This window comes from uncultured Faecalibaculum sp., assembly GCF_910588395.1.
Taxonomy (GTDB): Bacteria; Bacillota_I; Bacilli_A; order Erysipelotrichales; family Erysipelotrichaceae; genus Faecalibaculum.
In genome coordinates this window covers 1-56,878 of the sequence record NZ_CAJUPA010000012.1, presented here as the reverse complement: position 1 = coordinate 56,878, position 56,878 = coordinate 1, and the positions used below count along the sequence as shown (strand labels likewise).

The window sequence follows — 56,878 nt, the reverse complement described above, 5'->3', positions numbered from 1 at the left end:
GGGAAAGCTGGATTTTGATTTGAAGGATGGAGAAGAGTACCCGGAACTGATGCAGTTCAAAAACAAGATAGAACCGGATGTTGCAGCTGCAGACCTGATTTTTGATCCGGCTATCACAGAATCGAAGTCAAAAGAAATGAAGACACAGATGTATTGCTGGCGGTGGCAGGTGTCGGATGGAGACAAACTGGCCTGTTTCCCGGCTGAGTGAAGCAAGTAAAGACTGTCATTCATCTGTTTTTCAAAAAACCAGGCTGCCAGGACTATTCAGCGTTAGACTGAATGATCTGGCAGCTTTTTGCTGGTCTGAAGTCCAATATCAATAGAATGACGCTGTCTGTTTGAGTCGATTCATCCCTATTGAGTCAATCAATTGAATCAATTCGGGAAAATTGATTCATTCTTCCCTCTCTGCAGTTTCCCGTTCTCCCACGTCAAAGAGACCGCCTGCATGCATCTGTGCCGGCGGTCTCTTTCGCTCTCAAAAACAAAGGATGATTCTTCTGAATCATCCCCGGATCCATTTGTTCCAGGGAGATCAGGTGCTTTCTCTGATTGTTTCGGGCTTTTTCCTGACTGGTTCGGACAGCTTCTCCGCTTTCTTCATGCCTTCCGGTATCTTTCAACCACTCAGCCGTTTAGATCGCATCCTTTGGCCTGTCCTGTGTCTCTCCTTTTTTCAATCCTTTTCGAATGGTTTTGTCTGCTTTCTTCCGGATGTCTGAATCGGAGAGATTGATTCAGGGGTGGAAACTTCGACTCTGTTTCTGAATCTCAGCTTCCCTTTGAGTACTTGTCACTCTGTCGATTTTACCGTCTTGTCTGACGCGCCCGGCACCTTTTCGGTCCCTGTCGGAAGCAGCGGATCTGTCTGCCTCCCTGCACGATCAGTATAACAGGCAGATTTTCCAAAAACAGACAGGTGGCCAGCACGGGCGCCTATCTGGAAAAGCCGGAACAGGCCAGTGTCAGCCTGCAAGCCTGTACCTGACAGCAGGACCTTTTCCGGAGCGGACAACGATCTGTTTCTTCAGAAAGACATTCAGGACCCGGGTCTGCGTGGACCGGGACATGCCCGAACTGGCCAGGAGTTCCTTGCTGGATACAGGCTGCAGATCCCGGATCAGGTTATACAGATTCCTCTCCTCCGAAGGCAGATCCTGCAGTGTACCCACACAGGGCAGCATTGTGGTGACAGAAGAATCTGAGACCTGGAAGTCCGGCTTTACAGGATCATCCGCATAAACCTCCTGAATCATTGGAATGCCGCTTCCCAGTGTCTCCACTTTCCCCAGTTTCAGAAAAACCAGAGACAGACTCCGGTTGCGGAGAACAGACAGATGCCGGCTGGACCGGTACTCTTCTTCAGACAATCCTTCCGGCAGTCCGCCAGGAGACAGGACATACAGCCGGTCCGGGTACATTTCCACCTTGATCCGGCTGTTCACCTGCCATTCTCTGTGAATCAGCGCAGTCGCAATCAGCTCCCGGAAACAGATTGCAGGGATCCGTTCCTTGAGAACCCTGGTGAATCCTTCCACGGCTTCATAGGAATAGGTGTCTTTGAAGATCTTTTCTGCCTGCTTGAGCATCTCCAGAACGGACAGATTTTCCAGCGTATACCGTTTCAGAATCATGGACCGGGTTTGCCCAAATTCCACGATATCCATACCCGGAAATGGATTCTGATCGCTGAGAAGAGCAGCCGCATTGGTGTAACCGGCTTCCCGGTCATAGATTTCCAGCGTGATGTATGTATCCGGGAATACAGGCGTGATTCCAAACCGCTGATGGAACTGTTCTTCAAAACAGGAAAATGTCAGTTCCTGTGTCTGTGCAGGGATTTCCGTGAAGGTCAGATTGGCCCCCTGTATCAGCAGATTTCTGTATTCATAGTCAGATACCGGAATTGTGGAAGAATCGTTCCGCTTATAGGCAGTTCCCCGGTAACTGTACGGTGTGTTTTTTCCTTTCCGTACTGTCAGAATGATCAGATTTCGCGCATCAATGGAAATGGAAAAGTCCGGCTGCGGAATGATGTTGTCATTGATCTGGTTTTCAATGTTCAGCGCAGTCTGTTCCGGATTCTCAACGCCGACAATCTGGTGGTAATCGGTTCATTCAAGTGAAGCAATTCGGTTCGATTGAGTCAGTCGATTGAATCGATTCATGTCTCTCTGCCTCTCCCCCGCAGTCATTTCGCATCAAAAGACCGCCGGACATCCATATGCCGGCGGTCTCTTTCGTTCTCAAAAACAAAGGATGATTCTTCTGAATCATCCCCGGATCCATTTGTTCCAGGGAGATCAGGTGCTTTCTCTGATTGTTTCGGGCTTTTTCCTGACTGGTTCGGACAGCTTCTCCGCTTTCTTCATGCCTTCCGGTATCTTTCAACCACTCAGCCGTTTAGATCGCATCCTTTGGCCTGTCCTGTGTCTCTCCTTTTTTCAATCCTTTTCGAATGGTTTTGTCTGCTTTCTTCCGGATGTCTGAATCGGAGAGATTGATTCAGGGGTGGAAACTTCGACTCTGTTCTGACTTTCCGTTTCCCTTTGAGTTTCTTTACACTCTGTCGATTTTACCGTCTTGTCTGACGCGCCCGGCACCGTTTCGGTCCCTGTCGGAAGCAGCGGATCTGTCTGCCTCCCTGCATCCTCAGTATAACAGGCAAATTCTGCAAAAACAGACCAGTGGCCAGCCAGGTCCTTCATCTGGAAAAGCCGGCAGCTGCCCTGATCTGCTGAGCCTTATTGCACCTCTTTCTTCGTATCCGCCCCGCCATCCATCGGCAGCACAGCCTGTTGCCAGCTGTCAGTCAGCCGTTCCAGACTCCAGGCAGCGTTGGCGGGACTCGTGCTGGGCAGGCCCAGTGCTTTGATCCCGGTCTGCTTTTCCTGATATTTCCGGTAGTATTTCAGCGAGGTCTGCCCGTTGCAGAGAATCCGGGAGATCTTCGAATGGTGCATCACCACGTCCAGGTCTGCCGGCACCACATCACGGATCGAGGCGTCGGAGGAGCCTTCAATGACACACTGGGAAATCACGTCCCAGAGGGCGATGTGGTGCCGGAGCAGAAACCGCCGTTTCTCTTCCACCGTGGCGGGGACAGGTTCCTGAAAGATGGCGGCGAGCACTTTCCAGAACCGGTTCTGCGGATGACCGTAATAAAACTGTGTCTGGCGGCTTTTCACCGAGGGCAGGCTTCCCAGGATCAGAATTTCGGAATCCGCATCATAGACCGGATCAAAGGGATGAACGATGGTTTCAGGCATGGCAGTTCCTTTCATTTGTTTCATCGGGTTCCATTCTACCGTATAATGGAACACAAGACTGACGGGGTGAACAGAATGAAATCGTATTTGAGACCGGGCAACCGGATTGTGGTGAAAGTGGGGTCTTCGTCCCTGCGGCACCGGGAGACCGGGCGGCTGGATTTGTACAAGCTGGAGGTGCTGGTCAGGCAGCTGGCGAATCTGCGCAGTGCGGGACTGGATGTGGTGCTGGTGTCCAGCGGGGCAATGATGGCCGGGCGCACGGCGCTGGGGATTGATGATCTGGAGCGGCTGTCGCAGAAACAGGCAGCGGCGAGCGTGGGACAGGCCCGGCTCATGATGATCTACTCGAAGCTGTTCTCCGAGTACAACACCGTGGCCAGTCAGGTGCTCATGACCAAAAACACCGTGGCGGATCCGGAACACCGGCAGAATGCCCGGAACACCTTTGAAGAGCTGCTGGCACTGGGTGTGGTGCCGGTGGTGAACGAAAACGATACAGTGAGCACCTATGAAATCCAGTTTGGCGACAATGACACTCTGTCGGCGGTGGTCAGCGAGCTGATTCAGGCGGATCTGCTGCTTCTGCTGTCGGATATCGACGGTCTGTTCACCTGCGATCCCAACACGAATCCGGAAGCCGAACTGATCCGGGAGGTCCAGGCGGTGGACGAAGAGCTGCTGGGCATGGCCGGGGATTCCGCTTCGGATGTAGGCACCGGGGGCATGCGCACGAAGCTGCACGCAGCGAGGCTGGCCATGGCGGCGGGGACAGACATGATGATTGCCAACGGCGGGGACTTCCGGGTAATTCACGATCTGGTGGCCGGAAAGGGTACCGGGACCTGGTTTCAGGCGCCGGAGGAAAACCGCCGGAAAAAAGACGCAGAGAGAGGAAAGGCACAGGATGACACAGACAGCATGCTATGACAAAACAGAACAGATGAATGCAGACGGACAGGAAACCCGGGCAGAACAGAAAGATACAGCCATTCAGTCCATGCTGGAGGACATGGGACGCCGGGCGAAACAAGCCGGTTCCTGGTGTGCCACATTGTCTGCCGGTGAAAAAAACGATCTGCTGCTGGCAGCAGCTACACAGCTGGAAGCCGATGCACCCCGCATTCTGGCGGCCAACGCCATGGATGTGCAGCGGGCAAAGGACAATGGCATGGCGCCGGGACTGGTGGACAGACTGACGCTGACTCCCGAACGGATCGCGGGGATCGCCGCAGGGATCCGGGAAGTGGCGGCGCTGCCGGATCCCATTGGCCGGGTGGAATCCATGGAAAAACGACCCAACGGGCTGATGATCGGCCGCAAGCGGGTACCGCTGGGTGTGGTGGGCGTGATTTATGAAGCCCGGCCGAATGTCACCGCGGATGTGTTTGCCCTGACGTTCAAAACCGGCAATGCGGTGATCCTGAAAGGCGGCCGGGATGCGGCGCAGTCCAATGAAGCCATTGTGCAAAGCCTGCAGTCAGTGCTGCCGGTGCCAGATGCCCTGCAGCTGATCCGGGACAACGCCCGGGAAGTCACCAGTGCGTTCATGAAACTGCGGAACTACGTGGATGTGCTGATTCCCCGGGGTGGCAAGGGTCTGATCCAGGCAACGGTGAACAACGCAACGATCCCGGTGATCGAAACCGGCACCGGCAACTGTCATGCCTATATCGATGAAACAGCAGACAAAGACATGGCAATTGCCATTGTGAACAACGCCAAGACCCAGCGCATCGGCGTGTGCAACGCCCTGGAGAGTCTGGTGGTGCACCGCAGTCAGCTGCCGATGCTGAAGGAACTGGAACAGGTTCTGGATGAACATCAGGTGCAGATCCGGGCAGACCAGGACTCCCTGCCGTATTTCGATCATGCTGTTCCTGCTTCTGAAGAGGATTTCGGGACGGAGTATCTGGATTATATCCTCAGTGTGAAAACCGTGGACAGCGTGGAAGAAGCCATCGGGCACATCAACGCGTATTCCACCGGTCATTCCGAGACCATCATCACGCAGGATTATGCCAGCGCTCAGAAATTTCTGGATCAGGTGGACAGCGCGGCGGTGTATGTGAACGCCAGCACCCGGTTCACCGACGGAAATGAATTCGGTTTCGGTGCCGAAATCGGCATCTCCACCCAGAAGCTGCACGCCAGAGGCCCCATGGGGCTGGAAGCACTGACTTCTTCCAAGTTCATCATTTACGGAAACGGCCAGGTGCGCTGAGGCAGCCTCTCCTGTTTCCGAACCCGGGGCTCTGATTGCTCCGGGCTTTTTTCCATGTCGATGCGTGCCGGGGCCTGAATTCAGATGGGGATATGGCGGCTTTCAGCTGCCGGAAACTGGAGTCGAGTATAAATACATGCAGATTTTGCAGTGAATGGGAGTGGAGTATAAATAACTGCTGATTTTACAGGAAAAGGGAACGCAATATAAAGAGATGTTGATGTTTTCGGGTTACAGGCCTTTGAAGAACCTGATGGGTGCGCGCTTTGTCCACCATCGGCATTCTGGTTCACCTGTCCGGATGATGCCAGGGAATCAGTCCCTGGCTGGTGAGTTCCAGAACCTCGTCGCAGATCTGCAGCAGTTTCCGGTCGTGGCTGACCAGGATGATCCGGCCGCCGAAATTCTGCAGGGCCTGGCGGATGACCGGCGCGGAGAGCGGGGAGAAATTGCGGGTGGGCTCATCCAGCAGCAGTACATCACACTGGGCGAGCACCATGGCAAGAAACAGGATCTTGGCCTGCTGCCCCCCGGATAATTCCCCCATGGGCGATTCCATTTCCCGGGTAGTGAAGCGCATGGAACCCAGCCGGGTCCGGGCTTCGGGCCAGTGCTCAAGCCACTGGGATGGGCTCATGTCCGGATTCAGAACCTCCCGGTAGTCCTGGGGCATGTACCCCACCCGCAGATCCGTCCGGTTCTGCAGCACAGAATACAGCTGTTTCAGCAGCGTGGATTTGCCGGCTCCGTTGCGGCCGGTCAGTCCCAGGATCCCGGGGCCTTTTACCGACAGGGAAAGGTCCGGGCAAAGCAGCTGTCCGCCGGCGGTCAGGGACCCTTCCCAGGCCAGAACCGTTTTTCCTGCAGGCAGACCAATGGCGGGGTCAAAGGCCGTGAGGATGGCCTGTTCGGAATCGGAGAACTCCCGGAACGCAGCCCGCTCTTTCTCATACCGGCGGCCGGCGGCATTGACGGATTTCAGTTTCCGCTTCAGAGCCGCGGCTTTTTTCGGATCCTGCCGGCTGGCTGTGTTCTGCCGGTGCTCCACGGCGTCATGGACCCGCCGCCAGCGTTCCATTTTGGCCTGATGGTCTCTTCGCTGGCCGGCAGCGACCTGATCCTGGTGCTCTGCGGACTGCCGGCGAAATGCCAGGTAATCCTGCCAGGCCAGGCTGGACCGGGTGAGCCGGGGAACCGATTTCCGGTGCAGCTGTTCCAGGTGAAGGATCGTGGGATGGACATGTTCAATGAGGGTTTCATCATGACTGACAAACAGCACGGTCTGCGGACACAGAATCAGAAACTGTTCCAGCCACTCCAGGGTATCGATGTCCAGGTCATTGCCTGGTTCATCCAGCAGCAGAATATCCGGCTGTTGCATGAGCAGCGACAGCAGATAATACCGCACTTTTTCTCCGCCGGAGAGCGTGGAAAAGGACTGAGTCGAAAACAGACTGTCATAGTCAATGCCCAGACGGGTCAGGACATCTGTATAGTCCCAGACCGGCAGACTGCCGAAGAGATCTGCCAGCGATCCTTCAAAGGCAGGAAACTGGGGCAGACAGCCCACGGGTCCATCCAGTCGGATGTCACCGGTGACCCGGCACCAGTCAGCCTGGCCAAGCAGGGCTTTCAGCAATGTGGATTTTCCGTTTCCTTCCTCTCCCGCCAGCACGGCTTTTTCTCCGGCAGCCAGAGACAGAGTCAGGTTTTTGACCAGATACCGCCCGTCCCGGTCCAGCTGTATGGTCAGATTTCTGATTTCAAGCAAAAGATCACCTCCTGTGTGCAGCGTTTCGGCTGCACGAAAAAAAGCGCCCTGTGTCAGTCCATGAGGGCGCTTTGCATTGATGTATGGAAGGTCTGAGCACCCGGTGGCGGAGTCAGACAGCAAATGATGGCAGAGCAGGGAACACAGGCCGCAGAAGGACCCGGATGCCCCGGATTTCATGGACGATTCAGTTTTGACAGATTCGTCCTTTGAACATCCGCTCACCGCCTTTCCCGGATATGATACAGCAGGTGCCGGTCAGGCGCAAGAAAGAGAAAGGCAGGATCCGGCATTCTGGCGGGGGGACTCACTGGATGTAAGCCGGGTCAATGGCCGGGTAATCGAAGAGCTCAAATCCACCGTCCTGCTTTTCCAGATACAGCCGGTACCAGGGAATGAGCCAGGTGCCGGAAGCATCCGGTTTCCAGATCAGCCAGATGTTTTCCTCCTGCGCAGGATTGTATCCCGCCGGAACTGTCATGGTCTGCATGACATCCTCCCGGGTGATGACTGGATAGCGGTCTGTCTGCTGCAGGGAAGAGACCGGATACAGGATCCCCTGGACCGCCTGATCACCGGTACGGATTTCAATGGCCCGGGTTTCGGACGCAATGAGATTTTCCTCAGGATCCTGCCTGTCTTCATAGATGCGGATGATCCAGCGGGTGTCCGTTTCTGTCCGTCGCACAGGCCGGAATTCCACCACCGGATTCTGAATGGGAAACAGAGTAGAATACGACCGGATCAGGTTCTGCATCTGTGCTTCAGCCTCCGTCTGGCTGTCTGCGGCAAAGGGAATGGATCCATTGACAAACAGATGCCCGGTATCTCTGTCAATCAGATCCAGGCGGCCCCAGCCGGTCATGGCCCAGACGGAGGAATTCAGCAGACCCGGTTCTGGATCCTCTTCCTGCAGCAGTGAATGATCCAGCCCCAGCTGATCCATGAGAGACAGCAGTGTGTGTTTCACGTCTTCTGAAGAAGCTGCATCCAGCTGCCGTCCTGCGGCGGGTTCCTCATACCGGTACACGGGAAGCGAATCCGGCCAGCTGTCTGCCGTCCGGGGATTTTCCGTCTGGTAAAACCATCCCACGGCGCCCAGTCCTCCGAAACCGGGACCTGCCGCCATCGAGGAATTCATGGGAAGAAGCGGCAGACTGGCGGAGGCGGCAGGTTCAGCTGTCTGCCAGGGCATCATCAGCAGGATCAGCACGGCTGCGGCACAGACCAGTCCAATGCCGGCGGACAGGCGCCTGTATCGCCAGGACCTCCTGGCCTCCGGGCTGCTGCGGGCTGTGCGCTGCAGCTGGCGGATCATATCGGTTTTCTGCTCTTCGGACAGTGTTTCCCGGTCCAGAGTCTGCCGGTAGGTTTTCAGGAAATCTCTGTCAGGCTCCATCGGTTGCCTCCTTTCTTTCCCCGTTCTCCAGCAGCTGCCGGAGATGTGCGCGGCCCCGGGACAGAAGCGAATAGACTGTACCGGTTCTGCATTTCAGAATACCCGCGATTTCGGCAGCCGTCATGGATTCATAATAATGCAGGTAGATGGCTGTGCCTTCCCGGAAATCCAGCAGCCGGATTTCCTCCAGCACCGCCGGCTGTTCCGGCCGGGAAGCTGCAGGTTCCTGCACCGGGGGATCCGAACGCATTTTCTGCCACCAGTGACGGTGGTAATCGGTGCACAGATTGAGGACAACCCGGTACAGCCAGGCTTTCTGATGTTCTTCGTCTTTGAACACTTTCTCCGACTGGATGAACCGGAGAAGCGCTTCCTGGACAATGTCCTGTGCCTGGCAGCGGTCACAGTGATGCAGAGCCAGCCGGTACATGCCATCCGCATGACGCCGGACAACCGCCTCAATGTCTTCATTGCTGAGCCTGGCGGTCTGCGGATGAATCATGAATCAGTTTCCTTTCCTGTATTGCTGCTGTTCCGTGTTCAGTCGCCGCAGTTCACAGCTGACTGAAGCTTTCCACCTGGAAGACATAGCCGTCAGCACCGGTTTCCAGCGTCCCGGTCAGCCGGGCCAGACAGCCGCCGATGCTCACCTGTCCCTGGAAGGGCAGTGCTGCGCCGGAATCGGACAGGATCCTGAGCATCGGCTGTCCGTTTTCGTCCAGTGCCGCATTCTGCGGCAGATTGCCGGTCACCGTGAATCTGGTACCAGTCAGGGAATCGGCCTGTGCCAGGACTGTGTCCACGTCATAGACTGCCAGTCCCTGGTGAGGTACACCGGAGGTGTCCACCGCAGCAGGCTGGGTGGCTTCCGGGACCGCCGGAGTTTCTGCCTGGGCACTGTCTTTTCCGGATCCGGTTTCCGTCCGGGACTCTGCCAGGACCTGACTGGACGCCGGGGACTGTTCCGGGGACGTCCGGGACGCACTGTCTTTCTGCCTGTCCGTTTCCTTTTCCCGGATGCAGATGGTCAGGGGCTGACTTTTTTGTCCCGGCTTTTGGCCCGCAGCGTGTAACTGCCCGGCTGATCGGCTTCAAACAGCCACGTACCGTCTTTTTTGTAGATTCTGCCGCCGGAAATCACAAAGGAAAGAGAATCGGTCTGCTCTTCTTCGGTGAGGCCGCTGACCTGGACTCCAATGGGCTGCCCGGGCTCTGATGTGAAGGCATCTGCTTTCAGCGTCATGGGCTTTGTCTGAATTTCCTTTTCTCCGGCTGAACAGCCGCTCATCAGCAGGACTGCCAGGGCTGCTGCAGTGAATGTGTTTGTTTTCATGGGAAAACCTCCTTCACCAGAAACACGATCGGGAAAGCGGTTTCCTTGCAGATGTCAGAAAAAATATCAGAAAACTTCTGCAGACAAAGAAAGCGGCTGTCTGTCAGAACACAGAAGCCGCCGCAGCCGGAAGGAAAACAGATCTGCTTCCGGAAATCACTGATCCAGTTCCAGTTCCAGACCGGATGGATCGAACACCTGATGCACCTGGTTATCCAGCCATTCTTTTGTGAACAGAGAGGAAAACCGTCGCTGGCTGTGCGCCGCTGCCAGTTCTTCGGTGTAATCCTTCAGCTTCATCAGCCGGAAGTTTTCATATTCTCCTTCGAAATGATTCACGATGGGAATGATGAGGACGTTCTGCACGCAGACCCCTGTGTCTTCCGGGACCAGGTCAAAGGAAGCCAGGGCTCCTACCTCATACATGTTCTGAAAGGTCTCATCTGCCCTATCCACCTGATAAGCTGAGGACAGGAAGTTGCCCAGGGACCAGAAACAGAGCGTCTTTCTTCCTTCTGTCCCGATCCACTGTGCCGGCTGAATGGTATGCGGGTGATTGCCGATGATGACATCTGCGCCTGCCTGGGCAATCTGCTCTCCCAGACTGGTCTGGGCTTCGTTCAGATCAAAGGTGAATTCCGTTCCCCAGTGCATGCAGACAATGACCGCATCCGCCTGCTGCCGCGCCTGCCGCACATCCTCCAGCAGCACCTGGACCTGCGGACTGTCAGCAGAGTAGAAGGAATTTACCTGCCATTCCTGGTCATAGAGCTGATTTGTATCGTAGGTCCAGCTCACAACAGCAATGGTCATGCCCTTCACTGTGAGAATTTTTGTCTGATTCCGTTCTTCTTCCGAGAGAAATGTGCCGGTGTACTGAATCCCGGCCTGATCCAGATTGCTGTGGGTATTGGCGATTCCCTGCTGGCCACGGTCCGCTGCGTGGTTGTTGGCCAGGGACACAAACTCGATGGAGTGATCTTTCAGATTCTGCGCCGTGGCAGCGGGTGAATTGAAGGAATAGTCGATGCCGGTGATTCCCAGTTCCTCGCCGCCGATGGGGACCTCCATATTGGCGATGGTCAGGTCATCGCTTTCCAGCAGGGGATCCAGTTCGTCCAGATATGTCTGCCAGCTGCCGCTGCCGAAGGTGTTCAGCAGCGCCTCTTCCAGCAGAATGTCGCCGGTGGCTGTGACAGAAACGCTCTGTTTCTCTTCAGGGGCGGTGGGTCCCGGATTTGTCTGACTGGCGGTCTCCTGGCCGGAGCCGGAGAAAAACAGCGCACGGACAGCCATACCAGCCAGGAACAGAATGAGGCAGACCGCGGCTGCCAGGATCAGGATCCGGTCCAGGCGGACCCGGTTTCGTTTTTGGTCCATGAGATGATTGTATCAGAGACGGCTGTCCGGACGGCACAGGTTCATGACTGCCGCCGGTCCATAAGTGACATCAGCGTGGGGTATGGCCGTTTGCGGAATACTGTGTTTCGCCGGCTGCACAGCGCTTACATTGCAATGAAAACGCGTTCAGCGAACGGAAAACCGCTTTCATTTTCTGATATTTCATGTGAAATTTGACACTTTTGCGGGCATTCTATAGTATTGATTCAGGAAAGGAAGGATTCATGATGGAAAAGTGGACACAGGAGCAGTACCTGGACCGTCTGAAGGAAATGAAGCAGGAGGCACATGACAAAATGTGGCTGTACATGGAAGTCAATGCCAGAGACCTGATGACAGAATGCGAACCGGGAACCAAGAACCTGAACGCAGCCTGCAAGGGCATGCTGGGATCCATGCTGGAAGGTGACACCTTTGTGACGGAACCCAAAGTGCGGTCCCGTATTGCAGGCACACTGACCGTGCGCTATTACGTGGACAATCTCTCACCGGAACGCCGCACCTGGGCTGCGGTCAATCAGCCGGCAGCGTAAAAACTGAGCTCGATGGAATGCCGTCGGGTTCGGTTCTTTTTTTGTCCGGACGTGAAAGAATTTTCTGAAACACTTTTGCTTTCATGAGATATAATTCTCCTATGGAAAAGAATACGGTTATCACCATTTCCCGGGAGTACCGGTCAGGCGGTCGGCAGATTGGCCGGCGGCTGGCGGAATATCTGGACATTGGCTATTATGACAAGAAAATTCTGGAAGCAGCTGCCGGGGAACTGGGACTGTCTCCGGAATTTTTCACCGACAGCAACATGAATGCGGCGGGGCTGTTCAGCATCGGGGTGCCCGGCCTGGGCCTTTCCGGACTCACGGATCTTTCGGTGAACGCCAGGGTCATTGAAAAGGCTACAGAACTCATGACCCGGATCGCCCGCACGGAAAGTGCCGTGTTTGTGGGCAGAGCTGCGGATGCGGTGCTGGATCCCGGGATCCGGAAAATCACCGTGTTCATCCGCCAGGATTTCGACCAGCGGGTGGAAGCCTGTATGCGGGAAGAAGGTCTCAGTCGCCGGAAGGCCCGGCTCCGGGTCCGGGAAATGGACGACAAGCGCCGGAATTTTGTCCGGTTTGCAGGAAAGGAAGGATGGGGACAGCCGGAACAGTATGACGTGGTTCTGGATATGTCCCGCATCAGCGAGGATCAGGCCATGGAGACCCTGGCCCGGCTGTTTGATGAAAAGCAGGGATATGAAACCCTCAAGGGCGGCTACCTCAATCAGTATGATCATTATGCCTGAAAGAGACATTACGGGCGTGCAGAAGAAATGCACGTCCTTTTTTTGTGCCTGGTGGTTTCCCGGACTGTATCCGGCGGGTATCCGTTACATGAAACCGGCTGATTTCATCATTTCAAAGTTTTTTTCGCAAAAACCGGCGAAACTGGCGAATATAGCAAGTACAGGCAGTCTGATACAGGCAGCAAAAAAGGCGGCCGAAGCCGCCTGATCTGGACAGATTGACTTAAATCGCGAAAGCGAAGTAGAGCACGAAGATGACCATGAGCACCCAGACGGTTACATGGATGTCCTTCGCTTTGCCTGCAGCGATCATGGAAACGGTATAGGCAATGAAACCGAAGGCGATACCGTTGGAGATGGAGTAGGTCAGGATCATGGCGATCACGGTGATGAATGCGGAAATCGCATACACCATGTTGTCCCAGTCAATGCCGCGCAGCTGCTGGGCCATCAGGACGCCCACCACGATCAGAGCCGGAGCAGTCACGGCATTGGTGATGGCGCTCAGGATGATCGGAGAGATGAAGATGGACAGCAGGAACAGCACGCCTGTGGTGCAGGCGGTCAGACCTGTGCGGCCGCCCACCGCAACACCGGATGTGGATTCCACGAAGGAAGTGACTGTGGATGTACCCATGATGGCGCCGAACACGGTACCCAGGGAGTCAGCCAGCAGAGCCTGTTCGGCGTTTTCCAGTTCCCCCTGACGGTTGACCAGGCCAATGGAGTTGCCCACAGCCACCAGCGTGCCGGCGGTGTCGAAGAAGTCAACGAACAGGAAGGAGAAAATGATGACCAGCGCACTCATGGGGTTCGCAAACAGTTCCCCGAAGCCGGAGAAGCAGGCGCCTACTGCACTGAAGTCGAAGTTGATGCCCCAGTCAGCGGGCAGCATCGGCATGTTTTCCAGACCGAAGAGACCCAGAATGATACCCAGAATGGCAGTGATGACCAGTCCGACAAATACAGCTGCGGGCACTTTGCGTACCAGGCAGAAAATGGTGACCAGAATGCCGAATACAGCCAGCAGAACAGCGGGATCGCCCAGATTGCCAAGGCCCACGAATGTGCTTTCGTTGGCAATGATGATGCCGGCGTTCTTGAAGCCCACAAAGGCGATGAAGAATCCGATGCCGGCGCCGATGGCGGTCTTCAGCTGAACAGGAATTGCGTCAATGATCAGCTTGCGCACGCCGGTGACGGAAATCAGCACGAAGACGATACCGGATACGAATACAGCTGCCAGCGCTGCCTGCCAGGAATAGCCCATTCCCAGGCAGATGGTGTAGGCGAAGAGAGCGTTGACGCCCATGCCGGGAGCCAGAGCCACCGGGTAGTTGGCGAGCAGGCCCATGATGAGGCAGGCAACACCACTGGAGATGGCTGTGGCCATGAAGACAGCGGACATATCCATGCCTGCATCTCCCAGAATCGCCGGGTTGACGCCCAGGATATAGGCCATCGCAAGGAAGGTCGTTACGCCGGCCAGGATTTCAGTTTTGACCGTTGTGTGTTTCTGATCCAGCTTGAAAAGCTTGTTTAGCATTTGTCAGAGTCTCCTTTCTGGTTCTGAACAAGGTTTATTGTACCGGATAGACCCAAAAAATCACACAGTTTGTCAGAAAAGAGTTATCACTTTTCGGACATTTGCGGTCAAAGCCCTTGCAAACTGACCGGGAAAAGACTATGGAAGCGCTTAACTTCCAGAGGAAACTGTTTTAATCATCCGTCAGGATCTGCGGATGCTGTCATATGCGGAAAAACGGAAAGGAGGCACCTGTGGATTTCATGCACATTTGCACACTGAAAGACGTGTGCCGCCCGGATTTCGGCAGGGAAATGGCAGGGGTGCTTCAAAAAGCGATGGAGGCAAAAGGCAATGTGCCTTCCCGTCAGGAATGGCGTTCATGGATTTCATCGCTGCAGGCCCTTGCGGATCTTCTGGCGGAAACCGGTCTGGATGAAAAGATTCTGGCAGGGTTTGAAGGGCAGCTGCCCCTGTCGGGAAAACGGGCAGATGTGGTGCTGGCTTCCCGGCGCTGTCTGCTGGTGCTGGAGCTCAAACAGTGGAGGTCGGCGGAACCGGCAGACGGTGAAAGACCGGATCTGGTGCGGACCTGGACTGGGGGAGACAGACGGGATGTGTTGCATCCTGCTGTCCAGACAGCGGCGTATGTGCGGGAGCTGGCGGAATGGAACCGGGAAGTCCGGATGCTGGAGCTGGAGGTGACAGGGGCTGTGTGGCTGCACAACATGTCCCGACGCAGTGGCCAGGCACTTCTGGAGCGACAGGAAAGCGGAGAGCCGCCTCTGTTTTTCCGGGAAAACAGAGAGATGCTGAAAACCTGGCTGCAGACCATGCTGTCAGAACCGCCGGCACCGGATCTGCTCTGGCGGATTTCCCAGTCGCCTCTGCGTCCCGCTCCCCTGCTGCAGGACGCATTGCGGCACAGCAGAAAGCGGACAATCTGTCTGCAGGGTGCACAGCAGCGGGTTTTCTCCGGGATTCTGGAAGCAGCAAAGTGCAGCAGCGGGAGGATCCATGTTGTGCAGGGCGGCCCTGGCACAGGAAAGACAGTGGTGGCCCTGCAGCTGCTGATGCGGCTTCTGGAGCAGGGACGCAGCGGGCTGTACACCTCCGGCTGCGCTCCGGCCAGACGGAATCTGATCGGCTCCATCAAGGAAGCCGGAGAACTCCCCCGGGGATTCACCGACACACTCATACCACTGACCCGTACCCTGGCACCTGGCTGCAGCCAGGCAGAGGTCATTCTGGTGGATGATGCCCAGCGCCTGTCCCGGAAACACAAAGGCATTGCGGTCCCGGACCGGTCTCTTCCTCCGGCTCTGGCTGCATTGCAGCGCTCTGACAGCCTGGACCAGCTGCTGCATGCTTCCGGAGATCTGGTTCTCTTTCTGGATGAAACCCAGCAGGTATCCGCTGATGATGCCTGCACGCTGCAGGATATCCGGCAGGCGGTGAGAGACCACAACAGAACACATCCCGGGAATCCGAAAGACCTGATCGTGCATCCGGTTCTTCAGGAGCAGCAGCGAATGAGGCAGGGACAGGCAGCCCTCCGGTTCGTCAGCGGGCTGCTGGACAGAAAGGGAGCTGCAGAGGACAGCCTGGATGCACAGGAATCTGGGTTTCGGGTCATGGCCACACCCCGGGCGGTGGTGCGGGCTCTGGAGAAAAAACAGGCGCAGGGGGACAGCGTGCGGCTGTGCGGCGGGCGCTGCTGGCCGGCAGCCGGACAGAAAGAGGAACCCGGGGGCTGTGGATTTCACATCGGATCCGGGTTTTTCGGTTACTGGCCGCAGGAAGCGGATCAGAAAACGATGCCGGAAGGATATCTGCGGGTGGACAGTGTCCAGGACATACAGGGACAGGAAGCGGACTGGACCGGGGTGCTGATTGGTCCGGATCTTGTGTTCCGGCAGGGAAATGTGCAGACGGTCTGGCACAAACGGACGCCGCAGGACTGGCTGATGGGCGGGTTGCAGCAGCAGCTGCATCCCGGTCCGGCAGAATGCCAGGTGGCGGACCGGATCATCCGGGACACTTACCGGGTGCTGCTGACCCGGGCCCGGGAGGGATGTTTTGTGTGGTGTGCTGACAAGGAGCTGAAAGCATACCTGCAGGAGCTGTCCGGGGGTGGCTGAAAACCGGATGCGTCTGCGAAGAGCATCAGCAGAAAGGAAGAAAACATATAAGGAGGAGGGAAGGATGCCGGAAGACAATGAAGAGGAAAGATACCCGAAAAAACAGGAAAGGAAAAGCCGGAAGCAGAAAAAGCGGCAAAGGAAAACGCAGCTATGATCAGGCATTCAAGTCTGTGATTGCAATTCCGGTGATCAATGCGGCCATTATCCGGCTCGTTCACCCGGAGTTTCACCACTTTTCCATCCGTGAGCTGGTGCAGTATGCACAGAAGGATCATGAAGAGCTGCTGACATTGCGCAATGAGGAGATCTGGCAGGGCGGGCATGTGCTCCATGGAGATTCAGTGGTGCAGTACTGCCTCCCGCTTCCAGATCAGGAAAATATGGTTCCATCCCGGTATCTGGTGAATGATGAAATGCAGCGGGAGCAGGATCTGCCCTATTCACTGCCCAAACGCTCCGGTATGTATGCAGCCGGTCTGGCAGCCAGGGGATATCACGCAAAACTGTATGAGTATTCGCCGCAGGTGATTTCTGTCTGGCTGCTGCCTGTGAAGCCCGGCACCCTCCCGCGACCGCCGTATTATCTGCCCTGGAGCGGCAATGCGCAGGATCTGAACCGGTATCTGAAGAATCCGAAGCGATGGTATACTGAAAGCAGAGAAAAACGGATGCAGGCAGGAAGAAATACAGCTTCTCAGGCTGTCTGTTTTGTGGAATTTGACGGAGAGACGGACAACCGGACCGAACTGCAGCAGCTGCTCTGTCATCTGTTTTACCGGGAGAAGCCGGATTACCGGTTTCTCGCTTCCCGCGGGATCAGGCTGACTTCAAAGGAGAAAAAGGAGGTGGATGTCATGTATATGACGCAGGTCATCATGTATGAAAAAGGAGAAAGCAGCGGCATTCAGAAAGGCATTCAGAAAGGGATCCGCACAGGCCGTCAGGAATCTCAGGCCCTGTTTGCGTGGCTGAAAAGACAGGGACGCCGCCAGGATGTGGAAAAGGCCCTGGATTTCGGACCGAACTACGACCGTCTCCTGGCGGAAATGCGCCGCAAAACCGCTGCCGGAAACTGAATCACAGCACAGATCATCAGGCAGGGATGTTCCTTCAGGAGCATCCCTGCTGTTCGTTTCCGGCCAGACTGCATCCGCACATATCAGACCCGTCTGCTTTCCGCATCAAAAGAAGCTCCTGGCTGCGCCCCGGACACTCTGCCTGTCCCTTCTGTGGGTGCATGCTATACTGAAAGTTATGAAGAAGATTGTTTCTCTGGGTATGGTGGTCGCCGGCAATGCGCTTCTTGCGGCAGCCGTGGCCTTCCTCATTGTCCCCAATGAAATCCTGACCGGCGGCGTAGCCGGTGTTTCCGTGGCTCTGTATCCCCTGCTGCACATTCCCACGATTGCCATGATCAATATTCTGACCATCGGCCTGTTTATTCTGGGAGCGATTGCCCTGGGCAAGAAGTTCGCGATGAACACGATTCTCTCTGCCATTCTGTACCCGGTATTCGTCAATCTGTTCACCTGGGTCGCCGGCACCTGTTTTCCGCCGGATTATTTCCTCATGGAAACCTGGGTGGCTTCCATCTACTCCGGCTTCCTGTGCGGCCTGGCACTGGGCCTGGTGTTCCGCACCGGTGCCTCCACCGGTGGCATGGACATTCCGGCTCTGATCCTGGCCAAATACACGCCCATCAAGGAAGGCGACGCAGTCATGATCATTGACGGCCTTACCGTGGCTCTGGGCATTGTCAGCTATGGACTGCAGGCCGCACTGGTGGGTCTGATTTCCGTGTTTGTCTCCGGCTACATGATCAACCGCACCATCATGCTGGGCTCCCAGCCTTCGCAGAATGTCATGATCATCACCGACAAATGGGAGGAAGTCCGGCAGTTTGTCCTGAATGATCTGGAACGGGGCGTGACGCTGCTGTCATCCCGGGGCGGCTATACCGAAACCAGCCGCCCGGTGGTGATGTGCGTCATTGCCCGCACGCAGTATCCGCAGCTGGAACAGGGCGTGCTGGCGCTGGACAAATCGGCTTTCATCATCGTCAGCGATGTCAACTCTGTCCATGGGGAAGGATTCATTGCGCCCCATGGCACAGTCTGAGGGCTGCAGACCGACAACACCGGAAAAGGAGTGCCGTTTATGGAGAAAAGTGAACCGTTGACCCACATTTCACAGGTCATTGTGGTGGAAGGAAAAAATGATACAGCCCGGCTAAAAAGCTGTTTTGACTGCGATACCATCGAAACAGACGGCGGCAGGCTGAGTCCGGAGACCCTGGAACTGATTCGGGAAGCGGCCCGGACCCGGGGCATCATCGTCTTTACAGATCCTGATGGGCCCGGAGAGCGAATCCGGCGGAAAATCATGGAGGCAGTTCCGGAAGCCGGACAGGTGTTCATCCTGAAGGCAAAAGCCAGAACCACCCGGAAAGTCGGGGTGGAACATGCGCAGAAAGAAGATCTGGAAGCGGCTCTGGCTGCCTGTGTCACCTTCACAAAGCGGCCGGAAAACACGATTTCCTGGGCAGAGTTTCTGGACCTGGGCCTTTGCGGGGACAGAAAAAAGCGGGAAGCAGCCTGCAGGGCGTTCCATCTTGGTCCCTGCAACGCGAAGACCTGCTGGAAGCGGATGAATCTGCTGGGAATCACCAAAGAAGAAGCGGAAAGGCTGGTGCAGGATGCAGGAAGCAATTGCCACAGTTAAACGGACAAGAGAAATTCAGGACCGCTATGGTCTGCAGGCCAAAAAGAAATTCGGACAGAATTTCATCACGGAACCCGGTGTGGTGGAGAAAATCGCCCGCAGCGCCATTGACGATCCCGGCGATCTGGTATTTGAAATCGGTCCGGGTATCGGGGCGTTGACTCAGTTTCTCTGCGAAAAAGCCGACCGGGTGGTGGCCTTCGAAGTGGATCCCCGGCTGCCGGAGATCCTGCAGGCGGAACTGGGAGCCGACAATCTGACTGTGATCCTGCAGGATTTTCTGGATGCGCCGGTGGAAGACATCATCGCGCAGTTCCGCAAACCCGGGCAGAACGTGCGCTTTGCCAGCAACCTTCCTTATTACATCACCACACCGATCCTGTTCCGGCTGTTTGAATCCGATGCGGACATCTCCAGCGTCACAGCCATGATGCAGAAAGAAGTGGCGGACCGTTTTACCGCCGGTCCGGGCACAGCCGACTACAATGCCCTGTCGGTGATCACCCGCTACCGCACCCATGTGAAGAAAGTCATGGATGTCTCCCGGCAGGTGTTCAGCCCCCGGCCCAATGTGGATTCGGCGGTGGTTCGTTTCGATTTCATCAAAGACCATCCTGTGCGGGACGAAAAGCTGTTCCTCGAAATGGTGAAAGCCTGTTTTGTGCAGCGCCGGAAAACCATTTCCAACAACCTGCGGCAGTGGCTGCAGGACAAGGAACTGACCGCCGCCATTCTGGAACGGGCCGGGATCGATTCCTCTGCCCGGGCTCAGAATCTGGATCTGGACACGTTTATCCGCCTGTATGAGGAGAATTATGAAGATATACGCAAATGCAAAGGTGAACCTCGCCCTTGACGTGGTGCGGCAGCGGGCGGACGGGTATCACGAACTGGATATGGTCATGGCCCCGGTGTCTCTGAGAGACACCCTGGAAATCACGCCTTCTTCCACCTCGACCGATCACATCACCTGCGACAGTCCGCTGCCGGCGGACAACACCCTGACCAGAGCCCTGGAGGTGCTGCGGGACTATGCAGCTGCGCAGGGAAAAAACATCGGCGCCTATGACATTCATGTCACCAAGCGCATCCCCGAGCAGGCTGGACTGGCCGGGGGCAGCGCAGATGCCGCGGCGCTGATGAAGGCGCTGAACCGTCTGGAACATCTGGGTCTGTCCGAATCCGCTTTGTACGCCCTGGGTGCCCGGGTCGGTGCGGATGTGCCTTTCTGCATTGCCGGGCGCACCAGCCGGGTGCAGGGAATCGGGGAGATCATCCATCCCATTGACACGGACTGGGAATTCGATCTGCTGCTGGTGAAGCCGGAAGCCGGCGTCAGCACCCCGGCGGCGTTCGAAAAGTGGCATGAATCCCGCACGGAAATGCATGACATTGACATGGTGGAAGAAGCGCTGGTCAGCCGCAATGAGGAACTGCTGCTGTCCACCATGGTCAACAGCCTGGAACCCGCGGCGATGGCCCTGGTGCCGGAACTGGAATCCCTGCGGGAGGAAATGACGGAACTGGGCCTGGTGCGGGTAATGATGACCGGATCCGGCTCCGCCATGATGGGCTTTTCCGTGGATCAGGAGGTGCTGGAAAACGCCGCGCTGGTGCTGAAGCACCGCCATCCCTTTGTGCAGGTGGTCACCGCGGGAAGCAGTCACGGGACCAGAGGATCAGGAAGGAGCCGCTCATGAGCTACGCCCTGCTGCAGTTTGCCCTGTTTCTGGTGTGTTTCGGTCTGTCTTTCTACGCGCTTTGGGGCATGCGGTTCGATGCGCTGTGGAAACACCCGGACCGGCAGAAAGCGCTGATCTTTCTCTTCCTGGTTTCCCTGATCATGGGTTACCTGGCCAGCCAGGCCATTCTCTCCCTGACGGTGCTGAACGGGTTCTCGCGATGATTTTCGATACCTGGTACAGTCTGGACCCCGGTGCAGATGTCTGCACACTGCATGTGCCCGCCAGAGCCGCAGACCAGAGCAGCAGCCCGGCTGCCGCAGCAGAGGCACCAGGCACTGCCGGCCTGCCCAGGACTGTCTCCGTCCGCTCTCTGGCAGGAGAGGACCAGGCCGGGCAGATCTGGCTGGGAGAAGACGCCATGAAGCGGCTCTACGACAATCCCCGGAACTACAAAGTGTGGCATCCTTTTGATCAGGAACGCCCCGGACGGGAAAGCGCGGCACTGATCAGTCTGCTGCTGCGGCAGGCAGGAGCCTTTGAACGCTTCCTGTCTCCCTGCCTGGAAATCCGGACCCGGCAGAACATCACCCAGGAAGAAAAAGAACAGTGGAAGAAAACCGGACTGGAGGCTGGCGCCAGAAAAGTCCGGTTTGTGCCCCGGCTCCAGGCCAATGACACCCGGATGGTGATTCAGACCGGCTATGCCGGCACGGAACTGGGACTTTTCATTGGCGGGAAACTGGTCAAAGGCCAGTTCATTCTCTTCGGAGGCAGAGCCATGGATGAAGATATACAGCAGCTCGCTGCCAGACAGACCCGCTGTCTGCTGCATCTGGAAGACGCCAGGGCTCTGCGGCTGGCCGCGTCCCAGGCTTTGTGGCAGGGACACAATCCGCTGCTGGAAGTCAGCGGCATGAACCGGTACGGGGAATATGAAACTGTCAAAATCCGGGCTTCGTCCCTGTGGCCCGGGATGAAGCCGGTCATTGACCAGATCGTGTCCTGGACCGGCAGTGTGCTGGAAACTGCCAGTCTGGAAGCCCGGGAGCGGTTCATGACAGAAGGGCTGACGCTGCGGGGCACCCTGGCCTCCTGCTTCGGCCTTCCCCAGACACTGGTGGAAACCCTGGGATATCCGGTTAGAAGGGAGCAGGAAGATGCCTGAAGCAAGTCTCTATGTACTGCCGTTTCTGATCTCCGTGGCTCTCACGCCGCTGGTGAAAAAATACTCTGTCATCTGCAAAGCCTACGCACAGGAAAACAAGCGCACGGTGCACCACGGCCTCATTTCCCGCATCGGCGGTGTGGCCATTTATCTGGCGTTCATGATCTGCGCGGCGGTGTTCGTTCATGCGGACCGGGCCGTCTTCGGAATCCTGGCCGGTGGCAGCGTGATGTTTTTCACCGGGCTGGTGGATGACCTCATTGACATCAAACCGGTGGTGAAACTTGCCCTGGAAGCCGTGGCGGCACTGGTGCTGATTGCCAGCGGCGTGCAGGTGGATGTGCTGCGGCTGCCTTTCGGGATCCGGATTGACTTCGGATTCGTGTCCTTTCTCTTCACCATCCTCTGGGTCTGCGGCATTACCAACGCCGTAAACCTGATTGATGGTCTGGACGGTCTGGCCGGCGGCATGTCGGTGATCATTCTGGTGGTCACCGGCTGTCTGGCCATGATAGACCGGCGCCCGGACGTGATCACGATCTGCTTCCTGCTGGCCGGCGCCACCCTGGGATTTCTCGTGTTCAATTCCTATCCCGCCAGCATTTTCATGGGAGACTGCGGCTCGCTGTTTCTGGGCTTCATGATCTCTGCCATCTCCCTGATGGGATTCAAATCCAGCACCATCATGACCCTGGCTCTCCCCATCCTGCTGCTGATGATTCCCATCATTGACACGCTTTCGGCGATCCTGCGCCGGACGCTGAAAGGCATGAAGTTTTCCCAGGCGGACAAAAGCCACATTCATCACCTGCTGATGGCCCGATACGGGCACCGGAACACGGTGCTGATCATGTGCGGTCTGACAGCGCTGTTCGGTTTGTCGGCTTATGTGTATCTGCTCAACCGGAACATGGGGTTCTTCGTCATGCTGGCGATTCTGGTGGTGGTGGAGCTGTTCATTGAGAAGTCGGCGATGATCAGCGAGAAATTTCATCCGCTGATCGGGCTGTACCGCAGGATGAAACGGATGGCCAAACGGGTGCTTCCCACCCGTTGATGCCGGTACAGAAGCCAAGCATGCCAGTTAGAATGACAGAACGATTTATAAATGGTTAAATACAGGAGAAGAACAAGGTCAAAACTGACCGGTCCCGATCCTGTTTTCTTTTCCCGGAAAACCGGCGGGACATCCATCGGAAGGCTGCTGCTAGTACAGAGCAGTCGGGAAAGAAAGAGAGAGAACATGCTGAGTATTCCCTGTCCGCGCTATATCCGTTTTGTCTGCCGGGTACTGGAGATGCCAGTGCCTGATGTCATGATCCGTGAAAAAGGACGGTTCGTGGACATGCAGGGCAATGTGATTCTGGATCAGCCGTTTCAGGTCCACGCCGGAAACACCCTGATCTGCCTGCCTCATCAGAGCCGGCTGTATGTGGATGTGGACCGGAATGACCGGGAGGCGTATTTCAAAATCGCCCATTCCCTCCGCCACATCTGGCAGGAGCGCAATGAGTGGCGGCTGCAGGGCTGTCTGGATCCGGATGAGAGAACCTGCAGCAGTCTGGAAAGCGAAATGGATGCGGATGCATTCGCCCAGCTGATCACCTCGGAGTGTTTCCGGAACCGGACCTCCGGCGACGAAGTCCTGGAGCAGGTCAGACTGCACCTGGCGCATGAATACAGCCCCCGCTACATCAGCGAATGTCTGCACAAAACCATCTGAGCACCTTCGGGTGCTTTTTTCGTTTTCTGCAGCCCGCACAGATACAGGCTGGTGGTGTAAGATGAGTCCGTGAAACTGCTGGCATGCTCCGGCGGCCCGGATTCCATGGCGCTGCTGGATATGGAATGGAAAAAAGGCACAGAACTGTTTGTGTGTCATGTGAATTACCGGAAACGCCCTACTGCTCAAAGGGATGAAGACATTGTCCGGGATTACTGTCTGAAACACGGGATTGCCATGGCGGTGCTGTATCCCCACTATGAAACGGGGAATTTTCAGGCCTGGGCCCGGGACGTCCGGTATGAGTTTTTCTGTCGACAGGCCCGGAAGCAGGGCATCGGCACCGTTCTGACGGCCCACCAACAGGACGATCTGCTGGAGACTTTTGTGTTTCAGAAGGAACGACGCATGCTGTGCGACTGGTATGGCCTGAAATACAGGACGAAACGGCAGGATCTGATCATTGAACGGCCGCTGCTTGGCTGGAGAAAGCAGGATCTGGAAGACTACTGCCGCAGAAATCAGGTGCCTTTTGGCATTGATGAATCCAACCTCACCGATGCCTATGCCCGCAACCGGATCCGCCATGGGATGAAGGAAGAAGAGCGCCCCGTCCTGCTGCGGGAAATCAGTCTGGCCAACCGCCGACTGCTGGCAAAACAAAGACGCGCAGCATGTTTTTTTGCGGATCATCCGTCAGCGGATCTGTTTTCGCAGGAAGATGGGCCGGCTTTGCTGGAAACCTGGATCTGGCAGCAGACAGGGAACCATCTGTCAGGGCGGCAGACCCGGGAGCTGTTCAGGCAGCTGCAGAAAAACTGTGTCTGCGAACTGCAGGAATGGTTCATTGAGCGGCATGATGACCGGCTCATGGCTGCATCGAAACCGCTGGCGGCTATACAAACCTGTGAAATACAGACTCCGGAGGAACTGCGCCGGCTACCGATGGTGGACAACACCGCCCGGCTGCCGGAAACAGATCCGGTGCAGCGGCTGTCAGTGCAGCCGGAGGACTTCCCCCTGACGATTCGCAGTCCCCGCCCCGGAGACGGGATGGAGATGCGGTTTGGGTGGAAAAAGCTCAGCCGCTTCTTTATCGACCGCCACATCAGCCGGCTGGAACGGAGCCGGTGGTATGTGGTTGTCAACAGGGCAGGAAAGGTCATTTATGTCCCGGGATGGGGATGCGACAGGCATCATTTTGCAGGAGGTCAGACCTTCTGTTTCCGGCAGTTTTCACCAGCAACCGTTCATGATAAAATCAAAAATGTAACTTTCAAGGAGAAACAAGTATGATCACCCAGGATATACAGGAAGTTCTGCTGACAGAAGAACAGATCGCAGAACGCTGCCGCGAACTGGCAGCACAGATACAGGCCGATTATCTTGCCAAGGGCCGCATCCCTATTGTGGTGGGACTCCTCAAGGGAAGCGTTCCCTTCATGGCGGAACTCATGAAGCGCTTTACCATGCCTGTGGAAATCGCATTTATGAAAGTCAGCTCCTATCAGGGAACCAAATCCATCGGAGATGTGCGCATTGACATGGATATGGACCTGTCCACGGTGAACCGTGACGTGCTGCTGGTGGAAGACATTGTGGACACCGGCCGCACACTGGAAGCCGTAAAACAGATGTTCCGCAACAAGGGAGCCGAAAACGTGGAAGTTGTCGCGCTTCTGGACAAACCCGAGCGCCGGGTTGTGGACATTGAAGCCGATTACGTGGGCTTTCAGGTACCCAATGAATTTGTGGTGGGATTCGGACTGGACTACAACCAGCGCTACCGGAACCTGCCGTACATTGGCATTCTGAAACCCGAAATATATGAACAGGGGGAATAACGGCGAATGAAGAAATGGCTGAATTATCTGCCTACGATTTTCATCATCACCATCGTCATATCGCTGATTGCGTACAGTTCCACCGGCAGCACTGTCCGGATGAACTACACGGAATTTCAGAAACTGCCGGAGAGCACTGATTTTCAGGATTCGCAGCTGACGATTTCCTCCACGGTGATCAACGTGGAGGGCACATACAAAACCGGAGACAGAACCGTCAGCTACTCGGTTCTGGTTCCCAACACCGATGAGAACATGGCCTGGCTGCAGGAGCGGCTGACATCCGACGGCGGCCAGATCACGGTGGAAGATCCCAGCACCAACGGCATGTGGCTTTCCCTTCTGGGACAGCTGATTCCATTCCTGCTGGTGGGTGTTTTCTTCTACTACATGTTCACCAAAATGGGCGGTGCCGGAGGCAACAACAAAGCCTTCGAGTTTTCCAAATCCAAAGCCCGGGTGGAATCCAATGTGAAGACCCGGTTCAAGGATGTAGCCGGCTGTGAAGAGGAAAAGGAAGAGGTCAAGGAGATCATCGAGTATCTGCGCTCTCCCAAGAAATTCACGGATATGGGCGCTCACATTCCCAAGGGTGTGCTGATGGTGGGTCCTCCCGGTACCGGTAAAACGCTGCTGGCCAAAGCGGTGGCAGGCGAAGCCAATGTGCCGTTCTACTCCATCTCCGGTTCTGATTTCGTGGAAATGTTTGTGGGAACCGGCGCCAGCCGTGTCCGGGATATGTTCAAGACTGCCGCGAAAAGCGCTCCCTGCATTCTCTTTATTGATGAAATCGATGCGGTGGGCCGTCAGCGTGGTGCCGGCATGGGCGGCGGTAACGATGAACGGGAACAGACACTGAACCAGCTGCTGGTGGAAATGGACGGCATGGAAGACAACAACGGCATTGTGGTCATTGCTGCCACCAACCGGCCGGATGTATTGGACCCGGCTCTGCAGCGAAGCGGCCGGTTTGACCGGAAGATCACGGTCAACCTGCCGGATGTCAAAGGCCGCCGGGAGATTCTGGAAGTTCATGCCCGGAACAAAAGTCTGGCTCCGGATGTGACGCTGGAAAATCTGGCGAAGCGGACCCCCGGATTCTCCGGCGCGGATCTGGCCAACGTTCTGAACGAAGGTGCCATTCTGGCGGTGCGGAACAAGGAAACCGCCATTACCATGAATGACCTGGACGAAGCCATTGACCGGGTCATGATGGGTCCGGCAAAGAAATCCAAGAAATATACAGAGAAGGACAAGTGGCTGGTTTCCTACCATGAAGCCGGACATGCGGTCATTGGTCTGAAAGTGGAAGACGCGGATATGGTGCAGAAAGTCACCATCATTCCCCGCGGAGAAGCAGGCGGCTACAACCTCATGACGCCCAGGGAGGAGAAGTATTTCCACAAGCGCAGTGAGTTTGTGGCGCAGATCACCGGTCTGCTGGGCGGACGCACGGCGGAGGAAATCGTATTCGGTGAAATCAGTGCAGGTGCGGTCAACGATATTGAACGACTGACGGAAATCGCCAAGAATATGGTCCGGGTCTATGGCATGTCCAGCCTGGGTCCGATTCAGTATGCGGATCCTCAGGGAAATGTCTTCCTGGGACGGGACTATACCCAGGGCGCCAACTATTCTGCCGGTGTGGCGGAAGAGATCGACAAAGAGGTGCGGGACATTGTGAATTCCTGTCACAAGGAATGCAAGCGCATCCTGACAGAGAACCGTGCACTGCTGGATCTCATTGCGAACAATCTCTTTGAACACGAGACGCTGACCAACGAGGAAATCACCAACCTGATGAAGTACGGACAGCTGACAGATCCCAATGCGCCGATCACGGTGGAAGTTGTGGAAACGAAAAAGGAGACTGTCGAGCAGCCTCCGATTCCCAAGACCATTGATCAGAAAGACATCAACAAGGCTCTGGATGAGCTGACAAAGCGATAAGCAGACAGGGAGAGAGACTCATAGTGGTTTCTCTCCTTTTTTCTGCCCAAAAACGGTTTTTCTGCCTCATTTTGGGGTCAAATGAGGCAGAAAAGAATGAAATGAGGCAGATAACGGGCGAATAAGTGAATCAATCCTGGTTGCTGAAATAATATTTTGTCCCTCTTCCTTTTCCTGTTTTGATGATTTTTCCTTCTTTCAGAAGACTTCCCAAAGTCCGTTCAACGGTGGATGTGCTAATATCCGGCATAACCTCCAGCAGTTTCCGTTTTGATATCGGTTGAATCTGGTTTCGGATAACCTGCTCCACCCGGGCAGGTTTGGAGAGAGTACGGTCCTGTGACAGTCTGACCCGGGATTCGAGTCCCTGATAAGAACGCAGAATGATTCCCAGAAGATACTCTGTGAACTCCACATAGGAATTCAGATTGTCATGCCAGCTGGCAGAGGAGTCTTTCAGAGATGAATAGTAGGTTTCTTTGGAGCTTTCAATCAGATGCTCCAGACTGATGTATTTGCCGGAGATGTAACCTGCCCGATACAGAAAGAGCAGAGTAAGCAGGCGGCTCATACGGCCGTTTCCGTCGTTGAAAGGATGAATGGAGAGGAAGTCCAGAATGAAGAGTGGAATCAGCAGCAGCTGATCAGTCTTCGGATCATCCCAGGCAGATGCGAGGGCCTGACACATCTGTTCCATGGTTTCCGGTGTCTGGAAAGCTGGTACGGGAGTAAAACGAACGTGGCTGATACCCTGCGCATCTTTTTCTTCGATGATATTGTCGCTGTTTTTCCAGGAGCCTCCTTCATTTGTCAGAAAGGAATACAGAATCCGGTGAAGCTGAAGAATGACACCTGGTTTGGGTTCAATATACTCATAGCTCTCGTGAATCAGAGAAAGAGCTTTTCGATATCCGGCGATTTCTGATTCAGAGCGATTGACCGGCGCTGTATCCATCTTCACGATCTCCTTCAGCCGGCGGTCTGCAGCCACAATTCCTTCAATCCTGTTGGAGGATCGTGTGCTTTGAATGACAGCAATTTTCAGCAGGAAGGAAAGCAGTTTGGAAGGAGCAGCCAGATATTGTTCCTGCCTGCCTTTATGTTCATGGATTTCCAAAAGCTGCTTGACAATCGCCGGTGTCAGGAGTTTTGTACTCAATTCTTTGTATTCGAAGTTGCGCATTCAAATTCCTTTATCTTTTCTGCCTCATTTTACCTTGAAATGAGGCAGGTAAATAATAGAGAGCAATCATACCTATAGTGCCTTTCTGATTGGGAAGACACTCTTTTCATTCTGATTGTACTAACCGTCAAACACACTAAAACAGCTCATATATGAGCTAAAACTGCCTGTATTCCCGAAAAAGGATAAAATATGAACTATGATAGACCTTTCCCTATTTCATACGCCGGAAGAAGCTCAGCAGGAAGTCGCAAAGCGCTGCCGCCAGAGGCGAAAAGAACTCCGGTATACCCAGGCAGAGCTGGCACGTCGCAGCGGGATGTCTCTGAGTTCCTACAAGCGGTTTGAACAGACGGGAGAAATCGCATTTTCCTCTCTCTGCCGGGTGGCGCATGTACTGGACAGTCTGGAGGATATCGAAGCGCTGTTCACGAAAAAGAAATATACAAGTATTCAGGAGGTTATAGATGCACGTCGCAGACATCGAAAGTCTTGAAGTATTCCTGAACGAGAAAAAAGTGGGAACACTGGCCCTGGATGACAGGAATCTGGTGGTTTTCGAATACGATCCGAAATGGATTGAAACGGGATTTTCCATCAGTCCGCTTTCTCTGCCACTGAGACCTGGATTGTTTGCACCCAAAAATCCGCTTTTGTTTGATGGATTGTTTGGTGTGTTTGCGGACAGTCTCCCGGATGGCTGGGGGCAGCTGCTGACAGATTGGATGCTGCGGGAGAAGGGGATTGTTCTGGAGTCGCTGACAGTCCTGCAACGGCTTTCCATTCTGGGAAACAGTGGAAAAGGGGCCCTGGAATATCGACCGGTCTGGCTTCTGGAAAATGCAGTTGACAGCCGGAAATCCCTGGATGAACTGGCTGAAGCGGTTCAGGAAATACTGAATGGATCTTCATCGGATAACCTGGATGTGTTATATGACCATGCGGGTTCTTCCGGCGGCGCCAGACCGAAAGTGAATATTACGGTGGACAACGAAGAATGGATCGTGAAGTTTCCTGCTTCCACGGACCTGAAAAATGTCTGCCAGATGGAGTATGATTACCATCAATGCGCCAAAGCCTGCGGTCTGAGAGTTGCGGAAACGAAGCTGTTTCCTTCCGACAGATGAAGCGGGTATTTTGCTTCCAGGCGCTTTGACAGAAACAGTACAGAGAAAATCCATATGATTTCTGTCTCCGGTCTCCTTGAAACCAGTCATCGCATTCCAAGTCTGGATTATGATCTGCTGCTGAAACTTACCTGGCTGCTTACCAGATCCAGGGAGGAAGTCTGGCAGATGTTTTCTCTCATGTGTTTCAATGTGTTCGCTCACAACAGGGATGATCACTCCAATAATTTTTCATTTCTGTATCTGCAGGACCACTGGGAACTGGCTCCTGCATATGATTTGACCTGGTCAAATTCCATGGGTGGAGAACATGCCACCATGATTCATGGAAATGGAAAAGATCCGGATATGGAGGAACTGCTGGCTGCAGCGGATCAGGCTGGACTGGATCTTCAGGAAGCAGCGGAGAGAGCAGAAAGTATCCGCCAGAGAACGGAAAAGGAACTGGGTATCTATTTGAAATGGTCTTGAAATTGTACATCTATTCCTTCAAGCGAATCATTTTCCGAGAGCAATTAGAGGACGAATTGAGAACGGTGAGTACGATTAGAATATGAATAGAGTAAGAATAGGGAATGATTAGAGTATGAATGGAGTATGATTGAAGAGCGAATAAGTATGAACAGAGAAAGAACATCCTGATCAGACAGGATAACCATGAGGAATGTACCATGAAAATCACAGAATTATATCCAGATGTCATAACCGAAGACTTGAATTATGAGCTGAAAACTGTCTTGTCTCAGGATAATCCTTTGAAGTGGGCCAAAACTATTGTGAGATTCGCGAACGGTGAAGGTGGAATCATATTTGTCGGTGTGAACGATAATCGGGATGCATTTGGATTATCCATTGAAGAGATTGACAAGATGAAAAATCTTGTTGTCCAAATCAATGACAGACATATTTTCCCACATGCGAAATACGCATTTTCGATGCGCAGTGTGGATAATGATGCGGAACGGTTTATTCTGGCTATAAAGGTTTTCCTGTCTGATTCTGTTGTCAGGTACAGGGATGGAGATTTCAATGAAACAGTGTATGTAAAGGGAGATGGTTATACCACACCGGCAAGTCCGGAAGAAATTGTCTCTCTGTCCAGAAAAAAACATGGAGTGGACAATTCAGTGAGCGATGTGCCTTATGATAAAAAAGAATGGAGCAGGTATCTTACTGTTTGTGGACAATACAGAAAAAATAACAGTCTTCCTGACGAGAAGGAACTTCAAAACGAACAAATTGTTTCGAAAGACGGGTATGCTACTACAGGATTGTTGATGTTTAAAAATGATTACAATGATCCTGATTCCATGATTACCTGCAGGCTTTGGAGGGGAAGCAATAAAGCAGGGGAGGTTCTGGACACCGGCAGATATACTGGTCCGCTGCTGGATGTATTTGATAATGCTCTCACTTTTGCTGCTGGATGTATTTGATAATGCTCTCACTTTTATAGAAAGAAATACAAAAATTGGATGGAAAAAAACTTCGGAAGGTGGCAGAGAAGAAATACGTTCCTATCCCAGGGAAGCTGTTCGGGAGGTACTGGTAAACGCAATAGCTCACAGAGATTACTCCATTATGGGGACTCAAATAGACGTGGATATTTATCAGGACAGAATTGAGGTTGTTTCCCCAGGGTCCTGGCTGCTTCCAAAACCTTATGAACAGTATCCTGTGGGATCTATTCCTTCCATCCGGAGGAATCAGACGATTGCGGCCTGTCTGGATGTTGCCAATTTGATGGAACGCGGTGGTACAGGATTTCAGACTATTGCTGGTTCATACAGGCAGGCAGAACCTGAAAAACAGCCAATCGTAGCTTCTTATCCCGGATTTCTCAAACTGACGCTTTTTGATCTTCTATATGGGAATTCCACTGACAATGAGAATCTGGCTGATTTTGATGCTGTGATTGAAGAAGACGAATCAGTAACGGAAGATCAGAGAAAGATTGTTCAATTGCTTTGCGATGGCCCGATGGCGCCGAAAGAGCTGCAAGAGGCCTCATCCTATCAATCACGGGGAAGTTTCTTAAAATACGTTATTAATCCGCTGCTGGCTGACAATAAAATAAGAAAGGGAGCCAAAGGAGGACGGCTGACAACATATGAACTGGTTAACAAATCTGAGAGCTGATCTCAATGTGGGGACACTCTTGTTTTGCATACTGCATATAGGTCCCCATTCCAGCTTGTCTGGAAAGACCTGATTACTGTCAAGCCAATCTAATTGTTTCCTGGGAGCAATGAGAATACGAATTGAGAATGATGAGTACGATTAGAATATGAATAGAGTACGAATCGAACGAATAGAGTACGATTGCACGCTCCCCTGTCCACTCTCATTTTCCCGCCCTGTCAGGACCGCAGGTCCATCGGCATCATTCACCCATTCAAAAAGGCTCCCATGCATCCACATGAGAGCCTTTCTGCAATATTCCGTGAGTCGTTATTCCACACGCCACCACAGCACAAACGCGTCATAGAGCAGCGCCATGCCCAGGGCCAGCAGGAACGCACCGACCACATCGCTGGTCCAGTGCATGCCGGAGAGCACACGCCCAACGACCATGATGATTGACAGCAGGATCAGCGTCACGTTGATCCACATGCGCCGGGACTGGTTTTTCACCAGGCGGTTGGTGACGGGGAGTGCAGAGAAGAAGATGAACAGTGTGACAAAGGTGTGACTGCTGGGGTAGCTGGCTTCCAGTGCGCCGTCCACGAGCACGGGGCGGTAGTTGATGACAATGAACTCGAATGCCAGATAGAATGCTGCCATCATGATGTAGAAAATGCCCAGCACGATGAGACAGGGATCCACAGCTTTCAGGCTTTTGCCCTTCATCCACTGCCAGATGCCGGTGGCACCGAAGACGGCAGCCAGGGCTATGGCTGCCAGGGCGATGATGTCCGTGATCTTGTCCCAGAGGCTGCTGGTGCCCAGGTGTTTGAAGACCCAGTCGTTGAGGCTGGCGAAGCCCACATAGGAGTTTTCCGGTCCCACAGGCCGCAGGTCCACGCCGGTGAGGCACACGGTGAACAGCACAAACAGCAGCAGCACGACGGCTGCGGCGAGAAACTTCGTGATTGTATTCTGCTTCATGTTTCCTTGAATTTCCCTTCAGCTGTTTCATTGTATCATCGTCCGGTTCGTAAAACAGACGCAACTGCGCAATAATAAGGAATGGTTAAGACTGACAACCCGGGAGGTACGATCATGAAAGATCAGCTTGTAAAGGCCCTGGTCCTGGATGGACGGGTGCGTGTTTATCTGGACAGAACCACAGATATGGTGCAGGAGGCCAGGGACCGTTTTGATTTGCATCCCACGGCCTGCGCGGCGCTGGGACGGGTGCTGTCCATTGCCTCGATCATGGGCAGCATGCTCAAGAGCGATCAGGAGATGCTGACGATTTCCATCAATGGTCACGGGCCTATCGGCTCGATCATTGTGGATGCCTATGCCAATGGCAATGTGCGGGGCTTTGTGTCGAATCCCCATGTGGAGGATGTGTACAAGGGTCCGGGGAAGCTGGATGTTGGGGCTGTGGTCGGCAGGGACGGCACGATGACCGTGACCAAGGACCTGCATATGGCGGAGAACTGGACGGGAACGATCGAGCTGCAGTCCGGTGAGATCGGCGAGGATTTCGCATATTATTTCACGATGTCGGAGCAGACGCCGTCGGCGGTGAGTGTGGGTGTGAAGATCGGTACGGATGGCAATGTGGAATCCGCGGGAGCAATGCTGCTGCAGATGCTGCCGGATGCCACGGAGGAAGACATCCGGATCTGCGAGCATGTGCTGGCGGGGCTGAAGCCGATGTCCACGCTGATGCAGGAATACGATGATTCCAGTCTGGATCAGCTGGTGAAGGATATGTTTGATGATGCACAGATTCTGGAAACCCGGGACATTGCATTCCACTGTGACTGTGACCGCCAGAAAACGGAGAAAGTGCTGATGACGCTGCCGAAGAAGGACATTGAAGATCTGCTGGGGCAGGATGACGGGATCACCATCACGTGTAATTTCTGCAATGATGAATACCATTTTGACAGGGATGATCTGCAGAAGATCCTGGATAAAATGAATGCTTGAGATCGGCGGTGTGAAGATTCCGTCGCCGGTGATCGCGGCCCCCATGGCCGGGATCTCCAATCTGGCGTTCCGGCGGATTGCCCGGAAGTTCGGTGCGGGGCTGGTGTGCAATGAGATGGTGTCGGACAAGGCGCTGTGGTTCGATTCGGAGAAAACCCGCGGTATGTGTGTATCGGATCCGGATGAGCATCCGCTGTCGTTTCAGGTGTTCGGTCATGACATCGATACGGTGGTGCACGCGGCGAAGTTTCTGGATGAAGAAACCGGCTGCGATATCATTGACATCAACATGGGGTGTCCGGTGAACAAAGTCATCAAAGCCCATGCCGGGAGCTGGCTGATGACCGATCCGGATCATGCGGCGAAGCTGGTGAAGGCTGTGGTGGACGCGGTGAAGAAACCGGTGACGGTGAAGATGCGGATCGGGTACGACAATGACCACAAAAACTGTGTGGAACTTGCCAGAGCCTGTGAAGCCGCGGGCGCCAGTGCCATTACGGTGCATGGACGCACCCGGTCGCAGATGTACAGCGGGCAGGCGGACTGGAGCTGGATCCGGAAGGTGAAGGAAGCGGTGGATATTCCGGTGATCGGCAATGGGGATGTGAAGTCACCGGAGGATTTCCTGCGGATGATGGAGGAAACCGGCTGTGATGCGGTGATGATCGGCCGGGGAATCGTGGGCAATCCGTTTCTGATCCAGGAATGCAATGACGCGTATTTCGGGACAAAACATGCATTCACCGTGCCGGAGCGCATCGCACTGTGCATGGAACACGCCCGGGGGCTGGCGGAGCTCAAGGGGGAGCATACGGCAGCGATGGAGATGCGGGGACTGGCATCCTGGTATCTCAAGGGGCTGCGTCATGCGAAGAAATACAAGGACCGGCTGAGCCGGATTCAGTCGCTGGCTGAGCTGGAAGAAGTGCTTCAGGCGTATCTGGCAGCGTGGGAGGCGGATCAGGAACAGCTGTCGGGACAGCGGGAACAATCGGGTCTGCACCGGTGTGAGACAGTTGTCAATTCACAGATTCCCGGAAGTGACGAAAAACCGCTTACATAATCTCGGCTCCTTTCCCAAAGAGAGACGCAAATGCGCTAAAATGGACCTGATGACAGGAGGAGCATTCTTATATGGAAAAACTCAATACGACGCCCTTTTTCCAGGGTTCCGAAATCGAGGCATATAAAATATTCGGGGCACACCCGGGCAAGGACGGCGTGACGTTCCGTGTCTGGGCGCCTCATGCCAAAGAAATCGATGTGGTGGGAGCCTTCAATGACTGGGGAGAAGAGAAGACGCCCATGGTCATGGACGACAAGGGCATCTGGTCGGTGACGGTGAAGGAAGCAAAACCCGGAGACGGCTACAAGTACCGGGTGACGCAGTCCACGGATGAAGTGGTGGACAAGGCGGATCCCTTCGCGTTCTATTCCGAAAAGCGGCCGAATACCGCTTCGGTGGTGGCAGATCTGGACTTTGAGGGCTGGACGGATCAGGAATGGATGAAGACCCGGACCAAGGGCTATGACAAGCCGGTGAACATTTATGAAATGCACGCCGGGTCCTGGAAGCGGGACGAGGACATGGGTCCCAACGACTTCATGCACTACAGCCAGATCGTGGATGATCTGATCGACCACTGCCGCCAGTATCATTTCACCCACGTGGAAGTGATGCCGCTGTCGGAATTCCCCTTTGACGGTTCCTGGGGCTATCAGTCCACCGGGTACTTTTCCAGCACCTCCCGTTATGGAACGAACCGCGATCTGATGGAGTTCGTGAACAAACTGCACGAGGCGGGCATCGGTGTTATCATGGACTTTGTGCCGGTTCACTTCGTGAAGGATAATTTTGCGCTGGCCCGCTTTGACGGCACCCCGCTGTATGAATACAGCAATCCCGGTGATGCCAACAGCCAGTGGGATACCTACAACTTCGATCTCTGGAAAGAGGAAGTCCGCTCCTTTCTGATGAGTGCCGCCAATTTCTGGCTGGATGTGTATCACATGGACGGACTGCGGTTTGATGCGATCGCCAATGCGATTTTCTGGCACGGGGACAAGCGCAATGGTGTGAATGAAGGTGCCTGTGATTTCATGAAACGGCTGAATTTCTCCATCAACAAGCGGTGGGAAGGCCGGGTCATGCTGATTGCGGAAGACAGTTCGGATTTCCCCAATGTGACGAAACCGACGCTGGATGGCGGCCTGGGCTTTGACTACAAGTGGGATCTGGGATGGATGAACGACACGCTGTCCTATCTGAAAAAGGATCCGATTTACCGTCAGTGGCATCATAATGACATCACGTTCTCCATGGCGTATTTCTACAGCGAGAAATTCATTCTGCCGCTGTCCCATGATGAAGTGGTGCATGGCAAGGCCACGATCGTGGACAAGATGTGGGGCAGCTATGAGGACAAGTTCGCCCAGGCCAGGGCTCTGTACACCTACATGTTCACGCACCCGGGCAAGAAGCTGAATTTCATGGGCAATGAAATCGGCATGATGCGGGAATGGGATGAGAGCCGCGGCTGCGACTGGTTCCTGAAGGAATACCCGATGCATGCGGGATTCGAGACGTTCTTTGCGGATCTGGGTGCCCTGTATGGCGAAAACAATGCGTTCTGGTACGGCTATGATCCGATGAATTTCCAGTGGATCGATGCGGACAACGCTTCTCAGAACCTGTTTTCCTACATGCGCAAATCCGCAGAGAAAACCTATGTCATTCTGCTGAACTTCTCCACGAACACTGTAAAGCACCGCTTCGGGGTTCCTTTCCGGGGAAAATTCACCGAGGTGCTGAACACCCAGTGGGCAAAGTACAATGGCAGCATGGCTGGCAGCGATCCGCAGACAGCCTGGAGCGTGAAGGTTCCCATGAACAACCAGCCGTTCCTGTTTGAGGTGACGGTACCGGCACTGGGCGCCTGCATCTTTGAGGCAGCGACACCGGCTCCTGTGGCAGCACCGGAGGCAGAATCTGCGAAACAGGCGGACAAAAAAGCCTGAGTGATTTGAAACAGAGAAAAAGCAGCCGCAGGAAACTGCGGCTGTTTTCAGGAGGCAGGAATATGAGTCATTACTATACCAATGAAGAAACACCGGATGTGCCTTCTTCCTTTTCGTTTGAACTGGCGGGCCGGCGGTTTCCGATGAAATCCAATGCCGGTGTGTTCTCGAAGGACAAACTGGATGAAGGCACCCGGGTGCTGCTGGAAACTGTTCTGCAGGAAGCCGATGGACAGGGACCGGTGCTGGATATGGGCTGCGGAATCGGTCCGGTGGCGAAGGTCATCGCTTCGCTGTGGCAGGTGCCGGTGACTGCGGTGGACGTGAATGAAAAAGCCGCGGGTCTGGCCCGGGAGAATACCGGGGGTCTGCCGGTTACGGTGCTGGTGGCAGATGGCGTGCAGGGTCAGGGGTATGCAAACATTCTGATCAATCCGCCGATCCGCACGGGGAAGGAAACGGTATACCGGCTGCTGGCGGAGTGTGTGCAGGCACTGAAGGAACAGGGTGTTCTGTGGATCGTGATGCGCAAGGACCATGGGGTGAAAAGTGCCATGAAGCATCTGGAGGACCTGGGCTGTCAGGTGCAGCGGGTGAACCGGGACAAGGGGTTCTGGGTGCTGAAGGTCAGCCGGGAATCTCAGACAGATTGACGGTCAGCTTCGCTGTTCCGTCAATCCCTCTGAGTATCCAGCCGGGACGGTTGGACCTGGAATAATTCTCAGACAGTCCAGGCTCCATACTTCTCGGCCAGAGGGATGGACGGTCAACTCTGTTGGGCGGTCATCTGTCTGGCTTCGTTTTTCCGGGATATGGAAGACGGCAAAAAGCCGCTGCCAATGCTGGATATCATTCTGTACTACGGGAAAAAGCCCTGGCAGGGGCCGAAGACACTGAGAGAGTATTTTGGTCCGGGGCTCTATGACAGATACCGGGACCTGTGCTGGGGCAACAGCATCTTTGTGATCGATCTGGGCGCTCTGGCGGACAAAGAGATCCAGTCACTGGAGTCGGATCTGGGGGAAGTGGCCAGAGCGGTGAAGGCAATCCGGGAAAAAAGGGCATATACTGGAAGCAGAAGAAAGCTGAAACATTTTGTGGCGGTGAGCCGACTTCTGGCAGACAGCCAGCGTCTGGAGGCTGTCCTGCGGGAAATCGGGCAGGAACGGCAGTAATACCCAATTGGAAGCCCCCTGAACTCATACGATTCATGCGGGCAACTCACAGTCAGAGGGAATGACGGTCAGCTTTGCTGATCCGTCAGTCTGTCTGACTGCTCCGCAATCATCAACAGATCCCGTCGGAAGACAGGCAGTCATGCCTGCACCGGCGGGATTTTTCTGTCTCATCCCGTTGCAAAAACAACATACTATCACACCGCCGCACCGGAACCCGGTCGGAATGCACCGGCACATCCGCCCATTTAACACCCAAATTTTGTCAGAAATCCGGACGAAAGTTGGACTTTTTTGGACCTGTAAGCGCTTTTATGATGGAACCGTAAAGAACGACACGGCCATGTCAGAAACAAAAGGAGGTGAATACATGCTGCGGGAACTGACCGACACCAATTTGATGAAACTGGGCATTCAGGCAACAGACTGGCAGGATGCGATCCGGCAGGCGGCACAGCCCCTGGTGGACCAGTCCAGGATCCGGGAAAGCTACGTGGAGGACATCATACAGGGCGTCCGGGATTACGGCCCCTATATCGTGCTGACCAAAAACGTCGCCCTTCCCCACGCCAGACCGGAAGCCGGGGCCCTCAGGGATGCCATCGGCATTGCCACGCTGAAAACACCGGTGTATTTCGGAAACAAGGACAACGACCCGGTGAAATATCTGTTCTGCCTCTCCGCCACGGATGACGAAAAACATCTGGATGGACTGGCACAGCTGGCACAGCTTCTGGAAAACCGGGATTTCCTGGATGAGCTGGATCACGCCAGCGATCCGGCGGAAATCATCGCCTATCTGGACAAACTGGAGCAGTGACGCTGCATCCGGATACCCCGGATGCACCTGATACAACAAACGGAAACACAAAGAAAAAAGGAGAAACATATGTACAAAGCACTGGTATGCTGCCGCGCAGGCATGGGCTCTTCGATGCTGCTGAAAATCAAAGCCGATCAGGTCATTCGGGAAAACGGATACCCCATTGCCACCGAACACGGCAATCTGGATTCCCTGATCGGATTCAACGGCGATCTGGTCATCACCATGGATGACCTGAGCACGGAACTCGCCGGCAAAGTTCCCTATGCCCTGGGCATCCGGAACATTGTGGACAAAGAAGAAATGAAACAGAAACTGGAAACCTACCTGGCTTCCATGAACCAGTAAAACAGAATCATGACAGCCGCTGCGGCGGCTGTCCCTGCCAGACAACGCGAACCAGCGGAAAAGGAGAGAGAATATGTCAGTAATGGACGCGATCATGGCGCAATGCCGGAATACCGCACTCATCATGGGCGTCATCGCCCTGGTTGGACTGCTGCTGCAGAAAAAGAACGCCACGGAAGTGGTATCGGGCACCCTGAAGACCGTCATCGGTTTCATGGTCTTCACCATCGGTTCCAATGCCATGTCTGCAGTGGTCAACAACTTCTCCACGATTTTCAACCTTGCCTTCGGCATTGAAGGCGTCACCACGCAGGTGGAAGTCGCCACGGCTCTGGCGCTGGATACCTACGGCACGGAAGTGGCCATGGTCTTCGTCCTGGGCTTCATCTTCAACCTCATCGTGGCCAAATTCACCCGATTCAAGGCGATCTTCCTGACAGGACAGCACTTCCTGTACTTCGCCTGTGTCCTGGCTCTGGTGTTCATTGCCCATGACTGCCCCTTCTGGGTGACGACCATCGGCGGCGGGCTGCTGCTGGGATTCTTCGGTGCGGCAATGCCCACTCTCTGTCAGTCCTACATGAACAAGATCGTCGGCGCAGACAACCTGGCCATTGGTCATTTCAACACCATCGGCTACTGGTTCTCCGGCTGGATCGGCAAAATGATTTCCAAAGTATCCCCGCAGAAACAGAAAGACTCCAGTGAAATGAACATGCCCGGTTTCTTCCAGCTGTTCAGAGACTTCGTCTTCTCCGTGGCGCTGTTCATGATCGTGCTCTTCTACGTGGCGGTGATTGCCGCTGCCTGCAACGGTCACCTGGCGGAAGTCCGGGAAATGGCCGGTTCGGATATCTGGTTCATTTATCCCTTCCTGCAGGGTCTGCAGTTTGCAGCGGGCATGTCTGTCCTGATCTACGGCGTGCGTCAGTTCATTGCGGAAATCACCGCGGCGTTTGTGGGCATCTCCGAGAAGTACATCCCGGATGCCAAGCCGGCGGTTGACTGCCCCGCGATCTTCCCCTTCGCTCCCACAGCGGTTCTGGTTGGCTTCGTGGGCTCCCTGCTGGGCGGTCTGTTCGCGATGCTGCTCATGGTTGTCTTCCATTCTCCCACCATCATGATTCCCGCAGCGGGCATCTGCTTCTTCTCCGGAGGCACCTGCGGAGTCTTCGGCAACGCCTACGGCGGCTGGAAAGGCGCTTTCCTGGGTTCCTTCATCGTGGGCATCGCCCTGTGCGCCCTGCCGCTGATCCTGTATCCGGCGTTCTCGGCACTGGGCATTGCCGGCGCCTCTTTCCCCAATGTGGACTACAACATCATCGGTGCGATTCTGGACAGCATCCTGAGTCTGTTCAGCTTCGGTGGCTGATGCCGGGCAGGGCGCAGTCATGAAACAGGATCCTGCTGTCGGGCTGCTGGTCAAGGTATGCGACAGCCCGGCCATGGTGCACATCGCGGCGCAGTGCGGCATGGACTTTCTCTTCTATGATCTGGAACATGGCATGATTTCCGATCAGCGGCTGCTGGACCTGACTCTGCTGGGGAATGCCCTGGGCATTCCCTCCCTGGTCAGGGTCCCTCAGCTGGCCCGCAAAGATGTATCCCGCACGCTGGATGAAGGCGCAGCGGGGGTGATGGTGCCCATGATTGAAACACCGCAGCAGGCCAGGCAGCTGGCGGACTGGGCGCTGTATCCGCCTCTGGGATACCGCAGCTATTCCGGCGGCGCCAACACCGGCTATGGACCCGGGGGCAATCACCGGGTGAACATGGACAAAGCCAATGGCACTGTGCTGGTTCTGGCGCAGATCGAGACAGTCAAGGGCGTCACAAACTGCGAGGCGATCCTGGATGTGCCGGGGATCAGCGGGGCGGTGATCGGCCCCTGCGATCTCTCCATTTCCCGGAATGACCCGGATGACATGATGAATCCTGAGGAAGTCGCCATGATCGGCCGGGTGCAGAAAGCCTGTCACGAACGGGGCAAGCTGTTCGGACTGATCGGCCCTTACAAACTCATGGAACAGCTCCCGGAGATCACCGATCTGGCTGTGGCTGCCTTTGACACCACCCTGCTGCGAAACGGCTGTCTGGCAGCGGTCAGGGAGTTCCACGAAATGAACAGCCGGATGGAAAAGGAGAACGAATGAACGCTGAACCGAACAGACTGGATGACGCCAGTCAGATCCGGAGGTTTCTGGAAACGGAAATTCTCCAGCTGGCTTCCTCCATGGATGATTTCGACATCCAGGCTCTGGGAGCTGCCCGGGACATGATCCTGGCAGCGGAGCGCCAGGGCGGCCGGGTGCATGTCACCGGCATTGGCAAGCCCGGGCATCTGGCGGGGTACATTGCCTCGCTGCTGTCCTCCACCGGCACTCCGGCGTATGTGCTGGATGGCACCGAAGCGGTACACGGCAGTGCCGGACAGGTGCGTCCGGGAGATGTGGTGATCGCCATTTCCAACTCCGGACAGACCGCCGAGCTCCAGCGCACGGTGACGGCGCTGAAACACAACGGGGCTGCGGTGATCGGCCTGTCCCGCTCGCTGGATTCCTGGCTGGCCACACACAGTGATCTGGCGCTGGCAGCGGGCGTGAGCCAGGAAGGCGACAGCCTGAACAAGCCCCCCAGGGCTTCGATTCTCGCGGAAATGGTCCTGCTGCAGACACTGTCGGTGCTGCTGCAGAACGCCAAGGGACTCACAGTGGAACAATACGCCAGATGGCATCCCGGCGGCAGTCTGGGACAGGCCTGTCAGGAGGAACTGCATGGAACTGTTTGAAGGCATCATCACCCCGGTCATCACCCCTTTTCACCGGGATGAAACCCAGAGCGTGAACGAAGAGGCTCTGGCAGATCAGATTGACTGGCTGATCGACCATGGGGTGCAGGGCATCTTTGTTCTGGGATCCAACGGAGAATTTCACGTGCTGGATCATGAAGAGAAACTGGCGGTGACCCGCTGTGCGGTCAAAGCCGCAGACGGGCGGGTGCCGGTGTATGCCGGTGCAGGCGCCTGTTCCACGAAAGAAGCCGTGCAGCTGGCCCGGGACATGGAAGCCGCCGGGGCCGATGCGCTTTCCGTGATCAATCCCTGGTTTCTGCAGCCTTCCAACGAGGATCTCTACACGCACTTCAAAACGGTCTCGGAAAGCACGTCCCTGCCGGTGATCCTGTACAACATCCCCAAAGCCACGGGCAGAAGCCTGTCACCGGAGCTGGTGGACCGGCTGGCGGATCTGCCGGGGATTGCCGCCATCAAGGACAGCTCCGGAGATCCGGCTCTGCTGAAAGCCTACGCAGACATTGCCCGGCGCAAGGACTTCCGGCTGCTGGTGGGCAGTGATTCGAAGATCACCCTGGGCTATGACCTGGGGGCCAGCGGTGCGGTGGCCGGGACCTCCAATCTGATTCCGGACATTCTCACCGGTCTGGACAAGGCACTCCGTGCCGGAGACAGGGAACAGGCTGCTAGGTATCAGGAAGCCATTGAGCCCCTGCGGGCGGTACTGCCCCTGGGCACCGTACCCTCGGTGCTGAAAAAAGCCGTGGAGCTCAACGGATCCTGCCAGGCAGGACCGGCCAGAAAGCCGGTTTCGGAACTGAGTCCGGAGGATACCCGCCGGGTGCAGGTCATGGTGGACGGCTACCGGAAACGGGCCCGGGCACAGCAGGACCAGGGAGACGCCGCATGACAGTCATCCCTGCCTTGTCCCGCCCGTTTCTGAAAAAAGCGGACATCACCTGTCAGATCGCGGACTGCGGTGCCATGGCCATTGTGCGCACCACCTCCTTCCAGCGGGCCGAAGAAATCGCCCGGGGCTGTCTGGCCGGCGGGATCCGGGTGCTGGAGATTTCCTGCACCAACAACAATGCCCCGGAAATCATTGCCCATTTGCGGAAAACCTTCCCGGACACCCTGCTGGTGGGCGCCGGCACGGTGCTGGATGGAGAAACCGCCCGGCAGGTGATTCTGAAAGATGCCCAGTTTGTCATTGCTCCGAATCTTTCGAAATCCTGTGCCCGGGTCTGCAGCCGGTACCAGATTCCCTACATGCCCGGATGCACCTCCGTCACGGAAGCCATCCAGGCGCTGGAACTGGGCGCAGCCTTTGTGAAGGCTTTCCCCATCTCGGATTTCTACGGCCCGAAACTCATCAGCGTCTTCAAGACCCCGATCCCGGACATGCCTCTGCTGGCCAGCGGCGGCATCACCCTGGACAACCTGGCTGACTACATCCGCCGGGGCTGCGACATCTGCGGATTCGGCGGACTGCTGACCAAAGGCAGCGAGGCGGAGATTGCCGCCAGTGCCCGGGCCATCCGGGAAATCATTGACCGGACCAGGCAGCAGAACAGCTGACAGACACACCTGGGCCGGCAGCACCGGACAACCGCCGCAATCCCCTGGGAAACGTCATGTCATTCCGACAAAATCGGAACAAAAACTGGCATAATACAGGTGTAACCTAGACCAAACGGTTCGGATTTGTACGCTGAACCGTTTTTGCGAACCCCTGTGCCGGGCAGACAGCCGTCAGTACCCGGCACGATGCCCTGTCAGACGGTCCGTCAGGGTCCGTCCATCGGCAGAAAGAAGGAAAGACAGAACAGGAAGGAAAGAAAGGAAGGGAGAGGGAAACGCATGGAAACGGAACTGAAAGCCGTCAGCCGGCTGGTGGTGTCCAAGAAGCGCATGAGTGTGGACGAGATCTGCGAGGCGCTGGGGCTCTCCCGCCGCCAGGTGCTGTACCGTCTGGAGAAAATCAACCAGATCCTGAGCAGCCACAAAGTCCCGCCGGTGGTGGTTGGACATGTGCTGGTGGTGGATCCCGTGACCCGCGAGGCATTGCTGGCGGCCTGCCAGGGCCATGCCCGGCTGCATGAGTATGAATTCACGCCGGCGCAGCGGCAGCTGGTGCTGTATCTGATGCTGTTTGAAGGAAGGGACCGTCTGATCCTGCAGGATTTCATGGAGGCGCTGGATGTCTCCCGGAACACAGTGCTGGCGGATCTGAAGCAGCTGCGTCAGTCCCTGGAAGCGGCGGATATCCAGCTGGTGAGCGACAGACGCCGGGGATATCAGCTGCGGGGAGAGGAAACGGCGCTGCGCAGCCGTCTGATCCGGGAAGTCATGCAGGAGATCACGGCGATCGCCGATGTGCAGCTGTTTGATCTGTTTCTGGAAAACTCCGGGGCGGCCACGTTCCCGGAAACCGAGGCGCTGTGTCTGCGGCTGGCGAAAGAGCACGGGATCCGGTTTGCGGCGGACCGCATGACGGAATTCATCTACATGTATCTGTTTCTCCGGCTGCGGATCCAGAACACCGGGATCCACGGCGATGTGCACTGGCCGCTGCCGGACTGTCCGGAGAAACGGTTTGTCCAGGGACTGCTGAAGGAAACCGGAAGCGACGGGTTCATGGTCAGCGAGGAAGTCAGCTGGCTGACGTCCTGGATCCTGGGGATTTCCTTTGGCAGCGTCTATGAAGACACCGAGGACTGCCTGCTGATCGCGGACATTACCGGGCGGATCATGAGCCGCTTTGAGCAGCTCACCGGCATCCGGGCCCCGTGCCAGGAGGACATGTTCACCCGGCTGTATTCCCACATACGCCCGGCGTACTACCGGCTGCTGTTCGGGATTCCCATCCTGAACCCGCTGACGGAAAAAGTGAAACAGGAGTATCCGGATCTGTATCAGATCGTGGCCCGGGCGGTGAAACCGGCCTGTTCCCTGGCAGGACGGGAGTTTCCCGAGGATGAAATCGCCTATCTGACAATGCACTTTGCGGTGCTCTACGAAGGCATGCACCCGGCTGCTGCCACCAGCCGCTCCCGCGCCCTGATTCTGTGCCGCAACGGTGTGGGGTCCTCTGCGGTCCTGCACGCGGTGCTCACCGAGCTGTTCCCCCAGCTGGCGTTTGAAACCGCGGATTCCCTGGATCAGGGCTCCGGCAGGATGCCGCCGGATATCATTTTCGCAGCCCGCAGCCTGACCCGGGTGCCGGACACGGACATTCCTGTGGTCACCGTCAGTCCGGTGATGGACGAACAGGAGAAGCTGCTGGTGCTGCGGGAAGTGAATTCGATTCTGGGACAGGAAGCCGGTACGCCGGATCTGGACATGGTGCTGTCAGCCGTCCGCCGCTGCTGCACGATTCAGAACGAAGAAGAACTCCGCCGTATGCTCCAGGGACTGTTCACCCCCCGCAAACCCCCGGCTCCTGTCCCGGCCCAGGGCCTGCTGGGAATGATGGATCCGTCGCTGATCGCCGTATCCGTTTCCTGTGCCACCTGGCAGGAAGCCGTGCGCCGGGCCTATCAGCCCCTGGCCCTGCGGGAAGCCATTACCGAAGAGTACATACAGCACACCATCGCCACCATGGAAATCGCCGGTCCCTATGTGGTGATTGCCCCTCATGTGGCCCTGCTGCACACCGAAGCCCGGCACGGTGCCCGGCAGCCGGCTCTGTCCCTGACAGTGTTTGAAACCCCGGTGGTGTTCTCTCATCCGGAGAACGATCCGGTGAAGTATGCCTTCGCACTGAGTGTTCCCCAGGGCACGCCGTCTCATCTCACCGCCATGGCCGGTCTGCTGCGACTGCTGGAGGACCCGGGATTTTACGCCGAGTGCGACACCCAGGACCGGGAGAGGATCTGGGCTTCTGTCTGCGGGCATCTGGACTGAGACCGGCCTGCCTCTCTGGTTGCCCAAGGGATCCCGGGGATCCCTGCCGGGGTGCCGGCACGGGCCTGTGATTCAGTGTGTCACCAGGTCAGGTGCCGGCAGCGGGGGATGGCGCATCGGGGTTTTATAATCAGGGTGCAAGGAGGCGGATCGCCATGGAAGAAACAGAAAAGCTGCCGCAGGAAGCGGCCGGGAACGCCACGGAAAACAAAATGAAGAAAGGCTGTCCTCATGCCCAGGGGCATCATGGACACCACCACGGTCATGGACATCATCACGGTCATGGCAGCTGCTGCATGAAGAAGCTGCCCGCGGATTCTCTGATGGGTCTGATGTATGCATTCGGCCACAGGTTCCATCACACGAAGGAGCCGGAGATGACAGAGGAACACTTCTTCGGGGCCCTGGATGCAGCGGAAAAGGAACAGCTGCAGGCGCTTCTGACAAAAGCGAAGGCGGGCTGGACAAAACCCGGAGAAAAACCGGCTGAATAACGGACAAACCGCATCCGGTCAGATGCGGGATGCGGAAGGCAGGCCAGTCTTGCAGACGGGCGGTCTTCTGCTTTTTATGTGTCGTCTGCCTGTGTCCTCTGGTGCCGGACCGCTATTCACGGAGGTTATGGCAAAGCATGCGAAACTGGTATTTTGCTTTTTGACAGGCAGGGATTATTCTGGTGCCAGACGCGAAAACCGCTGGGCAGAAGCCCGGGGCTGGCAGGGAGGAGACAGAACATGGAACGAGTGGAACACAGAACCTTTGACGAAGAACGGGCACTGTATGGCAGAGAGGATCTCGTGGTGGCAGACTGCCGGTTTGACGGACCGGCGGACGGGGAAAGCGCCCTGAAGGAATGCCGCCATGTGACGGTTCAGAACTGTTTCTTCAACCTGCGCTATCCTTTCTGGCACGATCATGACCTGGAAATCACCGGCAGCGAGCTGACGCCATTGTGCCGGGCAGCCCTCTGGTACAGCGAACATGTGCAGATTCGGGAGTCAAAGCTGCACGGGATCAAGGCAGTGCGGGAATGCGGGGATGTGAAGATCGCGGGATGCGACATTGTCTCCCCGGAATTCGGCTGGTCCACCCGGGGCATGGAAATGGCCGACAGCCGGGTGGAAAGCGAATACTTCATGATGCGTTCGGATCATCTGTATCTGGACAACGTGGATTTCAGAGGCAAGTATTCCTTTCAGTATGTGAAGGACATGGTCATCGAGAACTGCCGGCTGGATACCAAGGATGCCTTCTGGCATGCGCAGAATGTCATTGTCCGCAATTCCGTGGTGAAGGGGGAATACCTGGGGTGGTACAGCGATCATGTGACCTTCGAGAACTGCGTGATCGAAGGCACGCAGCCTCTTTGCTACTGCACGAACCTGAAACTGGTGAACTGCCGCATGGCAGGCTGCGATCTGGCGTTTGAGCGCAGCGAAGTCAGCGCACAGCTGGCGGATGTGCCGGCGAGCATCAAGAATCCCCTGGCGGGGCTGATCACGGTGCCCGGGGAAACGGAAGTCATCCGGGATATTCCTGGCGCTGATGGCCAGGTGGTGGTCACAGCCGCCGGCTGAGCGGCTCTGGCAGCAATCTGATGCACAAAACCGGCTGAACCTCTGCACATACTTTGTATGCATGGCGGGGTTCAGCCGGTTTTTTCCCTTGTGGCAGGCGGGGGCATGGCTGCCTGACTGTACAGAAAAGCCCGGTCACAAACCATGACCGGGCTGATTCGTCAAATGGCGCAGACGGTGGGATTCGAACCCACGTGCCCTTTCGGACAACTCGATTTCGAGTCGAGCTCGTTATGACCACTTCGATACGTCTGCAGGCTTTTCTCAGTTTATCAAAAGACTCTTTCTTTGACAACAAGCCGTATAATAGGAAGACAGGAAAACGGGGGGATTTATATGGTAGGATGGCTCATCCGCCGGTTTGTGCCAAACTGGCAGGATACAAAGAAAGCGAAAGTCCGTCAGGGTGTGGGCAACGTCTGCGGCATCGTGGGAATCGTGCTCAACCTGTTTCTGTTTGTCAGCAAGTATCTGGTGGGTGTTCTGGTGCAGTCCGTGTCTATCCGGGCAGACGGCCTGAACAACCTGACAGATGCCGCCAGCAACATTGTCTCAATCATTTCCTTCAAGCTGGCGGAAAAACCTGCAGACAAGGAACATCCCTATGGACATGAGCGAAGCGAATACATCGCTTCGCTGTTTGTGGGACTGGGTGTGGCGTTCCTGGGATACGAAACCCTGAAGGATTCCATCTTCAAAATCCTGCACCCCACGCCCATCGACTTTCAGTGGTACTCCGTGGCGGTTCTGGTGCTCTCCATTGTCATCAAGCTCATCATGTATGTCTACAACCGGCGCTATGCGAAACGCTATGACAGCAGTCTGCTCATGGCTGCTGCCATCGACTCCCGCTCGGACTGCATCGGCACCACAGCGGTGCTGATCTCCGCCTGCCTGTCTCCGGTGATTCATTTTGAGCTGGACGGATACATGGGCGTGATCGTGTCACTGATCATTTTCTACAGTGCCTACGATCTGCTGAGATCCGTCATCAATGACCTCATCGGCGAAGCCCCGGATCCGGAGACTGCCCATTTGCTGGAAAACAAAGTGCTGTCCAGCGATTATGTTCTGGGGGTCCACGATCTGATGATCCATCAGTATGGTCCCACCGTGAGCTACGCAACGGTGCACGCCGAAGTCAACGGCCATGACGATATTATGCAGGTGCACAACGCCATTGACCAGATCGAGCGGCAGGTCCGGGAGGATATGGGAATCGATCTGACCATTCACATGGATCCGGTTCTGGTGGATGATCCGCTGACGAGATCCTATCTGAGCAAGTTTGAAAGTGCCGCCCGGACCCTGGGGCGGGGACAGTGGTCCCTGCACGATTTCCGGATCATACCGGGTCACGATGAAATCACCGTGGACTTTGACCTGGTGGTGCCTTTTGATGAACACCGCACCGAGGAACAGATTGAAAAACAGCTCCTGGCGTATGTCCGCACCGGGCGGAAGCTCAATCTGCAGGTCACAGTGGAACATCCCACGCTCTCCCTGCGGCGGTAGAGCCAGTCAGATTTCATGCAAGCCGGAACGGCAGGAAGACCGGATTTCTGCCCCTCCGGCTTTTTTTGGAACCAAAAACTGAAAGCAGTGTCATTTTTGTTTTCGCAGAGTTTGAATTACTTTTTCGGGTCAGGCACGTCAAACCAGTCGTAAATCACCATGGTTTACGCGATACTGACGGTGCCACAGGCAAGGAAGGAGACACAGCATGACCATTGTTCATCTGGAACCCGAAGAATTCGCAGAAATGATCACCAGCGGCAGTCCCTGCACCGGCGTGCACTGCATCGTTCTGGACTGTGTGATCGCCGCACTGGTATACACCTGTCAGAAAGGCGAGTATCTGTACTATATGGACCGGATCTGTGTCTCCTCCCAGAAAGAAGAGGAAGCAGCCAGAATTGATCCCGAGTGCCTGCATGCGGAGGTGTATCGCAAAATGGCCCTGGATATGGGAGCCGGGCGCTATGGACAGCGTCTGTGCTGCTGCTGACAGCCATGAAAGGATCCGGCGTGCACTGTGTCCTCGCTTCGCCGGATGGGCTTCGGACCGGTTATTGTCGAAACCGGTCTTTTTTCATGTGGGCATGTATTCAGCTGTCACGAATCGTGAATCAGAAAAATGGATTGGCAGAGACATTCTGTGGTAAATCACATAAAAACGTTGGATATACAACATACATCTTCCCGCATTCCCGGTACTCTGATTCCAGATGGAAAAAGCAGGAGGCTGAATGATGAAAACAATCAATTTGCACAATACTGTATATGACCTTGTCCGCACAGCCCCGGAGCTGAAGGGCATTCTCCATGATCTGGGTTTCACGGAACTCACTGCCCCCGGTATGCTGGAAACAGCCGGACAGAGAATGACGATTCTCAAGGGCGCCAGGCTGAAAGGCATTGAGGTACCAGTCATCGTGCAGACGCTCAGGGACAATGGCTTTGAAGTCAGCGGACTGACGGATGCTGACTCACAGCCGGAACCCATGGACAGCTGTCCGGATCAGAAGACCGCCGATGCAGCTTCTTTTCAGAAAATCCCCCGCATCGAACTGCTGAAGGGATATCTGACGCGGCTGAAAACCGGAGACGACCTGTCCGAAATCCGGAATGAATTCGTCAGAGAGTTTCAGGATGTGGATGCATCGGAAATCATGCACGCTGAACAGGAACTTATGGCGCAGGGGACTCCCCTGCAGGAAGTGCAGCGTCTTTGCGATCTGCACTCCGCCCTGTTTCATGGCGCTACCCGGGCGGAAAAGCTGGCGAGAGCGGAAGAAGCCGTACAGCAGTCTCTGGCAGATAGGAACCAGGGGCTGGAAACCGCCGCTTCGGGAAGTTCCCGAAAGGAACAGGCAGCCAGGCTGATGCATACCGAGGGACATCCCCTGCAGACGTTCACCAGGGAAAATGAGGCGCTGACTGAAAAAATCCTCGAAGCCGGGATGCATCCGGGTCCGTCACGGCTGGCAGAACTCCGGGACACAGCCGTTCATTATGCCAAAAAAGGCGATCTTCTGTATCCGCTGCTCAAGGTGAAATACGGCATTTCCGGTCCTTCAGATGTGATGTGGACCGTGGATGATGAAATCCGCGACACACTGGCGGCTCTTGACCAGGTACTGGTCCAGGACCGTAATGCCCACTGGGAAACACAGGTGGAAGCTGTGCTGCAGCGTATGAAGGAAATGATCTACAAGGAACAGAATATTCTGTTTCCCATAACAGCGCAGCACTTCACCGAAAGCGAGTGGCAGCAGATTTACCGGGACAGCCGCCAGTATCCCGTGATATTCCAGGTCACGCCCGCAACCTGGAAAGAAGCAGAAGCAGATCGGCCCTCGGATGTTTCAGTGCTCAGTGAAGGAGTTGTCCGGATGCACGGAGGGACGCTGTCTGTGCAGGAACTGACAGCCATGCTGGATACCCTGCCTCTGGAACTCACCTTTGTGGATGCCGCAGACATCAACCGGTATTTCAATGAAGGTCCGGAAATGAAAGCTTTCAAGCGTCCGCTGGCGTCTCTGGGGCGCAAAGTTTACAGCTGCCATCCCCCGAAAGTGGAGCCCATGGTCCGGCACATAATCCGGGAATTCAGAAATGGTACCCGGGATGAAGTGGCGGTGTGGGCGGAAAAGGGAGGCCGCCCCATGTATGTCCGCTATCTGGCTGCCCGGTCGAAAAGCGGTGAGTACCTGGGCACACTGGAAGCAGTGCAGGACATGACCTTTGCGAAGGAGCATTTTCTGCGGAATACCCAGAGCTGAAAGAAGTGCATAACCCGCAGATATCCTGTTTGCGCTTGGAGATCCTGCAGGGACGGGAATGTCTTTGCCGCAAGGCAGTCCCTCTTCCTTTGCAGCCCGGCACCGGCAGTCATTCTGCTGAATCAGCCATCACACGGCTGGCTCATACCGCATCGTCGGGCTGCTGCATGAGCCTGAACTCGTTTTTCCGAAACGAAATCAGGCCTTCTTTTTTCATTTTCCCCAGTTCAGCCGACAGTGCACTGCGTTCTACACCCAGATAATCCGCCAGCTGCTGCCGGTCGAAAGGAATTGTGAAATGCGCCGATCCATGTTCCCGGGACTGGGCTGACAGATAGGACAGAACCCGGTCCCGGATTGTGCGGGAAGATGTGTGCAGCATCCGCTCGGCCAGCTGCAGGTTCTTCTGTGCCGAGATTTGAAGAAGATTTTCAATCAGACGATGATGAAAGGGGCATCCATGGCTGCATACGGTATAGACCTTTCGCAGATCCAGAAACAGAATCCGGGAGGACTGGGCTGCCACAATATCTCCCACCAGTTCTTTTCCGGGGACAGCTGCGTAATTCTCCCCGAAAATTTCACCGGCTGCCATATGACCGAAGATCCGGCTTGCTCCCCAATACAAAGGAACTACCATATTTACACTGCCGGACAAAACAAGGCCGATCCGGGTGATCGGGCTGCCGGCATGGAAAATCACCTCTCCTTTTTCAAAAGACTGTTCCTGCCCTCCCAGACACTCGATCAAATGAGCTGCTTCCTGTTCCCGTATTCCCCGAAACAGCCGGGTATGCATGAGAAAGTTTGTATCCATTTTGTCTCCTTCGTTGGAATTCCAACCGATTCATTATTTGTATCTTAGTATGATGAAGCCATAAAGCAATCCGGTCCCGCCTGGCCGGTGAAACAGAATAAGGAGTGATTGAACATGAATGTTGCTGCAGGAGAACTGTTTTCTCTGACAGATATATACAGTCCATTGCCTGGATGTACCGTATCCGGGGATCTGGTTTCCTCAAAGGATGCCAGTGTCACGGCGTTTTCCCTTGCCGCAGGCACCGGGATCAGTGCCGGGATCTGGCAGGAGCCCAGACTGCTGCTGGTGCTGTCCGGTGAAATTCAGGTGGAGGAACCGGATCTGAACCGGAAAATCGCTATGAAAACCGGAGAGGCTCTGATCATTGAAGCGCACACCCTGACAGGTGTGACAGCCCGGAGCGATGCCGTGTATGTGGAAATCACACTGTGCCAAGGCTCCTTCAACGCCTCGCTTCCCGTCGGTGAAGCCTTTGTCCTGAAAGACCGCGTACCGGTTCAGCCAGGCCGCATTGTGAACATGGATCTTGCCGTCAGTGAAGAACTGAAGTTTGTGATCATGTCCTTTGATGCGGATACAGGGCTGAGCGGTCACGCGGCACCGGGAGATGCCCTGCTCTTTGGTCTGGAAGGGTCGGCTGTTGTCGGCTACGAAGGGACAGACCACATTCTGAACGCCGGGGAGAACTTCAAATTCGCAGCCGGCGGACGCCACACAGTCCGGGCGGATGGTCCTTTTGTCATGGCGCTGCTGATGGAACTGCCGGCCAGAGAATGAAAAACCATTCGGGAAGGGCCAACAGACCCGGTGCAGAGTTGCATGACGGTCCAAACATGGACAGCTGGATCCCCGGCTGATGGCAGACAACAAAAATCTGTCAAAACCGGGAATACGAAAGGCCGGAGGGGATGAACTCTCCGGGCTTTTTGGCGACCGGTCGCTGACCTGACGGTGCCGGCTTTCGGCACAGCCAGAAAGCTGGCAGGAGCGTGATGGCTTCCGCTGCAAAGGGAGCAATCCAGATCGCAGACACACCAAAGATCATTGGAAGAGTGAATATGGCCAGCGCTTTGAGGACAATGCCTCTGCTGACGGCGATCAGGTCGGCTGAGGCGGTCTGAACAAGATGGATATCGTCATTGAAGATCCGGATGACCGGTGTGTCGAACAGGCACAGGAAGCCGTAGATGCACAGCGACAGAATGGTGTTGATGATCAGTCCGCAGTGGAAATACCACTCCAGTTCTTCTGTCTCCTGTCTGCCGAAGCAACGCCCCCAAAGGGGCTGAAGGCCCTGGGCAACACCGGAAAGGATGGCATTGGCAAGGGAGGAAATGAAACTCAGCACGCTGAAGGTGGAGACACCAAGGTCCCCCACCAGACTGGCCAGCATGAAGTTATAGCAGAGAGCCGTCACAGGGATTGCCAGCTGTGTCACGGATTCCGGCAGCCCGCGCCGGCAGATTTTTTTCATCAGCACGACCTCCGAATGGAAGAATTGAATCCGGAGTGTTCCTTTTTTTCGGGCGAAGTGAGTCAACAGCACCAGGAGGGAACATATCTGCCCCAGCCTCGAAGCAACCGCCGCACCGGTCACTCCCTGGTGCAGGGGGAAGATGAACAGCCAGTCCAGAAAGACGTTGGCCAGGGCGCCGGTGCACATGCCGGCAAAGGAAAGACCCGGGGCACCGTCATTTCTGACAAAGACCGAGAGACAGGTGCTCATGAGCATGGGGACTGAAAAGGCGGAATAGCAAAACAGATAGTCTGCGGACATAGTCTGCATGGTCTGACTCAGCTTTCCGGCTCCGCTCAGGACCACAATTTGCCGGGAAAACAGCATGCCGGCGGCCATCAGAAATACAGACACAGCCAAGGTGAGGGAAAAGCGGTCATGAAAGCCCGGTTGGCTCCTTCTTCATCGCCCCGCCCCATTCTGATTGCCACGATTGTTGCACCGCCCATGGGAAACATGGCTGCCACAGCCACCACAAAGGTAATGAATGGAACTCCGATGTTGACTGCTCCCAGGGCTGAAGCTCCCACGCCCTGGCCAACTAAAATACCGTCCACGACATTGTACAGATACGTTGCAAACAAGCCGCCTACGGCAGGGAAGATGTAATCAAACAAAGATTTTGCTTTTGCGTTCATTCACACACCTCCAGAACAGGAAATGGGGGCAAAGCCGTTTCGGCTTTACCCCCGTGAATACAGCAAAGTGAGATACAGCCCAAACAGACTTATCCCACTTCAACAATCTCATTTGATTGCAAGTCCTCTGACAAGCGGTTCCATTTTAGCACAGGAAGCGAGGCTGTCAACGGATCCTGCCGGAAGAAAGGGTTGCCCGGGTACGTTGGCGGCTACAGCGGATGAAAAACAGGCTTTCCGTTTTCAAAGGTGCAGAATTCGGTATAACCCAGTTCCCTGAGCATGTCCCGGGCAGGCTGAATATAGGCCCCCAGGTGGTCTTTTCTGTGACTGTCTGAACCGATGGTGATGATGCGTCCGCCCAGTTCCCGGTAGAGCTTCAGGATTTCCCGGCCCGGCTGCGAGTCTTTCAGTCCGTACCGCACCGAAGAGGTGTTCACTTCGATTCCCTTGCCATCGGCAATGACGGTTCTCAGGATTTCCGCAATAGTATCTTTTTCCTTTTCGAAGGGATACACACCGGCTTTGTCATAGCGGACGATCAGATCCATGTGGCCGAGTACGCTGTAGTTTTTGAAGTTTTTCACCACCTGCAGCAGTTCCTGATAATACTCATCGTTGTACTCCTGCTGGGTTTTTCCCTGCTGAAATTCGCCGTTCCAGAACTCTTTGTCATGAACCTGATGAATGGACAGGATGGCAAAATCCAGAGGGTACTGTTCCGTAAGCCGGTTGTACTCGGGAATAGTATGGGTCTGAACGCCCAGCTCCAGTCCTTTCCGGATGCGGATCTGTCCCTTGTATTTGTTCTGCAGTTCTTCGATTCTGGCGAAATACCGGGGATAGTCCACATTGGCAAAAGGTTCGCCGTTTCTCCAGCGGATTTCCTCTCCGCTGTCCCAGTCCACTTTGATTCCGTAATCCACATGATCCGTGAAACAGATTTCCTCCAGTCCCAGGTCAATGGCATCCCGGACAACGTCTTCCATGGGATAGACAGAGTCATCCGAGAATTCACAATGTACATGATAGTCAGCCAGCATAGTCAAACCCTCCTGTTTCTTCCTCTTGTTTGTTTCTGTCCACATTATTGACGCATCCGGCAGGAGTTGAAAAGAACAGTTTGGTTTCAGGCTGTGAGTTTGCAGGGGATTGTTTCTGAATGCGGACTGGAAGGTGTGTGGTATTCGTGTTCAAAAATCTGCGGGAACAGGCAGATTTCGGAGAGGTGAAGCAGATGTTAATTCACAAATATGAAATATAATATAATATATTGAAATCAAAAAGTCTTTCCGGTATGCTGTTGGAACAGCCGGAAAGGAGCCTGGATGACAAAACGAACAACGGACATTGCCCTGGATCTTTCTGACAGTGAAAGCCAGGCGCTCTATGACGACCATGCCAAGCGTCTGCTGGGGTACCGCTGGATCCTGGCAGCGTTTCTGAAGGAAGTGCTGCCGGGGGCGGCGGGATACACTGTGGCGCAGATCGTGGAGATGATCGATCCGGATATCCAGATTTCCACCACCAGACTGCATCCGGATCTGCGGGTCCGGGGACTGAACACGGAATACAAGGATGTGCCGGATGAACACGACAACGGAAAGAAGAAAAAGCGGAGCCGGCAGATCCGCTTCGACATTCTGTTCCGGATCCGGCTTCCGGAGGGAGCCAGACGGTTTCTGATCAACATCGAGATTCAGAAAGAAAAGCCGGAGAAGTATGTGCTGCTGGACAGAGCCACAGCCTATGGAGCCCAGGAGATCACCAGTCAGCTGAATGTGGAGTATCTGGAGGGCAGTTACAGCGATATGCTGCCGGTGTGCAGCATCTGGATCGTGGCCGGGCAGGAGGAAAATACCATCAGCACCTGGGAATTGACGGAAGAGACTGACGGGATCCCGGGGATGTGGGGAGAAGCAGACAAACTGAGGCTGATGATCCTGGGATTCAACGAGAGATCCAGACATCAGGAAGGGGAAAAACCGGTGTGGAATTTACTGCGGGGTTTATTTTCGACTACAATGAAGACAGAAGAAAAGCTGGCGATCCTGGAGAACTATGATGTGCCGGTGATCGAGGATGTGGAAGAGGAGGTCGAGGATATGTGCAATCTGGGACAGGGTGTCTATGAGCAGGGTCAGCGGCATGGAATCATGCTGGGTGAAAAGCGCGGGGAAGAACGTGGGGAAAAACGCGGATACAGAAAGGGATACAGGCAGGCGGAAGAAGACCTTTCAAACAGGATCAGTCTGCTGGGAGATGCCATGAGCCTTGCAGGTCGGGAAGCAGAGTTCGTGGCTGCCATGAAAGATCCCCGGAAACGGGAGCAGCTGTTTGAGGAGTTTGGAATCTGACTGCTGATATAAACAGGAGTCAGTCATACGTCGACAGAGCGATCCGGTCTGATTTCGTGATTCGTGAGCTTCTGTGTCAGGCATCCAGTGGAAGAGGAGAATAAGATATGTGCAATCTGGGGCAGGGGTTGCCAGCAGCTACCACTATTATATGCAAACGATTACGAATGCCTGATATAATTTAGCCATGGAAATCTATGCACCTATGAATACAGATGGTTTCGATATTCAATCTGCAAATAAGCTTTCTTTGATGCATGAA

The 56,878-nt window shown here is 55.2% G+C and carries 56 protein-coding genes, 1 tRNA gene and 2 pseudogenes (1 of these 59 cut by a window edge); 42 read left to right on the top strand and 17 right to left on the bottom strand.

Features of this window, described 5'->3' with window-relative positions:
* Positions 1–211: the 3' portion of a hypothetical protein gene (locus QZ305_RS04780; RefSeq protein WP_294730484.1), read on the top strand. Its footprint begins 155 nt before the window's first position; only the last 211 of its 366 coding nucleotides appear in the window; its start codon lies beyond the left edge, outside the window; the stop codon is at positions 209–211.
* A 757-nt stretch (positions 212–968) separates the two neighbouring features.
* Here the strand turns inward: QZ305_RS04780 and QZ305_RS04775 are convergent.
* From QZ305_RS04775 to QZ305_RS04770, 3 genes and pseudogenes are all read right to left on the bottom strand, one after another.
* Positions 969–1,670 (bottom strand): ATP-binding protein, encoded by a 702-nt coding sequence (locus QZ305_RS04775; protein ID WP_294730483.1) that lies wholly within the window; start codon positions 1,668–1,670, stop codon positions 969–971.
* A gap of 243 nt (positions 1,671–1,913) precedes the next feature.
* A pseudogene (locus QZ305_RS11775) lies at positions 1,914–2,102 on the bottom strand (RNA-binding domain-containing protein); the annotation flags it as partial.
* Between the two features lie 645 nt (positions 2,103–2,747).
* The gene (locus tag QZ305_RS04770; protein WP_294730482.1) at positions 2,748–3,296 is read right to left on the bottom strand and encodes a DNA-deoxyinosine glycosylase; all 549 of its coding nucleotides are present in this window, start codon (positions 3,294–3,296) and stop codon (positions 2,748–2,750) included.
* 21 nt (positions 3,297–3,317) lie between these two features.
* Here QZ305_RS04770 and proB point away from each other — a divergent pair, with 21 nt between their 5' ends.
* A complete protein-coding gene (proB, locus tag QZ305_RS04765) occupies positions 3,318–4,202 on the top strand; it encodes a glutamate 5-kinase (RefSeq protein ID WP_294730481.1) in 885 nt (294 codons plus the stop codon).
* Positions 4,180–5,496, top strand: coding sequence for a glutamate-5-semialdehyde dehydrogenase (locus tag QZ305_RS04760; protein ID WP_294730480.1), 1,317 nt, complete (start codon positions 4,180–4,182; stop codon positions 5,494–5,496). Before proB ends, QZ305_RS04760 begins: the two co-directional genes overlap by 23 nt.
* Positions 5,497–5,785: 289 nt before the next feature.
* Here the strand turns inward: QZ305_RS04760 and QZ305_RS04755 are convergent, their stop codons facing one another.
* The 6 genes from QZ305_RS04755 to QZ305_RS04730 form a co-directional block, all read right to left on the bottom strand.
* On the bottom strand, positions 5,786–7,267 hold the full coding sequence (locus QZ305_RS04755; RefSeq protein WP_294730478.1) for an ATP-binding cassette domain-containing protein: 1,482 nt from the start codon (positions 7,265–7,267) through the stop codon (positions 5,786–5,788).
* A gap of 307 nt (positions 7,268–7,574) precedes the next feature.
* Complete coding sequence (locus QZ305_RS04750) at positions 7,575–8,666, bottom strand: hypothetical protein (protein ID WP_294730477.1); 1,092 nt, start codon at positions 8,664–8,666, stop codon at positions 7,575–7,577.
* Positions 8,656–9,168, bottom strand: a complete 513-nt coding sequence (locus QZ305_RS04745) for an RNA polymerase sigma factor (RefSeq protein ID WP_294730476.1) — start codon at positions 9,166–9,168, stop codon at positions 8,656–8,658. The genes QZ305_RS04750 and QZ305_RS04745 overlap by 11 nt, the downstream gene beginning before the upstream one ends.
* A 52-nt stretch (positions 9,169–9,220) precedes the next feature.
* On the bottom strand, positions 9,221–9,514 hold the full coding sequence (locus QZ305_RS04740; RefSeq protein WP_294730475.1) for a hypothetical protein: 294 nt from the start codon (positions 9,512–9,514) through the stop codon (positions 9,221–9,223).
* 179 nt (positions 9,515–9,693) lie between these two features.
* Entirely contained in the window at positions 9,694–9,999 is a 306-nt protein-coding gene (locus QZ305_RS04735; protein WP_294730473.1) for a hypothetical protein, read from the bottom strand.
* Between the two features lie 156 nt (positions 10,000–10,155).
* Positions 10,156–11,379, bottom strand: a complete 1,224-nt coding sequence (locus tag QZ305_RS04730) for a CapA family protein (RefSeq protein WP_294730472.1) — start codon at positions 11,377–11,379, stop codon at positions 10,156–10,158.
* Between the two features lie 248 nt (positions 11,380–11,627).
* Between QZ305_RS04730 and QZ305_RS04725 the strand changes: the two genes are divergently transcribed.
* Positions 11,628–11,933, top strand: a complete 306-nt coding sequence (locus QZ305_RS04725; RefSeq protein WP_294730495.1) for a hypothetical protein — start codon at positions 11,628–11,630, stop codon at positions 11,931–11,933.
* 101 nt (positions 11,934–12,034) lie between these two features.
* On the top strand, positions 12,035–12,688 hold the full coding sequence (locus QZ305_RS04720; RefSeq protein ID WP_294730470.1) for an AAA family ATPase: 654 nt from the start codon (positions 12,035–12,037) through the stop codon (positions 12,686–12,688).
* A gap of 223 nt (positions 12,689–12,911) precedes the next feature.
* On the opposite strand, the gene QZ305_RS04715 is transcribed toward QZ305_RS04720, so the two are convergent.
* Positions 12,912–14,234, bottom strand: coding sequence for an NCS2 family permease (locus tag QZ305_RS04715; protein WP_294730469.1), 1,323 nt, complete (start codon positions 14,232–14,234; stop codon positions 12,912–12,914).
* Positions 14,235–14,476: 242 nt separating this feature from the next.
* On the opposite strand from QZ305_RS04715, the gene QZ305_RS04710 reads away from it, so the two are divergent.
* The 13 genes from QZ305_RS04710 to ftsH all read left to right on the top strand — a co-directional run bounded on the left by QZ305_RS04710 (position 14,477) and on the right by ftsH (position 27,445).
* Entirely contained in the window at positions 14,477–16,354 is a 1,878-nt protein-coding gene (locus tag QZ305_RS04710; protein WP_294730494.1) for a DNA/RNA helicase domain-containing protein, read from the top strand.
* A 77-nt stretch (positions 16,355–16,431) separates the two neighbouring features.
* Positions 16,432–17,433: a hypothetical protein gene (locus QZ305_RS04705; protein WP_294730468.1), complete on the top strand. Its 1,002-nt coding sequence runs from the start codon at positions 16,432–16,434 to the stop codon at positions 17,431–17,433.
* 178 nt (positions 17,434–17,611) lie between these two features.
* Positions 17,612–18,475 (top strand): YitT family protein, encoded by an 864-nt coding sequence (locus QZ305_RS04700; protein WP_294730467.1) that lies wholly within the window; start codon positions 17,612–17,614, stop codon positions 18,473–18,475.
* A gap of 39 nt (positions 18,476–18,514) precedes the next feature.
* A complete protein-coding gene (gene rnmV, locus QZ305_RS04695; protein WP_294730466.1) occupies positions 18,515–19,078 on the top strand; it encodes a ribonuclease M5 in 564 nt (187 codons plus the stop codon).
* Positions 19,053–19,934 (top strand): 16S rRNA (adenine(1518)-N(6)/adenine(1519)-N(6))-dimethyltransferase RsmA, encoded by an 882-nt coding sequence (gene rsmA / locus QZ305_RS04690; protein WP_294730465.1) that lies wholly within the window; start codon positions 19,053–19,055, stop codon positions 19,932–19,934. The genes rnmV and rsmA overlap by 26 nt, the downstream gene beginning before the upstream one ends.
* Positions 19,894–20,778 (top strand): 4-(cytidine 5'-diphospho)-2-C-methyl-D-erythritol kinase, encoded by an 885-nt coding sequence (gene ispE, locus QZ305_RS04685; RefSeq protein WP_294730463.1) that lies wholly within the window; start codon positions 19,894–19,896, stop codon positions 20,776–20,778. The genes rsmA and ispE overlap by 41 nt, the downstream gene beginning before the upstream one ends.
* Positions 20,775–20,984 (top strand): DUF1146 domain-containing protein, encoded by a 210-nt coding sequence (locus tag QZ305_RS04680; protein ID WP_294730462.1) that lies wholly within the window; start codon positions 20,775–20,777, stop codon positions 20,982–20,984. Before ispE ends, QZ305_RS04680 begins: the two co-directional genes overlap by 4 nt.
* Positions 20,981–21,928 carry a rod shape-determining protein gene (locus tag QZ305_RS04675; RefSeq protein ID WP_294730460.1) on the top strand — a complete coding sequence of 316 codons (948 nt, stop codon included), beginning with the start codon at positions 20,981–20,983 and terminating at the stop codon, positions 21,926–21,928. Before QZ305_RS04680 ends, QZ305_RS04675 begins: the two co-directional genes overlap by 4 nt.
* Positions 21,921–22,985: an MraY family glycosyltransferase gene (locus QZ305_RS04670; protein WP_294730458.1), complete on the top strand. Its 1,065-nt coding sequence runs from the start codon at positions 21,921–21,923 to the stop codon at positions 22,983–22,985. The genes QZ305_RS04675 and QZ305_RS04670 overlap by 8 nt, the downstream gene beginning before the upstream one ends.
* Positions 22,986–23,171: 186 nt before the next feature.
* Positions 23,172–23,651 (top strand): hypothetical protein, encoded by a 480-nt coding sequence (locus tag QZ305_RS04665; protein WP_294730456.1) that lies wholly within the window; start codon positions 23,172–23,174, stop codon positions 23,649–23,651.
* A 69-nt stretch (positions 23,652–23,720) separates the two neighbouring features.
* Positions 23,721–24,947 carry a tRNA lysidine(34) synthetase TilS gene (tilS, locus tag QZ305_RS04660; RefSeq protein WP_294730454.1) on the top strand — a complete coding sequence of 409 codons (1,227 nt, stop codon included), beginning with the start codon at positions 23,721–23,723 and terminating at the stop codon, positions 24,945–24,947.
* A complete protein-coding gene (gene hpt, locus QZ305_RS04655; protein WP_294730493.1) occupies positions 24,947–25,495 on the top strand; it encodes a hypoxanthine phosphoribosyltransferase in 549 nt (182 codons plus the stop codon). The genes tilS and hpt overlap by 1 nt, the downstream gene beginning before the upstream one ends.
* A 6-nt stretch (positions 25,496–25,501) precedes the next feature.
* A complete protein-coding gene (ftsH, locus tag QZ305_RS04650; protein WP_294730452.1) occupies positions 25,502–27,445 on the top strand; it encodes an ATP-dependent zinc metalloprotease FtsH in 1,944 nt (647 codons plus the stop codon).
* Between the two features lie 130 nt (positions 27,446–27,575).
* On the opposite strand, the gene QZ305_RS04645 is transcribed toward ftsH, so the two are convergent.
* On the bottom strand, positions 27,576–28,604 hold the full coding sequence (locus tag QZ305_RS04645) for a Fic family protein (protein ID WP_294730450.1): 1,029 nt from the start codon (positions 28,602–28,604) through the stop codon (positions 27,576–27,578).
* 223 nt (positions 28,605–28,827) lie between these two features.
* Here QZ305_RS04645 and QZ305_RS04640 point away from each other — a divergent pair, with 223 nt between their 5' ends.
* The 4 genes and pseudogenes from QZ305_RS04640 (at position 28,828) to QZ305_RS04625 (ending at position 31,894) form a co-directional block, all read left to right on the top strand.
* A complete protein-coding gene (locus tag QZ305_RS04640) occupies positions 28,828–29,124 on the top strand; it encodes a helix-turn-helix domain-containing protein (RefSeq protein ID WP_294730449.1) in 297 nt (98 codons plus the stop codon).
* Positions 29,096–30,226, top strand: a pseudogene (locus tag QZ305_RS04635) (type II toxin-antitoxin system HipA family toxin). Before QZ305_RS04640 ends, QZ305_RS04635 begins: the two are co-directional and overlap by 29 nt.
* Before the next feature lie 200 nt (positions 30,227–30,426).
* Positions 30,427–31,191, top strand: coding sequence for an ATP-binding protein (locus tag QZ305_RS04630; RefSeq protein ID WP_294730448.1), 765 nt, complete (start codon positions 30,427–30,429; stop codon positions 31,189–31,191).
* Complete coding sequence (locus tag QZ305_RS04625) at positions 31,172–31,894, top strand: ATP-binding protein (RefSeq protein WP_294730447.1); 723 nt, start codon at positions 31,172–31,174, stop codon at positions 31,892–31,894. Before QZ305_RS04630 ends, QZ305_RS04625 begins: the two co-directional genes overlap by 20 nt.
* A gap of 312 nt (positions 31,895–32,206) precedes the next feature.
* On the opposite strand, the gene QZ305_RS04620 is transcribed toward QZ305_RS04625, so the two are convergent.
* Positions 32,207–32,863, bottom strand: a complete 657-nt coding sequence (locus QZ305_RS04620) for a phosphatase PAP2 family protein (protein WP_294730445.1) — start codon at positions 32,861–32,863, stop codon at positions 32,207–32,209.
* A 114-nt stretch (positions 32,864–32,977) separates the two neighbouring features.
* Between QZ305_RS04620 and hslO the strand changes: the two genes are divergently transcribed.
* The 15 genes from hslO to QZ305_RS04545 all read left to right on the top strand — a co-directional run bounded on the left by hslO (position 32,978) and on the right by QZ305_RS04545 (position 47,500).
* Entirely contained in the window at positions 32,978–33,862 is an 885-nt protein-coding gene (gene hslO / locus QZ305_RS04615; protein WP_294730443.1) for an Hsp33 family molecular chaperone HslO, read from the top strand.
* Complete coding sequence (gene dusB, locus QZ305_RS04610) at positions 33,855–34,925, top strand: tRNA dihydrouridine synthase DusB (RefSeq protein ID WP_294730441.1); 1,071 nt, start codon at positions 33,855–33,857, stop codon at positions 34,923–34,925. Before hslO ends, dusB begins: the two co-directional genes overlap by 8 nt.
* A gap of 71 nt (positions 34,926–34,996) precedes the next feature.
* Positions 34,997–36,880 carry a 1,4-alpha-glucan branching protein GlgB gene (glgB, locus tag QZ305_RS04605; RefSeq protein WP_294730440.1) on the top strand — a complete coding sequence of 628 codons (1,884 nt, stop codon included), beginning with the start codon at positions 34,997–34,999 and terminating at the stop codon, positions 36,878–36,880.
* Positions 36,881–36,942: 62 nt separating this feature from the next.
* A complete protein-coding gene (locus QZ305_RS04600; protein ID WP_294730439.1) occupies positions 36,943–37,533 on the top strand; it encodes a class I SAM-dependent methyltransferase in 591 nt (196 codons plus the stop codon).
* A 105-nt stretch (positions 37,534–37,638) separates the two neighbouring features.
* Positions 37,639–38,055, top strand: coding sequence for a hypothetical protein (locus QZ305_RS04595; protein ID WP_294730438.1), 417 nt, complete (start codon positions 37,639–37,641; stop codon positions 38,053–38,055).
* 370 nt (positions 38,056–38,425) lie between these two features.
* Positions 38,426–38,875, top strand: a complete 450-nt coding sequence (locus QZ305_RS04590; protein WP_294730437.1) for a PTS sugar transporter subunit IIA — start codon at positions 38,426–38,428, stop codon at positions 38,873–38,875.
* A gap of 69 nt (positions 38,876–38,944) precedes the next feature.
* Positions 38,945–39,226 (top strand): PTS sugar transporter subunit IIB, encoded by a 282-nt coding sequence (locus tag QZ305_RS04585; RefSeq protein ID WP_294730436.1) that lies wholly within the window; start codon positions 38,945–38,947, stop codon positions 39,224–39,226.
* 73 nt (positions 39,227–39,299) lie between these two features.
* A complete protein-coding gene (locus QZ305_RS04580; protein ID WP_294730435.1) occupies positions 39,300–40,598 on the top strand; it encodes a PTS ascorbate transporter subunit IIC in 1,299 nt (432 codons plus the stop codon).
* Positions 40,599–40,617: 19 nt separating this feature from the next.
* On the top strand, positions 40,618–41,379 hold the full coding sequence (locus QZ305_RS04575; RefSeq protein ID WP_294730433.1) for an HpcH/HpaI aldolase/citrate lyase family protein: 762 nt from the start codon (positions 40,618–40,620) through the stop codon (positions 41,377–41,379).
* An 80-nt stretch (positions 41,380–41,459) separates the two neighbouring features.
* Positions 41,460–42,014, top strand: coding sequence for an SIS domain-containing protein (locus tag QZ305_RS04570; RefSeq protein WP_294730491.1), 555 nt, complete (start codon positions 41,460–41,462; stop codon positions 42,012–42,014).
* Positions 42,001–42,927 (top strand): dihydrodipicolinate synthase family protein, encoded by a 927-nt coding sequence (locus tag QZ305_RS04565; RefSeq protein WP_294730432.1) that lies wholly within the window; start codon positions 42,001–42,003, stop codon positions 42,925–42,927. Before QZ305_RS04570 ends, QZ305_RS04565 begins: the two co-directional genes overlap by 14 nt.
* A gap of 29 nt (positions 42,928–42,956) precedes the next feature.
* The gene (locus tag QZ305_RS04560; RefSeq protein ID WP_294730490.1) at positions 42,957–43,595 is read left to right on the top strand and encodes a ketohydroxyglutarate aldolase; all 639 of its coding nucleotides are present in this window, start codon (positions 42,957–42,959) and stop codon (positions 43,593–43,595) included.
* 282 nt (positions 43,596–43,877) lie between these two features.
* A complete protein-coding gene (locus tag QZ305_RS04555; protein ID WP_294730431.1) occupies positions 43,878–45,923 on the top strand; it encodes a BglG family transcription antiterminator in 2,046 nt (681 codons plus the stop codon).
* 155 nt (positions 45,924–46,078) lie between these two features.
* Positions 46,079–46,417 carry a hypothetical protein gene (locus QZ305_RS04550; protein ID WP_294730430.1) on the top strand — a complete coding sequence of 113 codons (339 nt, stop codon included), beginning with the start codon at positions 46,079–46,081 and terminating at the stop codon, positions 46,415–46,417.
* A 240-nt stretch (positions 46,418–46,657) separates the two neighbouring features.
* Complete coding sequence (locus QZ305_RS04545; RefSeq protein ID WP_294730429.1) at positions 46,658–47,500, top strand: DUF3737 family protein; 843 nt, start codon at positions 46,658–46,660, stop codon at positions 47,498–47,500.
* 166 nt (positions 47,501–47,666) lie between these two features.
* Here QZ305_RS04545 and QZ305_RS04540 read toward each other — a convergent pair.
* Positions 47,667–47,755, bottom strand: a tRNA-Ser gene (locus QZ305_RS04540).
* 81 nt (positions 47,756–47,836) lie between these two features.
* Between QZ305_RS04540 and QZ305_RS04535 the strand changes: the two genes are divergently transcribed.
* The 3 genes from QZ305_RS04535 (at position 47,837) to QZ305_RS04525 (ending at position 51,285) form a co-directional block, all read left to right on the top strand.
* A complete protein-coding gene (locus tag QZ305_RS04535) occupies positions 47,837–49,015 on the top strand; it encodes a cation diffusion facilitator family transporter (protein ID WP_294730427.1) in 1,179 nt (392 codons plus the stop codon).
* A 208-nt stretch (positions 49,016–49,223) separates the two neighbouring features.
* A complete protein-coding gene (locus QZ305_RS04530; RefSeq protein WP_294730426.1) occupies positions 49,224–49,508 on the top strand; it encodes a hypothetical protein in 285 nt (94 codons plus the stop codon).
* Positions 49,509–49,752: 244 nt separating this feature from the next.
* Positions 49,753–51,285 carry a DUF438 domain-containing protein gene (locus QZ305_RS04525; protein WP_294730425.1) on the top strand — a complete coding sequence of 511 codons (1,533 nt, stop codon included), beginning with the start codon at positions 49,753–49,755 and terminating at the stop codon, positions 51,283–51,285.
* 142 nt (positions 51,286–51,427) lie between these two features.
* Here the strand turns inward: QZ305_RS04525 and QZ305_RS04520 are convergent, their stop codons facing one another.
* Positions 51,428–52,102 (bottom strand): Crp/Fnr family transcriptional regulator, encoded by a 675-nt coding sequence (locus tag QZ305_RS04520; protein WP_294730424.1) that lies wholly within the window; start codon positions 52,100–52,102, stop codon positions 51,428–51,430.
* A 114-nt stretch (positions 52,103–52,216) separates the two neighbouring features.
* Here QZ305_RS04520 and QZ305_RS04515 point away from each other — a divergent pair, with 114 nt between their 5' ends.
* Positions 52,217–52,882: a cupin gene (locus QZ305_RS04515; protein WP_294730423.1), complete on the top strand. Its 666-nt coding sequence runs from the start codon at positions 52,217–52,219 to the stop codon at positions 52,880–52,882.
* A 100-nt stretch (positions 52,883–52,982) separates the two neighbouring features.
* Here the strand turns inward: QZ305_RS04515 and QZ305_RS04510 are convergent, their stop codons facing one another.
* The 3 genes from QZ305_RS04510 to QZ305_RS04500 form a co-directional block, all read right to left on the bottom strand.
* Complete coding sequence (locus QZ305_RS04510) at positions 52,983–53,882, bottom strand: MATE family efflux transporter (RefSeq protein ID WP_294730422.1); 900 nt, start codon at positions 53,880–53,882, stop codon at positions 52,983–52,985.
* A 77-nt stretch (positions 53,883–53,959) separates the two neighbouring features.
* A complete protein-coding gene (locus tag QZ305_RS04505) occupies positions 53,960–54,259 on the bottom strand; it encodes an MATE family efflux transporter (protein WP_294730420.1) in 300 nt (99 codons plus the stop codon).
* Positions 54,260–54,471: 212 nt separating this feature from the next.
* A complete protein-coding gene (locus QZ305_RS04500; RefSeq protein ID WP_294730418.1) occupies positions 54,472–55,302 on the bottom strand; it encodes a histidinol-phosphatase HisJ family protein in 831 nt (276 codons plus the stop codon).
* 285 nt (positions 55,303–55,587) lie between these two features.
* On the opposite strand from QZ305_RS04500, the gene QZ305_RS04495 reads away from it, so the two are divergent.
* The gene (locus QZ305_RS04495) at positions 55,588–56,616 is read left to right on the top strand and encodes a hypothetical protein (protein ID WP_294730417.1); all 1,029 of its coding nucleotides are present in this window, start codon (positions 55,588–55,590) and stop codon (positions 56,614–56,616) included.
* The last annotated feature ends 262 nt before the right edge of the window (positions 56,617–56,878 follow it).

Excerpts from the sequence above, each read along its gene's own strand:
- QZ305_RS04775 (WP_294730483.1), bottom strand. The coding sequence starts at position 1,670 with ATGGATATCGTGGAATTTGGGCAAACCCGGTCCATGATTCTGAAACGG.
- QZ305_RS04770 (WP_294730482.1), bottom strand. The coding sequence starts at position 3,296 with ATGAAACAAATGAAAGGAACTGCCATGCCTGAAACCATCGTTCATCCC.
- proB (WP_294730481.1), top strand. The coding sequence starts at position 3,318 with ATGGAACACAAGACTGACGGGGTGAACAGAATGAAATCGTATTTGAGA.
- QZ305_RS04760 (WP_294730480.1), top strand. The coding sequence starts at position 4,180 with ATGACACAGACAGCATGCTATGACAAAACAGAACAGATGAATGCAGAC.
- QZ305_RS04750 (WP_294730477.1), bottom strand. The coding sequence starts at position 8,666 with ATGGAGCCTGACAGAGATTTCCTGAAAACCTACCGGCAGACTCTGGAC.
- QZ305_RS04745 (WP_294730476.1), bottom strand. The coding sequence starts at position 9,168 with ATGATTCATCCGCAGACCGCCAGGCTCAGCAATGAAGACATTGAGGCG.
- QZ305_RS04735 (WP_294730473.1), bottom strand. The coding sequence starts at position 9,999 with ATGAAAACAAACACATTCACTGCAGCAGCCCTGGCAGTCCTGCTGATG.
- QZ305_RS04730 (WP_294730472.1), bottom strand. The coding sequence starts at position 11,379 with ATGGACCAAAAACGAAACCGGGTCCGCCTGGACCGGATCCTGATCCTG.
- QZ305_RS04725 (WP_294730495.1), top strand. The coding sequence starts at position 11,628 with ATGGAAAAGTGGACACAGGAGCAGTACCTGGACCGTCTGAAGGAAATG.
- QZ305_RS04720 (WP_294730470.1), top strand. The coding sequence starts at position 12,035 with ATGGAAAAGAATACGGTTATCACCATTTCCCGGGAGTACCGGTCAGGC.
- QZ305_RS04715 (WP_294730469.1), bottom strand. The coding sequence starts at position 14,234 with ATGCTAAACAAGCTTTTCAAGCTGGATCAGAAACACACAACGGTCAAA.
- QZ305_RS04710 (WP_294730494.1), top strand. The coding sequence starts at position 14,477 with ATGCACATTTGCACACTGAAAGACGTGTGCCGCCCGGATTTCGGCAGG.
- QZ305_RS04705 (WP_294730468.1), top strand. The coding sequence starts at position 16,432 with ATGAAGAGGAAAGATACCCGAAAAAACAGGAAAGGAAAAGCCGGAAGC.
- QZ305_RS04700 (WP_294730467.1), top strand. The coding sequence starts at position 17,612 with ATGAAGAAGATTGTTTCTCTGGGTATGGTGGTCGCCGGCAATGCGCTT.
- rnmV (WP_294730466.1), top strand. The coding sequence starts at position 18,515 with ATGGAGAAAAGTGAACCGTTGACCCACATTTCACAGGTCATTGTGGTG.
- rsmA (WP_294730465.1), top strand. The coding sequence starts at position 19,053 with ATGCAGGAAGCAATTGCCACAGTTAAACGGACAAGAGAAATTCAGGAC.
- ispE (WP_294730463.1), top strand. The coding sequence starts at position 19,894 with ATGAAGATATACGCAAATGCAAAGGTGAACCTCGCCCTTGACGTGGTG.
- QZ305_RS04680 (WP_294730462.1), top strand. The coding sequence starts at position 20,775 with ATGAGCTACGCCCTGCTGCAGTTTGCCCTGTTTCTGGTGTGTTTCGGT.
- QZ305_RS04675 (WP_294730460.1), top strand. The coding sequence starts at position 20,981 with ATGATTTTCGATACCTGGTACAGTCTGGACCCCGGTGCAGATGTCTGC.
- QZ305_RS04670 (WP_294730458.1), top strand. The coding sequence starts at position 21,921 with ATGCCTGAAGCAAGTCTCTATGTACTGCCGTTTCTGATCTCCGTGGCT.
- QZ305_RS04665 (WP_294730456.1), top strand. The coding sequence starts at position 23,172 with ATGCTGAGTATTCCCTGTCCGCGCTATATCCGTTTTGTCTGCCGGGTA.
- ftsH (WP_294730452.1), top strand. The coding sequence starts at position 25,502 with ATGAAGAAATGGCTGAATTATCTGCCTACGATTTTCATCATCACCATC.
- QZ305_RS04640 (WP_294730449.1), top strand. The coding sequence starts at position 28,828 with ATGATAGACCTTTCCCTATTTCATACGCCGGAAGAAGCTCAGCAGGAA.
- QZ305_RS04630 (WP_294730448.1), top strand. The coding sequence starts at position 30,427 with ATGAAAATCACAGAATTATATCCAGATGTCATAACCGAAGACTTGAAT.
- QZ305_RS04620 (WP_294730445.1), bottom strand. The coding sequence starts at position 32,863 with ATGAAGCAGAATACAATCACGAAGTTTCTCGCCGCAGCCGTCGTGCTG.
- hslO (WP_294730443.1), top strand. The coding sequence starts at position 32,978 with ATGAAAGATCAGCTTGTAAAGGCCCTGGTCCTGGATGGACGGGTGCGT.
- dusB (WP_294730441.1), top strand. The coding sequence starts at position 33,855 with ATGCTTGAGATCGGCGGTGTGAAGATTCCGTCGCCGGTGATCGCGGCC.
- glgB (WP_294730440.1), top strand. The coding sequence starts at position 34,997 with ATGGAAAAACTCAATACGACGCCCTTTTTCCAGGGTTCCGAAATCGAG.
- QZ305_RS04600 (WP_294730439.1), top strand. The coding sequence starts at position 36,943 with ATGAGTCATTACTATACCAATGAAGAAACACCGGATGTGCCTTCTTCC.
- QZ305_RS04595 (WP_294730438.1), top strand. The coding sequence starts at position 37,639 with ATGGACGGTCAACTCTGTTGGGCGGTCATCTGTCTGGCTTCGTTTTTC.
- QZ305_RS04590 (WP_294730437.1), top strand. The coding sequence starts at position 38,426 with ATGCTGCGGGAACTGACCGACACCAATTTGATGAAACTGGGCATTCAG.
- QZ305_RS04585 (WP_294730436.1), top strand. The coding sequence starts at position 38,945 with ATGTACAAAGCACTGGTATGCTGCCGCGCAGGCATGGGCTCTTCGATG.
- QZ305_RS04580 (WP_294730435.1), top strand. The coding sequence starts at position 39,300 with ATGTCAGTAATGGACGCGATCATGGCGCAATGCCGGAATACCGCACTC.
- QZ305_RS04575 (WP_294730433.1), top strand. The coding sequence starts at position 40,618 with ATGAAACAGGATCCTGCTGTCGGGCTGCTGGTCAAGGTATGCGACAGC.
- QZ305_RS04570 (WP_294730491.1), top strand. The coding sequence starts at position 41,460 with ATGGATGATTTCGACATCCAGGCTCTGGGAGCTGCCCGGGACATGATC.
- QZ305_RS04565 (WP_294730432.1), top strand. The coding sequence starts at position 42,001 with ATGGAACTGTTTGAAGGCATCATCACCCCGGTCATCACCCCTTTTCAC.
- QZ305_RS04555 (WP_294730431.1), top strand. The coding sequence starts at position 43,878 with ATGGAAACGGAACTGAAAGCCGTCAGCCGGCTGGTGGTGTCCAAGAAG.
- QZ305_RS04550 (WP_294730430.1), top strand. The coding sequence starts at position 46,079 with ATGGAAGAAACAGAAAAGCTGCCGCAGGAAGCGGCCGGGAACGCCACG.
- QZ305_RS04545 (WP_294730429.1), top strand. The coding sequence starts at position 46,658 with ATGGAACGAGTGGAACACAGAACCTTTGACGAAGAACGGGCACTGTAT.
- QZ305_RS04535 (WP_294730427.1), top strand. The coding sequence starts at position 47,837 with ATGGTAGGATGGCTCATCCGCCGGTTTGTGCCAAACTGGCAGGATACA.
- QZ305_RS04530 (WP_294730426.1), top strand. The coding sequence starts at position 49,224 with ATGACCATTGTTCATCTGGAACCCGAAGAATTCGCAGAAATGATCACC.
- QZ305_RS04525 (WP_294730425.1), top strand. The coding sequence starts at position 49,753 with ATGAAAACAATCAATTTGCACAATACTGTATATGACCTTGTCCGCACA.
- QZ305_RS04520 (WP_294730424.1), bottom strand. The coding sequence starts at position 52,102 with ATGGATACAAACTTTCTCATGCATACCCGGCTGTTTCGGGGAATACGG.
- QZ305_RS04515 (WP_294730423.1), top strand. The coding sequence starts at position 52,217 with ATGAATGTTGCTGCAGGAGAACTGTTTTCTCTGACAGATATATACAGT.
- QZ305_RS04510 (WP_294730422.1), bottom strand. The coding sequence starts at position 53,882 with ATGTCCGCAGACTATCTGTTTTGCTATTCCGCCTTTTCAGTCCCCATG.
- QZ305_RS04505 (WP_294730420.1), bottom strand. The coding sequence starts at position 54,259 with ATGAACGCAAAAGCAAAATCTTTGTTTGATTACATCTTCCCTGCCGTA.
- QZ305_RS04500 (WP_294730418.1), bottom strand. The coding sequence starts at position 55,302 with ATGCTGGCTGACTATCATGTACATTGTGAATTCTCGGATGACTCTGTC.
- QZ305_RS04495 (WP_294730417.1), top strand. The coding sequence starts at position 55,588 with ATGACAAAACGAACAACGGACATTGCCCTGGATCTTTCTGACAGTGAA.